Origin of the sequence: Stenotrophomonas sp. Ste86, from assembly GCF_024519465.1 — a bacterium.
In the GTDB taxonomy this organism is placed as follows: Bacteria; Pseudomonadota; Gammaproteobacteria; order Xanthomonadales; family Xanthomonadaceae; genus Stenotrophomonas.
Window position 1 is genome coordinate 105,663 of record NZ_JALJRW010000008.1, and the last position, 57,671, is coordinate 163,333.

The window sequence follows — 57,671 nt, forward strand, 5'->3', positions numbered from 1 at the left end:
GTTCGCGCTTGTCCAGGGTGGCGAAGCTGGTGCCGGCGTAGTTGGCTTCGTAGCCGAGCACGCGGTCCAGTTCCAGCGGATGGCCGATCGATTCGTGGATGGTCAGCCAGGTGTGCGACGGGTCCAGGATCAGGTCGTACTTGCCTGGCTTCACCGACGGTGCCTTCAGCTTCTCCTGCGCCTGTTTGGCCGCGGCGATCGCATCTTCCTTCATGTCGTAGGAGGAACTGTAGTTGACCACGCCGTTGGGCGTGAGCACCTTGCCGGCGGCGGCGCCGTCCAGGTACTCGTAGCCCATGCCCATCGGCGAGGACAGGCCTTCGCGGGTGCGGAACTTGCCGCTGGCCTTGTCGATGGCGGTGATCGTCATCGGTGCCCAGATGCGGTGCACGTCCTGGTCGATGTAGGAGCCATCGGTGGAGGCGAAGTACTTCTGCTCGTTGACCAGGAACAGCATCGAATTGACGAAGCTGGCCCCGGCGGCCAACGCGGCGGCGTTGACGTCCAGCAGCAGGTCCACCTTTTCCTTGATCGGCACGTCCATGGCGTTCTTGCGGATCGGTGTCTTCCAGCTCACTTCCCCCACGCCCGGCGCGGCGGCCAGCTGTACCGGCGCGGTCTGCACGCCGGCGTTGGCCTTGGCGATCGCCGCAGCCTGCTGGGCGGCACGGGCCACATCGGCGGTGCCCAGCTGGTTGGTGGCGGCAAAGCCCCAGGCGCCGTTGACGATCACGCGGATGCCCACACCGGTGGATTCGGTGTTGACCACGTTCTGCACCTTGTCCTCGCGGGTGATCACGAACTGGCGCAGGTAGCGCCCGATGCGCACATCGCAGTAAGTGGCGCCGGCCTGGCGGGCGGCGGCCAGCGCCGCATCGGCCAGGCGCTTCTTCAGCCCCAGGTCCAGGGTGCTGTGCAGCTGTTCGGCGGCAATCACCTTGCCGAAGAACGACGGCACGATCAGGCCGCCTGCGGTAAGCCCGGTCAGGGCAAGGAAGTCACGTCTTTGCAAGGCAGCTCTCCACGTTGGTGTGGGGGGACGGGGAAACGGCGACGGTGCGGGACAGATTCATCCCAGACTGCGCGCGGTGTTGATGATGTTGATGCCATTGAAACGGGTGGTGGACGAACCGTGCGACACGGCCGAGACCTGGCCCGGCTGGCCCTTGCCGTCGAAGAACGAACCACCGAAACGGAAGTCGCGCGCATCGCAGATCGCGCTGCAGGCATTCCAGAACTCCGGCGTGCGGATCTGGTAAGCGGCATCCTCGACCATGCCGGTGATCTCACCGTTCTTGATCTGGTAGTACAGCTGGCCGCCGAACTGCGCGTTGAAGCGCTGCTGGTCGATCGAGTACGAGCCGCGGCCGTGGATGTAGATACCGTTCTCCACGTCTTTGATCATCTCGGCCACGCTCAGCGGCGCCTTGCCCGGGGCCAGCGACACATTGGCCATGCGCTGGAACTGCACGCTGGACCACGAGTCGGCGTAGCTGCAGCCGTGCGATTCGGTCTCGCCCAGCAGGTGCACCTCGTCGCGGGTGGCCTGGTAGTTCACCAGGATGCCGTCCTTGACCAGGTCCCAGCGCCTGGTCTTGACCCCTTCATCGTCGTAGCCCACCGCACCCAGGCTGCCGGGGGCAGTCTTGTCGGCGAAGAAGTTGACCTGCTCGCTGCCCCAGCGGAAGCCGGCGTCGCGCTTGTCCAGGGTGGCGAAGCTGGTGCCGGCGTAGTTGGCTTCGTAGCCGAGCACGCGGTCCAGTTCCAGCGGATGGCCGACATTCTCGTGGATGGTCAGGAACAGGTTGGACGGATCCAGCACCAGGTCGTACTTGCCCGGCTTCACAGACGGTGCCTTGAGCTTCTCGCGCGCGTGCCGTGCAGCGGCGATGGCGTCTTCGACCGGGTCATAGGAGTCGCGGTAAGCGGTGATGCCGCCGGGAAGGGCGATCTTGCCGCTGGCATCGCCATCGAGGAATTCGTAGCCCATGCCCATCGGCGAGGACAGCCCGGCGCGGGTGCGGAACTTGCCACTGGCCTTGTCGATCGCGGTGGCGGTGAACGGCAGCCAGATCCGGTGCACGTCCTGGTCGATGAAGGAGCCATCGCTGGAGGCGAAGTACTTCTGCTCGTTGACCAGGAACAGGGTGGAGTTGATGAAATTGGCGCCCGCGTTGAGCGCGGCGGCATTCAAGCCCAGCAGCAGGTCGACCTTGTCCTGGATCGGCACGGCCATCGCGTTCTTGCGGATCGGCGTCTTCCAGCTCACCTCGCCGACCCCCTGCACCGGCGCCAGCTGCACCGGGCGGGTCTGGATGCGCGCGTTGGCCCGGGCGATGGCGGCGGCCTGCTCGACCGTGGCCAGCACCGCGGCCGGGGTCTGCTGGTGGGTCGCGGCGAAGCCCCAGGCCCCGTTGACGATCACCCGGATGCCGATACCCGAGGACTCGCTGTTGGTGATGTTCTGCACCTGCGCTTCGCGGGTGATCACCGCCTGGTTGAGATACCGGCCGATGCGCACGTCGCAGTAACTGGCACCGGCACGCCTGGCCGCGGCCAGCGCGGCCTCGGCCAGCGCCTTGTTGCGGCCCACGTTGCCAGGCTCGAGCAGCTGCTCGGCGGCGATCAGGCGGGAGTGCGGCAGCATCAGGCCAGCCAGGCCCATGCCAGACAGCGTCAGAAACTCACGGCGTTGCACAGCTTGCGATTCCCCGGGGTACGGTCGGTGGCGGGTCGCCGGCGACAGTGGACAAGTCTTTGACTTTCGGTGGCTACCGGGAGTGGCACAAGTGACTGCGGTCATGGTTGGATGCACGCTGTCGAATTCATCTTGAGCCTTCCATGAGCCAGCAGCGGTGGTCCGAAGCCTGCGAACGCAACCGCGACCCGATCCTGACGGTGCTGCAGCGGCACCTGCATGACCGCCACGCGGTGCTTGAGATCGGCAGTGGCACCGGCCAGCACGCCGCGTATTTCGCGGCGGCGCTGCCGCACCTGCACTGGCAGGCCAGCGACCATCCGGAGCATCTGCCCGGCATCGCCGAGCGCCTGGCCACCGCCGCGCTGCCCAATGCGCCGGCACCGTGGCCGTTGCAGGCGGTGCTGGCGCCGCAGCCCGGCCTGGCACCGCTGCCCGATGCCGCGCCCGCCTTCGATGCGGTGTTCAGCGCCAATACCCTGCACATCATGAGCTGGGCGCACGTGCAGGCGTTGTTCGCCGGGTTGCCCGCCGTGATGGCGGACGACGCGCTGTTGTGCATCTACGGGCCGTTCAATTACCACGGCGAGTTCAGCAGCGACAGCAACCGCCAGTTCGATGGGTGGTTGAAGGCGCGCGATCCCGATTCAGGTATCCGCGATGCGGAGGCGGTGGACGCGCTGGCGGCCGCGCAGGGCCTGCAGCTGATCGAGGACGTGGCCCTGCCCGCCAACAACCGGCTGCGGGTGTGGCGGCGGGGCTGATCAGGCCGGGAAAGTCGGCTGGCACGCCTGCAGCAGGCACGCCCGGAACGTCGCGGTTGGCAGCGGTGGCGTCGAAATGGCCCCCGGGCACTCGCGCCGGGACGCACGCTGAGGGTAGGATCGGGACCGGGAGGTTGTTGTGACAACCCGGGGGAGTTTGCATGGCAGTGGCAAGACACAGGCTGGCCGGCGTGATGCTGGCGGCTGGATTGACGGCGGCGTTGGCCGCGTTCGGGGTGGCGGCGCAATCGCTGCCGGCAGTGCAGGAGTTCTATTTCGACCAGGATGCCGCCGCCGTTCCGGCGGTGGTGGTGCCTGCCGACAGCAGTGATCTGGTCGACCAGCTCATGAAGCAGCGCGAGCGCGGGCGCAGGACGCTCGACGCCACCGTACAGCTGGCGGGCGTGGCGTTCGCGCAGGGGCGTCCGGAGCTGGGCCGCAGCCTGTATGCCGAGGCCATCGGCAGCACCACGGCCACCACCGCGGCCGGACGCACGGTGCGCTGGAACTACGGCTGGGACCTGTTCCGGCTGGGTGAGGTCGACGCGGCACTGGCCCAGTGGAGCAGTGCCCAGGGTGGCCTGCGCGGCAATGCCGCGTGGGTGCCGGCCACCTACGCGCTGGCGCTGTGGACCCTCGGACGCAAGGACGAGGCGGTGCGCTGGTATGCCGCGGCGGTCCGCACCGAGCCGCAGCAATGGAGCAGTACGGCCAACTACGCCACGCTGCTGCCGAGCTGGCGCGATAGCGAGCGCAAGACCCTGGCCGAGGTGCAGAAGGCCTGGGCGGCGCAACCGCCGGCCTGGCCCTGATCCGATCGGGGGCGGCCGCCTCGTGCGGTCGCTGTCGGTGGCAAGCGGCGCGATGAGCTTCGGCTTCGACCAAGGTCGAGGCCGTCGCCGCGTACGCATCGGCTAGGCTGCCGCAATGGCCTTCGATGCATTCGCCCTGATCCTCACCATGCTCGGCCTGGGCATGCTGTTCGCGCGCCTGCGCACGCTGCCCGACAACAGCGCCGAGGTCCTCAACCGCGTGGTGCTCTACGTGTGCCTGCCGGCGGCGGTGCTCACCTACGTGCCACGCCTGCATCTGGACGTGAGCCTGGTCGGGCTGATGGCCACGCCCTGGCTGCTGATGCTGGCCAGCTGGGCGCTGGTGTCGCTGGCTACGCGCCTGTGCGGATTCGCCCGCGACGTGCACGCCGTGTTGCTGATCTGCGTGACCCTGGCCAACTCCAGCTTCATCGGCTATCCGATGGTGCGCGCGCTGCTGGGCGATGCGGCCCTGCCGTACGCGGTGGTCTATGACCAGTTCGGCACGTTCGTGCTGCTGTCCACGTTCGGCTTGTACGTGATCGCCCGCTACAGCGGTGATACCCCGCCGAGCGCAGCCCAGGTGCTGGCGCGCATCGCGGCGTTCCCGCCGCTGTGGGCCCTGCTGTTCGCGCTGGTGCTGATGCCCGCGCAGCCGCCGGGTTGGATCGGCACCGCGCTGAAGCAGTTGGCCGATGCGATGCTGCCGCTGGTGATGCTCGCGGTGGGGCTGTCGATCCGGTTGCGGCTGTCGCGCAGCGAACTCACGCCACTGGGCATCGGGCTGCTGCTCAAGCTGCTGGTGATGCCGGCGTTGGCGGTGCCGCTGGCCTGGCTGTTCGGCCTGCACGGCACGATGCTGCAGGTCAACGTACTGGAATCGGCGATGCCGACCATGATCACTGCCGCCGCCCTGGCGATCTCGCACCAGCTGGCCCCGCGCCTGGCCGCGGCGATGGTCGGCTACGGCATCGTGTTCGCGCTGGTGACGCTGCCAGCCTGGGCGTGGCTGCTGCAGCACCCCGGGTAGAGCCGACCGTTGGTCGGCTGCTCCACCCATGACCACCGACACCGCATAAAACCCGGTAGAGCCGACCGTTGGTCGGCTGCTCCACCCAGGGCCACCGACACCGCACAAAACCCGGTAGAGCCGACCGTTGGTCGGCTGCTCCACCCAAGGCCACCGACACCGCACAAGACCCGGTAGAGCCGACCGTTGGTCGGATGCTCCACCCAAGGCCACCGACACCGCACAAAACCCGGTAGAGCCGACCGTTGGTCGGCTGCTCCACCCAAGGCCACCGACACCGCACAAGACCCGGTAGAGCCGACCGTTGGTCGGATGCTCCACCCAAGGCCACCGACACCGCACAAAACCCGGTAGAGCCGACCGTTGGTCGGCTGCTCCACCCAAGGCCACCGACACCGCACAAGACCCGGTAGAGCCGACCGTTGGTCGGATGCTCCACCCAAGGCCACCGACACCGCACAAAACCCGGTAGAGCCGACCGTTGGTCGGCTGCTCCACCCAAGGCCACCGACACCGCACAAGACCCGGTAGAGCCGACCGTTGGTCGGATGCTCCACCCAAGGCCACCGACACCGCACAAAACCCGGTAGAGCCGACCGTTGGTCGGCTGCTCCACCCAAGGCCACCGACAGCGCCGACCCACGACACCGCCGATCCACGAAGCAGCCGACCAACGGTCGGCTCTACGCGCCGGTGATCGGCGTTACTCGTCTGCGCTGACCGTGCGGCCGCGTGCCCATTCGCGCAGCGCGGTGACCTGCTCGGCCATCAGTACCGACAACGGACGGCTGCTGCGGATCTCCTGCATCAGCAGCTCGGTATCGAGTACGCGCGTTTCCGCATGGGCGGCATACAGCCCGGCGACCACCGCCTGTTCGATCTCCGCACCCGAGAACCCATCGCTGGCCGCAGCCAGCGCCGGCAGCGCGAAATCGTCGGCATTGAGCTGGCGCCGGCCCAGGTGCAGGCGCAGCAGTTCCACCCGGGTGTTGGCGTCGGGCAGGTCGATGAAGAAAATCTCGTCGAAGCGACCCTTGCGCAGCAGTTCGGCCGGCAGCTCGTGCACCTGGTTGGCGGTGGCCACGATGAACACCGTGCTCTTGCGCTCGGCCAGCCAGGTCAGCAGGTGGCCGAGCACGCGGCGCGACACGCCCCCGTCCTCGCCGCCACTGGCCAGGCCCTTTTCAATCTCGTCGATCCACAGCACGCAGGGCGCCAGCTGTTCGGCCGAGGCCAGTGCCTCGCGCAGATTCTTCTCGGTCTCGCCGTGGTACTTGTCATACAGGCTGCCGAAGTCCAGGCGCAGCAACGGCACCCCGAAGCCGGCGGCGGTGGCCTTGGCCAGCATCGACTTGCCGCAGCCCTGCACCCCCAGCAACAGCATGCCCTTGGGCGGATCCAGCCCGGCCGGGCCCTGGCCGCCGAGGAAGATCGGACGGCGCTGGTTGACCCAGCGCTTGAGCCGGTTGGCCCCGGCCACGTCGGCGAAGCGGGTGGTGTCGTATTCGTAATGCAGGTGGCCGGCGCGGTTGAGCAGCTCGAACTTGAGCCGGGCCAGCTGCGGCAGGTCGTCCTGGCTGAGCGCGCCGTCGGCGAAGATCAGCTGCCGCGCGATCCGCCGCGCGTCCACCATGCTCAGGCCGCGCAGGTTGTGCAGGATCTTCTTGACGGCCTCGTTGTCCACTTCCACCCGGCGCCCGCCGTTCTCGCGGGCATAGGCCTCGGCCTCCTCGCGCAGCATCTTCAGCAGCGCGTTGAGGTCGGGCAGGCGCGGGTTGAAGCGGGTTGCCAACGCCTCCAGCTCGGCCGGCAGTTCGACCTTGGCCCCGATCAACACCAGCACGTGGGCCTGGCAGTGGCGGCGCTGGATCAGGTCGCGCAGCGCGCGCTGGTGGCTGGCGTAGCCCAGGTAGGGATGGAAATCCAGCAGCAGGTAGATGCCGCGCTGTTCGGCCTGGCGGATCATCTGCAGGGCCGAGCTGGCATCGGGCGGGCCGACCGGGTCGTCCTCGCGGTCCATGTCGATGCGGCGCAGGCCCTCGGTGATCGACCAGCGGTGCAGGGCACGCCAGACATGCATCAGGGTCTGCCGGAACAGCTCCACGATGCGACCCTCGTCCTGGGTCTCGATGATGATCAGCGGGGTGTTGGCGCGGATGAGTGCGCTCAGGTCCTGTAACTCGCTCATGCCGGCTTGCAATCCTTTGGATCGCGCACGATAGCAAAGCGCCGGGCCACGCAGGGGTTCAGCAGTGCGACTATCTCCGTCACGGAGGGCGGTGTACGCTGCGACGACGTTCCCCGGAAGCGAGGCTGGCATGAAGACGATCCTGGTAGCCGGTTCCAAGGGTGGGGTGGGCAAAACCACCGTCGCTACCCACCTGGCGGCGCATGCCGCCCTGGACGGCAAACGGACCGTACTGGCCGACGCCGATCCGCAAGGCTCCAGCACCCGCTGGGCGCAGCGCCGCTCGATGCTCGAAAGCGCCGTGCTGCCGATCGACGTGTACCGCAAGAAGGGCTGGGAAAAGCTGATCCCCGACGGCACCGACCAGGTCGTCATCGACGCCCCCGCCGGTGCATTGGCCGACGATCTGGGCCACTTCCTCGATGTTGCCGATGCCGTCGTGGTCCCGGTGCTGCCCTCCGCGCTGGACATCGAAGCCATCGTCGGCTTTCTCAACAGTCTGTCCAAAGTGCCGCGCGTGCACCGCCGCGCGCTGCCGGTGGGGCTGGTGCTCAACCGCACCAAGCCGTGGACCCAGACCTCCCAGCAGGCCATGCAGATGCTGGCCGAATGGCCTTACGAGGTTGTCGCCCAGCTGCGCGACAGCCAGAGTTACGTGGTGATGGTCGGGCTGGGACGCAGCCTGTTCGATTACCGCTCCGCGCAGGTGCGCGAGCACCAGAGTGACTGGGAGCCACTGTTGAAGTGGCTGAAGAAAGCCTGATCCGGAAGAGAGCCTTTATGCGAGAACTGATCCTGCTGCGCCACGCCCACGCCGAAGCCGCCGGTACCGGCCAGGCCGACCTTGACCGCCCGTTGTCGCCCATCGGCCTGGCCGAAGCCGAAGCGGCCGGCCGCTGGCTGAAGGAGAACAACCTGCTGCCCGACTGCGTGCTGTGCTCGCCCTCGCGGCGGACCCGCGAAACCCTCGAAGCGGTCCTGGGCATTACCGGCTTCGTCGAAAAGCGGCTTGAAGATGCCGTCTACGACGCCACCCCCGGCACCCTGGCCGGCCTGATCGATGAACGTCGTGATGTCGAGCGCCTGCTGGTGGTCGGTCACAACCCCGGCCTGGAACGGTTGGTAGCGCTGATGAGCGAAGGTACCAGCAGCGACTACCGCGGCATGCCGCCCGGTGGCATCGCGGTACTGGCCTTCGACCGTGAGGCCCGCATCGAGCCCGGCGTGGGCACCCTGACCGCCTTCTGGTGGCCGTGACCCCATGACGGTAGTGCGCGCGCTGCTGGGCTGCCTGCTGGCACTGGCAGCCGACGTGGCCTGCGCCGAACCGCCGGCCGAAGCGCCCCGCCAGGTGCTGGCGTTCGATACCGCGCGCTCGCGCTTCGGCTTCGAGATCCGCACCCGGCTGGGGCAACGCATCGAAGGGGAGTTCCCGCGTTTCGAGGGGCGTATCGAGGTGCTGCCCGATGGGCGCCACCAGGTGCACCTGCGGATGTTCACCCGCTACGTGGAGATTCCCGGCAAGGACCGCTACACCGGCTGGATGCGCGGGGAGGAGTTCTTCGACTCGGCGCGCTACCCGGTGGTCGAATTCGACTCCGTCCCGTACTGGCCCGAGGTAGTGGACAAGGGCGGCGGGGTGCAGGGCCGGTTGATCCTGCGGGGGGTCAGCCACCCCGAGACGCTGCGGGTGGAGCCGGCGGCCTGCCCGCGGGCCGGGTATGATTGCGACGTGGTCAGCCGCGGTACCGTGCAGCGTGGCCGGTATGGAATGGACAGCTGGCAACTAGCATTGAGTGATCGAGTGACCTTTGTATTGCGTGCGCGTCTGAGCGAGGCGCCGAAACCGTGAATCCATGGCTGCGGGTGGTACTGCTGGCAACGCTGTTGCTGGGGAGCGGCTGTGCGTCGCTGTCCAACGCCGAGCGCGAGCGCGCCGCCGGCATCGCCGTGCAGGCGCGTTCGAGCGTGGTCGACTGCACCGCGCCGGACCGTTGCGCCCTGGATTCACCCCTGCGCGCGCTCGGCGGCAAGGCATTCGCCGAGTCCACCGAGGCGGCGCCGCGCCACTACGCCACCATCATCGACGAAGGCGAAGTGTCGCTGGTCGCCCGGCTCAACCTGATCCGCAGCGCCACCCGCAGCATCGACCTGCAGACCTACATCTTCGACAAGGACGACAGCGCCCGGCTGGTGCTGGACGAACTGCTGGCCGCCGCCCGGCGCGGGGTCAAGGTACGGGTGCTGATCGACCAGCTCTCGGCGATCTCCGACCTGCAGATCCTCGGTGCGCTGGCCAGCAGCCACCAGAATTTCGAACTGCGCGTCTACAACCCGACCTTCGGCAAGGCCCGGCTGAACTACGTCGACTACGCCGCCAGCGTGCTGTGCTGCTTCCGCCGCTTCAACCAGCGCATGCACAACAAGCTGCTGGTAATCGACGATGCGCTCGGCGTGGTCGGTGGACGCAACTACCAGGACGACTATTACGACTGGGACAGCGAATACAACTTCCGCGACCGCGACGTGCTGGTGGCCGGGCCGGAAGTGCGTGAGATGGCGACCAACTTCGACGCGTTCTGGCGCGCCCCGCGCAGTGTCCCGGCCGAACGCCTCAACGATGTCGGCGCCGCCCTGCTCAAGACCGGCGCGCCGCAGATGCCGGTGCCCGACTACCGCAATCCGCAGCGGCTGCAGCGGGTCAGCGACGAGGCCAACGACCCGGGCTACGTCAGCCGTGCGTTCGTGGATACCGCCCTGGCGGTGGCTTCGGTGCGCTATGTCGCCGATCTGCCGCGCAAGCATCGCCGCGAACGCCCCAGCCAACCGACCAACGGCCAGCACGTCACCGAGCCGCAGTTGGATGCGCTGATCGCCAGCGCGCAGACCGAAGTGCTGCTGCAGACGCCCTACCTGGTGCTGTCCAAGCCGGCGCGCAAGCTGTTCCGCGACCTGCGCAAGCGCGAACAGCCGCCGCGCATCGTGGTCTCCACCAACAGCCTGGCGGCCACCGACAACCCGATCGTCTACGCGCTGTCCTACAAGTACAAACGCCGCAACATGCGCGAGCTGGGCTTCAACCTTTACGAGTTCAAGCCGTTCCCGCTGGATGCCCCGGTCGATTACCGCAACCTGCTGCCGGCCCCGCTGGGCGAGGCGCCCGCCTCGGACGGCAAGCGCAGCAGCCTGATCGGGGGCAGTGCCGCCGGCAGCAACGCGCGCGGCAACGCCGGCAGCGGCAACCGCCGCAGTGCCGATGCCAGCCCCCCGGGGGACCTCGGCACTGCTCCGGGCACCGCTGCCGCGGCCGCCCCGGTCCGGCGCCAGCCCACGCCTGGCCCGGCCGCGCGCCGCCGCACCGACGGCAGCGTGGTCGAACGTCGCGTACTGCGTGCCGAAACCCGGCCCTCGTTCCTGGGCACCAAGGCGGTCAACAAGCCGCTGCCGGTCACCCGTACCGGCGCGCGCATGGGCCTGCATGCCAAGTCGATGGTGGTGGACCGCCGCATCGGCGTGATCGGCACGCACAACTTCGACCCGCGCAGCGAGAACTACAACACCGAAGGCGCGGTGATCATCGACGACCCGGTGTTCGCCGAGGCCCTGGCCCAGAGCATCCTGCGCGACATCCACCCGCAGAACTCGTGGACGGTCGCGCCGCGGATCAAGCCGCCGGTGCTGTCGGGCCTGAACTACAGCGTCGGCAAGGCGTCCGAAGCCCTGCCGGTGCTGGATTTCTGGCCGTGGCGCTACGCCACCGATTACGAATTCCAGCCCGGTCCGAACTGTCCCGAACCGCTGCGTCGCCAGGACAAGGATTTCCACACCTGCTACGTCTCGGTCGGTGACTTCCCCGAGGTCAACGTCGGCCCGAAGTGGCTGCTGGTGCGCATGCTGACCGCCTTCGGCGCCGGCCTGGTGCCCATCCTGTAATTTTTTTCGTCGCACGGAGACGCCGCATGGCCCAGGTATTCCGCGAAGCGGTGTCGATCGAGGCACTCAACGCACTCAGCCGCAACACCCTGATCGAACACCTCGGCATCGCCTTCACCGCAGCAGGGGACGACTGGATCAGCGCGACCATGCCGGTCGACGAACGCACCCGCCAGCCCTACGGCATCCTGCACGGCGGTGCGTCGGTGGTGCTGGCCGAAACCCTCGGCAGCAGCGCCGGCAACCTGTGCGTGGATACCCGCGCGCAGGTCTGCGTGGGCCTGGAGATCAACGCCAACCACATCCGTGCGATGCGCAGCGGCGTGGTCACCGGCACGGCGCGTGCGGTGCACGTGGGCCGCAGCACGCAGGTGTGGGACATCCGTATCGAAGACGACGGCGGACGCCTGGTGTGCACCTCGCGGTTGACCCTGGCCGTGGTGCCGGCGGTCCGCCCCGGCTGATCGATCCAACGCGTGGATGCTGTGTTGCGCCGGCCATCCCAGTGCGCCAGCGCATGGTCGGCGCCGACGCCGTGCCGCAACCGGGCACCCGCTTGACCGCCTGCGGCGTCTGGCCCTGCATTGCCATCGATTTGTCCGTTTTCGGCTGGCAGAGCCTGCGGCGCTCGGGTATCGTGCGCGGATGACTTCCCCCACCCCGGCCTCACGTGGCGGCGTGGCGCGTGTGTGCCGTTATCTGTACCGCGTACCGCTGCTGCTGGTCCACCTGTTGCTGTTCCTGCCGATGTTGCTGATCGCCATGCTGCCGCCGTGGGGACGCATGCGCGTGGGCAGCCGCCTGTTCGAACATGCCGCGGTGAACCTCTGGTCCACTGGCCTGATGTGGATCTTCGGCTTCCGCTTGCACCGGATCGGTACGCCGCTGCCGGGCGCGGTGCTGTTCGTGGCCAATCACGTCAGCTGGGTCGACATCAACATGCTGCACAGCCAGCGCATGATGGGCTTTGTGGCCAAGCGCGAGATTGCCAGCTGGCCGGTGGTCGGCTGGTTGGCCGCGCGCGGCCAGACCATCTTCCACCAGCGCGGCAGTACCGAGTCGCTCGGTGGGGTCATGCAGGAAATGGTGGTGCGCCTGCGCGAGGGCAAGGCGGTGGGCGTGTTCCCGGAAGGACGTACCCGTGGTGGCCATGACGTGGGCCCGTTCCACGCGCGCATCTTCCAGGCAGCGGTCGAAGCCCAGGTCCCGGTGCAGCCGGTGGCGCTGCGTTACGGTTGGCGTGGCGATGCCCAGGCCATCGTAGCGTTCGGCCCGGGCGAGAGCTTCTTCGCCAATTTCCTGCGCCTGCTGGGGGAACCGGCACGCCGTGCCGAAGTACATTTTCTGGCGCCCATCGGAACCCAGGATCTGGAAGGCCGTCGCCGCATCGCGGAAACCTCGCGTGCGCGCATCCTGGCGGCGATGTCCGCCGAGTAGTGCATGGCGGCCCTTCACGCGCCAGCGTCGCAGCCGGGAGCAGTCTGCCGCCCATGTTGACCGCTGCCGACTACCTCCCGCCGCGTTGGCTGCGCAATCCGCACCTGCAGTCCATGCTCAGCTCCAGCCGCATGCGCATGCAGCGTGGGCTGACGTTGCTGGCCGCCACCGGCGCGGTCACCGAAGAACTGATCCTGGACGGCGGCCAGGGCGTGCGGCTGCAGGGCTGGCACAGCCATGTCCAGGGCCGCGAGCCGATCGGCATGGCGCTGCTGCTGCACGGCTGGGAAGGCAGCGCCGAGTCCAGCTACATGCGCATGACCGCCGCGCGCATGCTCGAAGAGGGCTTCGACGTGGTCCGGCTGAACTTCCGCGACCACGGCAACACCCATCACCTCAATCCCGGCATCTTCCATTCCAACCGCATCGATGAAGTGGTGCAGGCCGCCGGTGACATCGCCCGGCGCTGGCCGCAGCTGCCGCTGGTGGCGGCCGGCTATTCGCTGGGCGGCAACTTCGTGCTGCGCCTGGCGCTGCGCGCGCCTTCTGCCGGCGTCCCGCTGCGCCGGGTGGCCTCGGTCTGCCCGGTGCTCGATCCGGCCATCACCATGGAGAGCATCGAGAACGGCCCGGCGATGTATGACTGGTACTTCCGCCGCAAGTGGGCCGGCTCGCTGCGGCGCAAGCGTGATCTGTTCCCCGAGCTGAGCGATTGGGACGACCAGGTGCTCAAGCTCGACATCCGCGCGCTCACCGCGTGGCTGGTCGAGCACCATACCGATTTCGGCTCGCTGCAGGCCTACTTCGATGGCTACTCGATCGCCGGCGACCGCCTGGCCGAGCTGACCGTGCCGGCCGACATCCTGATGGCCAAGGATGACCCGGTCATCCCCTTCGCCACCTTCAACGGCTGGCGCCTGCCCGCCCACGCCCACCTGGAAATCGCCCCGTGGGGCGGCCATTGCGGCTTCCTGGAGAACTGGCGGGGCGATGGTTTCTCCGAGCGCTGGGTCGCACAGCGCCTGCGCATCGAAACCGTCGGCTGACCTCGCCCGGGGGTTGGGCACCCCGACCACGGTGCGCCGCATGACGTGTTCTACAATCGGGGTTTGACCCCAAGCTGGACCGTCATGCAAGACAAGATTCTCCAAGCCCTGCGCCGCAATGCGGCCGACGAAGCCGTGCAGCTTGCGCGGCAATGGACCAGTGCCGAGCCGGAGCAGCCGCAGGCGCACCGCTGGCTGGCCCTGTCGCTGCAACAACAGGGCCAGTTCGATGCCGCCCTGGACAGCCTGCAACAGGCGCTGGCGCTGGCCCCGGATAACCCCGATCTGCATCTGCAGCACGCCGGCCTGCTGCTGGCGCTGCGCCAGTTCGAGGCGGCCGGTTCGGCGCTGGACCGCACCGCCACGCTCAACCCCAACGAGCTGACCGCCTATCTGATGCAGGCGCACATGGCGCTGGCCCGCAACGACGTGGACGAGGCCGAGAAGATCACCCGCACCGCCAGCCGCGTGGATGAAGACCACCCCGAGCTGGCCGCGTTGAACGGCATGATCGCGCTGCGCCGCGGCGAGGGCGACCGCGCGGTGGCCCTGCTGTCGGCCGCCGCCCAGGCCCTGCCCAACGATCCGCGGGTGCTGTACGCGCTGGGCTTTGCCTACCTGGGCAAGGACATGCTGGCCTTCGCCGAGCAGGCGTTCCGCCGCGTGCTGGACCTCAGCCCCGCACTGACGTCGCTGCAGGGCCTGCTGGTGCAGCTGCAGGTCCGCCAGGGCAACACCGATGGCGCCGCAGCGACCATGCGCCAGATCCTGGCCACGGCCGAGGGCGACACCCCGGCCATGCGCCGCCTGGCCGGCGAGCTGGAGCTGCAGTCCGGGCAGCCGCTGCAGGCACTGGAACACCTGCTGCCGGTGCTGGAGCAGACCCCCGCCGATCGCCAGACCCTGCAGCTGCTGCTGATGGCCTGGCAGCGCCTGGGCCGCGAACAGCAGGCGCGTGACACCCTCGATGCGCTGCTGGAGACCCACCCGCAGCTGCACGACCTGTGGCTGGCACGGCTGTCCATCGAAGCGGTGGGCAGTGCCGGATCGGTCGCGGTGGCCGAGCGCTGGCTGCAGGCCATGCCCGAGCACCTGTCGGCGATGGAAACGCGCCTGCGCCTGCACGACATGGCCGGCGAGAACGACGCCGCCGAAGCCGTGGCACGGCGCATCGTGGCCATCGAACCGGGCCGCGCCAGCGGTGAAACCCGCATCGTCGAGGCCCTGATGGCACGCGACCCCGCTGCTGCGGTGGCGCGCGTGCAGGCCATCCATGACACCGCCGAGGAGGCCGCCAAGCCGAGCCTGCGCGCGTGGCTGGGGTCGGTGCAGCACGAGGCCGGCCAGCACGCCGACGCCCTGCGCACGTGGGTCGAGCTGCATGCGGCCGAGGCCAGCCAGCGCCTGCCACTGCCGCCGCAGGCCAAGGCCCCGCTGAGCTGGCCGGAGATCGGCACGATCAGCGAAGACAACACCGCCCGCCCGATGTTCGTCTGGGGCGCGCCCGGCTCCGGCGTGGAGCGGGTGATCGCCGCGATCGCCGCCGCCAGCCCGGTGCTGCGTGGCGACCGCTACGGGCCCAATCCGCCCGACGACGCCTTCCAGAATTACCACACCCTGCAGGACCTCTCGACCGGCAAACTCAGCCCCGAGCGGCTGGTGGAGCAGTGGCGTGAGCAGATGCCGTCGCGCGGTCTGGCCGACGCCAACCTGATCGACTGGCTGCTGTGGTGGGACAACGCCCTGCTGTGGGCGCTGCGCCCGCAGCTGCCCGAAGGCCGCCTGCTGCTGGTGCTGCGCGACCCGCGCGACATGCTGCTGCACTGGCTGGCCAACGGCGCGCCCGCACCGCTGGCGGTGACCTCCATCAACGAGGCGGCCGAGTGGCTGGCCCGCGCGCTGACGCAGGTGGCCACCCTGCACGAACAGGACCTGTACCCGCACGCGCTGGTGCGCATCGACGACATCGGCAACGATCCGGCGGTGATGGCCGAGCATCTGGGCCGGCTGCTCGGCACGCGCCTGCCGCCGGCGCCGACGCTGGGCCCGCCGCGCATGCCGAGTGGGGAATGGCGCCACTACCGCGAGCTGATGGCCCCGGCGTTCGCGTTGTTGACCCCGGTCGCCGTTCGCCTTGGTTACCCGGAACAGTGAGGACTCTCCCATGCGCCTGAGCAGTACCAGCTTCCACAACGGCCAGCCGATCGCGGCCGAATTCGCCGCCGGCGATGCCAACGGTTTCGCCGCCAACCGCAATCCGCAGCTGGCCTGGAGCGAGGTGCCCGAGGGCACCCGTTCGTTCGCGTTGCTGTGCATCGACCCGGACGTGCCGACGGTGCCGGAAACGGTCGGTCGCCACGATTGCAGCGTGCCGCGTGACCAGCCGCGCGCGGATTTCGTGCATTGGGCGATGGCCGACATCCCGGCCAGCGTGCACGACATCGCCGCCGGCAGCTGCAGCGAGGGCTTCACGGTCAAGGGCAAAACCGCACCGGCCGGACCCGCCGGCGCGCGCCAGGGCCTGAATGATTTCACCGGCTGGTTCGCCGGCAATCCGGACATGGCCGGGCAGTACCTGGGCTATGACGGCCCGTACCCGCCGTTCAACGACGCGCGCATGCACCGGTATTTCTTCCGTGTGTTCGCCCTCGACGTGGCGCAGCTGGAGCTGCCCACCCCGTTCACCGCCGCCGATGTGCACCGTGCGATGCACGGCCACGTGCTGGCCGAAGCGGCGCTGCATGGCACCTACACGTTGAACCCGGCATTGGCCTGATCGGCGATCCGGCCGACGCCCTCGCGCGATGCCGAATAATGCCGGCCGCTGGCCGGCTCCGCGCAATGTCGGCAATGCCACCCCTGGCCGTGCGCAATGTCGGTAGTGCCGGCCGCTGGCCGGCTCCTCATGAACCTCCGGGGAGATATGCGAGGAGCCGGCCAACGGCCGGCACTACCTGGTAACGACGAAGGGCGGCCCTTGGCCGCCCTTCCTCTTTTGCGGCGCGTGCGTGCCGCTCTGGCCGCGTACCGGCCAACGGCCGGTACCTGCCGGTTACTTCTTTTCCGACTCGACCACCATGTCCAGCACGTACGCCAGCGAGGAACCGTCGGCGGGCGGGTTGGCGATCTTGTAGCGCTTCACCCGCACCACATTGCGCACGCCGTCTTCGTGGGTGTAGCCCTCGATGGTGCCGTAGAAGTTCTCGAACGCGCCCGGCGTACCCTGCTTGAGGCCCTTGTCGTCGAACGACACTTCGCGGGTCTGCAGGCACTGCATGTTCGGGATCATCGGATGCGAGCACGGCTTGGTCTGCGCGGCCACTTCGATGAACACCGTTTCGCCTTCAGCGCCGTAGCGGGTTTCCGCGGTCGGCTCGGGGTTGAACACCAGCACGTCGCCGGCGGCGTTGTGCAGGGTCAGCTGGCCCTGGCCGGCCAGTTCGGCCTTGAGCGCGCCTTCCAGGCGCGAGCCCACGGCCTGGTCCAGCGCCATCAGCGCCTTGTCGGTGCAGGCCATCATGGTCGAGGCCATCGGCGAGACGGTCAGCGTGCCATCGGCCAGCGTGTAGCCGCCACCCATCCGGTTGCAGGTATTGCCGACCGACAGGCGGCCGTCCTTGAAGTCCAGCGTGACCGGCTTGTCGCCGCGCGCGAACAGCGCATCCACGCGCTTGCCGCCGGCATCGGTAGCGCTGTCCAGCAGCCAGTGGTTGCCCTGCAGGCGCTGCACGTCCAGTTTCTCCACGGCCTTGGCATCGGCAGCGGCGGTCGGTGCCGGCGCCAGGTCATCGCCACCGGGACCGGCGGGGGCCGGGGTGGACGGGTTGCTGCAGGCGGCCATCAGGGCCAGCGGCAGGATCAGCATCAGGGTGCGGGTGCGGTTCATGGACATCTCCTTGGGAACCCGTGGAAAAACGGGGTGATACGCGAAACGGGGTTGGCGCGCGCCGGCCGTGTTCAGTTGCCAGCAGGCAACCACAGCAGCAGCGCGGCACCGAGTGCGATGCGATACGCCGCGAACGCGGTGAATTTGTGCGACTTGATATAACCCAGCAGCCACTTCACTACGACGAAACCGGTGACGGCAGCGGCAAGGAAGGCCACGCCGACGTCGGTCCAGTTCTCGTTGCCGAGCTTGCCGTCCTTGGCCATTTCCATGAACGCGTAGCCGCTGGCCGCGAACATGGTCGGGATGCCGACCAGGAACACGAACTCGGTGGCCGCCGCGCGCCGGCTCAGGCCGAACAGCATCGCGATGAAGATCGCCGCCGCCGAGCGCGACGTGCCCGGGAACACCCCGGCCACCACCTGCGCCAGGCCGACCAGGATGGCCACCTTCCAGGTGACTTCATCGCGGTCGGGCAGGCGCGCGCTGTAGGTCTCTACCAGGATCATCCAGATGCCGCCGATGATCAGCGCCCAGGCCACCGGGGTGACCGTTTCGGGCAGTTCCCAGCCGGCTAGGCGCACCGGCAGGCCGACGATCGCGGTGACCAGGAAGGCGGTGCCCAGCTTCATCACGTAGTCGCGGTTGGCGCGCTCGTGCAGGCCGGTGGCCAACGACCACAGGCGCTGGCGGAACACCAGGGTGATGGCCAGAATCGCGCCGGCCTGGATGACGATGTTGAAGAAATCCGAGCGCGCGCCCAGCCAATGCTGGGCGATCAGCAGGTGGCCGGTGCTGGAGATCGGCAGGAATTCGGTGAGGCCTTCGAGGATGCCCAACAGGAGGGCGGAGAGCAGGTCGGACATCGGGATGCTGGGGCTCGGAATGGGTGAAATCGCGGTAGAGCATAAAACATCAAACGCCGCACCAAATGTGTGCGTGGTGCGGCCGTTGCACCATCGTGGTGCGCAGGGTTCCGCGCCTGGTGCCGTGCCAGGCCAACAAAATCAACGACTTGTGAAGATGGAAAAGTTGGCACGGCGATTGCTCTATCAACCTACGCAATCATCCATCCGAGGGTTTCACCGATGTCCGTGGAAAACGTTGAGAAGCTGATCAAGGACAACCAGATCGAGTTCATCGACCTGCGTTTCGTCGACATGCGCGGTATCGAACAGCACGTCACCTTCCCGGTGAGCATCGTCGAGCCGTCGCTGTTTGAAGAAGGCAAGATGTTCGATGGCAGCTCCATCGCCGGTTGGAAGGGCATCAACGAATCGGACATGGTCCTGCTTCCGGACCCGACCAGCGCCTACATCGACCCGTTCTACGCCGACCCGACCCTGGTCATCAGCTGCGACATCCTCGACCCGGCCACCATGCAGCCGTACGGCCGCTGCCCGCGCGGCATCGCCAAGCGCGCCGAGGCGTACCTGAAGTCCTCCGGCATCGCCGAGCAGGCCTTCTTCGGCCCGGAGCCGGAGTTCTTCATCTTCGACTCGGTCCGCTTCGCCAACGACATGGGCCACACCTTCTTCAAGATCGATTCCGAAGAAGCCGCCTGGAGCACCGGCGACAAGTACGACGGCGCCAACAGTGGCTACCGTCCCGCGGTGAAGGGCGGCTACTTCCCGGTTCCGCCGACCGACTCGCTGCACGACCTTCGCGCTGAAATGTGCAAGACCCTGGAACAGGTCGGCATCGAAGTGGAAGTGCAGCACCACGAAGTAGCCACCGCCGGCCAGTGCGAAATCGGCACCAAGTTCAGCACCCTGGTGCAGAAGGCCGACGAACTGCTGCGCATGAAGCACGTCATCAAGAACGTCGCCCACCGCAACGGCAAGACCGCCACCTTCATGCCCAAGCCGATCGTCGGCGACAACGGCAGCGGCATGCACGTGCACCAGTCGCTGTCCAAGGGCGGCACCAACCTGTTCTCCGGCGACGGCTACGGCGGCCTGAGCCAGCTGGCGCTGTGGTACATCGGCGGCATCTTCAAGCACGCCAAGGCCATCAACGCCTTCGCCAACTCCGGCACCAACAGCTACAAGCGCCTGGTCCCGGGCTTCGAAGCCCCGGTCATGCTGGCCTACTCGGCCCGCAACCGCTCGGCCTCGTGCCGCATTCCGTGGGTGTCCAACCCGAAGGCGCGCCGCATCGAAATGCGCTTCCCCGATCCGATCCAGTCCGGCTACCTGACCTTCACCGTGCTGATGATGGCCGGCCTGGACGGCATCAAGAACCAGATCGACCCGGGCGCACCGAGCGACAAGGACCTGTACGACCTGCCGCCGGAAGAGGAGAAGCTGATCCCGCAGGTCTGCTCCTCGCTGGACCAGGCCCTGGAAGCGCTGGACAAGGATCGCGAGTTCCTCAAGGCCGGTGGCGTGATGAGCGACGACTTCATCGATGGCTACATCGCGCTGAAGATGCAGGAAGTGACCCGCTTCCGCGCCGCCACCCACCCGCTCGAATACCAGATGTACTACGCCAACTGAGCAACAGGCGACGATGACGAAGGATCTCCCTCCCACCTTCGTCATCGTCGCCGCTTTGTCGGCTGGGGAGCCGGCAACGCAACCATGTTGTAGAGCGGACCGTTGGTCCGACGATCGCAGTAGAGCGGACCGTTGGTCCGCTGAATGGAAAAAGCGGACCGTTGGTCCGCTGCACCACCAGGGGCAAGAGAGACCGGACGCGTGCCATGGGCCTTTCCTCCCTCCCGCGTCACCAGCGCTGCCGCCTTCCCGGCGACGGCCCTGGCGAGGCCCATGCAGCGTTCGGCGCACCAGGGGGCGGCCATGTGCAAGTGGCCGCCCGCTGACCTGACACCGGCCAGCAACACACCGCCGGTTCCATCCACCACCGGGACATGCGCATGAAATTGATCTCCGCCATCATCCGGCCGTTCAAGCTCGACGAGGTCCGCGAGGCCCTCTCCGATGCGGGCGTGTCGGGCATCACCGTGACCGAAGTCAAAGGCTTCGGGCGCCAGAAGGGCCACACCGAGTTGTATCGCGGCGCGGAGTACGTCGTGGATTTCCTGCCGAAGATCAAGATCGAAACCGTGGTCACCGATGATCGCCTGGACGCGGTGGTCGAAGCGATCCAGAACGCGGCCGGCACCGGCAAGATCGGCGACGGCAAGATCTTCGTGACTGCGGTCGAACAGGTCGTCCGCATCCGCACCGGCGAAATCGGCGCTGACGCGCTCTAACCCCACTCGGAGCCCACAATGAAGACCTCTTTGTTCACCGGGTGGCAAGCCCGGTTCCATGCCGTGTGCCTGATGATGCTGATCAGCGCGCTGGCCGTTGGTGCGTTCTCCAGCACGGCCCATGCGCAGGCCCAGGTCACCCCGGTGCCCTCGGAAACCGTCGCGGTCGAGCCGCTGCCCACCGCCGCCCCGGCACCGGCTGTTGAAGCTGCCGCCGCGGCCGCGCCCACCTTCGACCACGGCGATGTGGCCTGGATGCTCACCTCCACCCTCCTGGTGCTGCTGATGGTGGTGCCCGGCCTTGCGCTGTTCTACGGCGGCCTGGTGCGTTCGAAGAACGTGCTGTCCATCCTCAGCCAGATCCTGGTGGTGTTCTCGCTGATCCTGATCCTGTGGGTGGCCTACGGCTACAGCGCGGTGTTCAGCGAAGGCAACGCCTTCTTCGGCTCGTTCACCCAGTTCGCCTTCCTCAAGGGCTTCGGTCCCGACACGGTAGGCAACACGCCGATCAAGGGCCTGCCGGACTATCTGTTCGTCGCCTTCCAGTCGACCTTCGCCGGCATCACCACCGCGCTGATCGTCGGCGCCTTCGCCGAGCGCATCAAGTTCAAGGCGGTGCTGCTGTTCTCGGCGCTGTGGTTCACCCTGAGCTACATCCCGATGGCGCACATCGTGTGGGGCGGCGGTTACCTCGGCGCGATGGGCGCCATCGATTTCGCCGGTGGCACCGTGGTCCACATCAACGCCGGCGTGGCCGGTCTGGTCGGCGCGTACTTCGTCGGCAAGCGGATCGGGTATGGCCAGACCGCGCTGAAGCCGCACAACGTGCCGTTCACCTACATCGGCGCGATGCTGCTGTGGGTGGGCTGGTTCGGCTTCAACGCCGGCTCGGCCGCCGCCGCCGACACCGTCGCCTCGCTGGCCTTCATCAACACCATCCTCGCCACCGCGGCCGCGGTGCTGGGCTGGACCCTGGTTGAAGCAGTCAGCAAGGGCAAGCCCTCGGCACTGGGCGCGGCGTCCGGTGCGGTGGCCGGCCTGGTCGGCATCACCCCGGCCTGCGGCACGGTGGGTCCGCTCGGCGCGATCGTGATCGGGCTGGTGGCCGGCGTGGTCTGCGTGTGGGGCGTCACTGGTCTCAAGCGCCTGCTGCGCGTGGATGACACCGCCGACGTGTTCGGCGTGCACGGCATCGGCGGCATCGTCGGCGCGCTGCTCACCGGCGTGTTCAGCGCGCAGTCGTTGGGCGGCACCAAGGCCGATCTCGACATCGGCCACCAGGTCTGGGTGCAGCTGGTCAGCGTCGGCTTCACCATCGTCTGGTGCGCCGTGGTCACCGTGGCCATCCTGCTGGTGGTGCGCCTGGTGTTCGGCCTGCGCGTCACCGAAGAAGCAGAACGCACCGGCCTGGACGTGACCTCGCACGGCGAATCGGCCTACGAGGCCTGATCGCCGCAATCGCGTAGTGCGGGGCGCTGCCCGGCACCGACAGAGACAAGAAACGAGAGAGAGACGTTGTACGTTCGCCGGCGGCCTTCGGGTCGCCGGCTTTTTGTTGGGGATGTCGCCAACGGCAGCCACGCATGGCGTGGCGCTACCAGGTCGAATGCGCGGGTAGCGCCACGCCATTCGAGGCTGCGCTTCGCGACGCGGGCACAACGGTCGGATCCCGCCACGCCGGGCATCCCCGCGCCCAATCCCGCACAATGCGGCCATGCCCCCGATCCGCACCTTGCTGCCGCTGCTCGCCTGCCTGCTGCTCAGCGCCTGCGCCACCCCCCCGGTCCGTAGCCCGCTCGCCAGCTGGGTGCCCTCGCCGAATCACAACGCGCGCGACCCGGTGATCATCGTGCTGCACCACACCGACCAGGATTCGGTGCAGCAGAGCCTGGACACCCTGCGCAGCGCCAACAGCGGCGGCAAGGTCAGTTCGCACTATCTGGTCGGCGCCGATGGCCGCATCTACCAACTGGTCGGCGACGACCGCCGCGCCTGGCACGCCGGCCCCGGCCGCTGGGGCACGATCACCGACCTGAACTCGGCCTCCATCGGCATCGAGATCGACAACGATGGCGACACCCCGTTCGCGCCCGCGCAGATCGATGCGTTGATCCGCCTGCTGGACGACCTGTGCACGCGCCTGCGTATTCCGCGCACGCAGATCATCGCCCACGCCGATCTCGCCCCCACCCGCAAGCAGGACCCCAGCCGCTTCTTCCCATGGCAGCAGCTGGCCCAGGCCGGCTTCGGCGTGTGGCCGCGCGACAGCGACGGCGCCGCACCGGCAGGATTCGATGCGTACCTGGCGCTGCAGACCTTCGGCTACCCGCTGGACGACCGCGATGCCGCCGTCGGCGCATTCCATCGCCGCTTCCGCGGCCGCGACGACCTGCCCGCCACACTGGATGCCGAAGACGCCCGCATCCTGCATTCGCTGCTGCGGCAATCCCCGTAGCGCCGCCCGTGGGTCGGCTGCACGTCGCATTGATCCATCGCGCGGTTCCCGCGCCAGCCGACCAACCGTCGGCTCCACATTTTCAGGACCCTCGCTCATGACGACCACGCGCATCCCCGCCGCCTTCAAGCACCCCGCGCTGATCCTCCTTGGACTGGCCCTGCTCACCGGTTGCGCCGTCTCCCCCCAGCGTCCCGCGGCGCCAACGACCAGCACCTATGTCAAAGCAGACTGGAAGGCCCTGCCGCCGGTGTCCGATGCCGACCTGCAGGCCGGCTTCGCGGCGTGGCGCAGCAGCTGCCCACGGTTGAAGACCGATGCCACCTGGGCGGGCACCTGCAGCGCTGCGGCAAACGTCGCCACCAGCCCGGCTGCCATCCGCCAGTTCCTGCAGAACACCCTGGATGTCTACGCGCTGCGCGCCGGCGGCAACCGCGCCGACGGCCTGATCACCGGCTACTACGAGCCCATCTATCCCGGCAGCCTCGTCCGCACCGCCAAGGCGACGGTGCCGGTATACGGCGTACCCACCGACATGGTCAGCGTGCAGCTGGACAGCCTCTACCCCGAGCTGAAGGGCAAGCGCCTGCGCGGTCGCGTGGATGGGCGCGTGCTCAAACCCTATGACGATGCCGCAACGATCGCCGCCAAGGGCGTCAAGGCCCCGGTGCTGGCCTGGCTCACCCATCCGATGGACCTGCAGTTCCTGCAGATCCAGGGCTCGGGCCGCATCGTGCTGGACGACGGCCGCCACCTGCGCATCGCCTACGCCGACCAGAACGGTCATCCGTACCGTCCGATCGGCCGCTGGCTGGTGGAGCAGGGCGAACTGAAAAAAGACGACGTCACCATGGACGCCATCCGCACCTGGGCCAACGCACATCCCACCCGCATCCCGGAACTGCTGGCCAGCAACCCCAGCTACGTGTTCTTCGCCAAGGGCCCCGACGGTGACCAGGGCCCGCGTGGTTCGCTCAACGTGCCGCTCACCGCCGGTTACAGCGTCGCGGTAGACCGGACCGTGGTGCCATTGGGCAGCCTGCTGTGGCTGTCCACCACGCGCCCGGATGGCACACCGGTGGTGCGCCCGGTCGCCGCGCAGGACACCGGTGGGGCCATCGCCGGCGAAGTCCGCGCGGATCTGTTCTGGGGTACCGGCGATGCGGCCGGCAAGCTGGCCGGGGACATGAAGCAGAAGGGCAGCCTCTGGATGCTGTGGCCGAAGGGCGCGGCGTTGCCGAAGGCGCCGGCGGATAGCTGACCGCGTTGTCGGCCCGTAAACGCGGGCCGGCGCGGGAAGCAAAGCTCCGGTATAAAAAGGGCCGCCGCCGCACCACGGGAATGACTATGCAGGTCAAGCGCATCATCGCCAACATCGCCACGTCCGATCCGGCGTCGGCGGACAGCTTCTATCAGGACATCCTGGGGCTGGAACTTGCCATGGACCACGGCTGGATCCGCACGTATGCCGGCAGCGGCGACATGCAGGTGCAGGTCAGTTTCGCCCAGCAGGGGGGGTCGGGCACCCACGTGCCGGACCTCTCAGTGGAGGTCGATGACCTGGATGAAGCACTGCGCAGGGTGCGAGCGGCCAACATCGCCATCGAGTACGGACCGGTCCGTGAGCCGTGGGGCGTGCGACGGTTCTACGTCCGTGATCCGCTGGGCCGGCTGATCAACCTCCTGCAGCATGGGTGAGGCCGGCGACGCACATGTCGACATAGGGAGGAAGAGCATGAAAATCACGGGTTTTCTGGTGATGGATGCCAAAGGTGACGAGATCGATGCCGATCCACACGGCAACAACATTGCATTCTGCTGTTTCGAATGCGCCTATCCCGTCCTCGCTGTAGCACTGGAAAATCAGCGGGGAAGCGACGAAGACCATCCAGCGGTTTGCAGGGGCTGCGCGGCAAAGTACTTCCTGGACGTTCGGGAGCACGCGGAGAAGCTTTACATCCACACAGTGGAAGAACCGCTCTGGTAGCCGCAGAACGGCGCCTTGTCCGGTCCATTGAGCGGCGAGGATGCACAGACCGGGACCCGCCTGCCTGTGCCAAGCTCAACCCATCCCGGTTTTGCACTACATTGGTGCAATGACTGCCGCACTACCCCCGCCCGCCCTCGACGTCCTCGGCACTCCGGTCGCCTGGGCCGACGCCGATGGCCGCGTGGTCGGCTGCAACCCCGCCTTTGCCCGCTGGCTAGGCGTCAGCGTCCGCCGCCTGCTGGGCCAGCCGCTGGCCTCGCTGGAAGTGCAGGGCGAGGCCCTGGCGCACTTCCTGGCCCGTGACGAGCGCGACACCCTGCGCCTGCACCGCCTCGCCCTGGCCCTGCCGGGCGACGCCCCGCGCTTCGCCGAAGGCTGGCTGAGCCGGTGGGACGCGGGCGGCTGGCTGCTCGAAGCGCATCCGGTCGATGAGTTCCCCGGGCTCGACCCGACCCAGGCCCTGCCCAGCGCGCTCAGCGCGGCGCTCAAAGGACTGGCCCACGAGCTGCGCAATCCACTGGCCGGGCTCAAGGGCGCGGCGCAGTTGCTGGCGCGGCGCAACGCGCAGCGGGCCGCCGATGAGCGCGACCCGGACGAACGCGAGCTGATCGAGCTGATCGGCTCGGAGATCGAACGCCTCAACGGGCTGCTCGAGCAACTGCTGTCGCCTGCGCCGGCCGCGCCGCATGCGCCGCTGAACATCCACGCCTCGCTGGAGCGCGTGCTGCGCCTGGCCGAGAGCGAGGGCGGCTGGGCGGTGCGTCTGCAGCGGGATTACGACCCCAGCATTCCCGAATTCGACGGCGACGCCGACCGCCTCACCCAGGCGGTGTGGAACCTGGTGCGCAATGCGATCCAGGCCGGCGCCGGCAGCGTCACCCTGCGTACCCGGGTTGAACATGGCGTGCGCATCGGCGACCGGCTGCATCCGCTTGCGTTGCGTCTTGAAATCGCCGACGACGGCCGCGGCGTGCCCGAGCAGCTGGCCGAGCACCTGTTCCTGCCGCTGGTCAGCGGCCGCGCCGAAGGCACCGGGCTGGGCCTGGCGCTGGCCCAGCAGGTGGCGCGCGAACATCGCGGCACGCTGACCTACCGCTCGCGCCCGGGACATACCGTGTTCACCGTGCTGCTGCCGATCGGCCACGGCACGCCTGCCGAGGAGGCCGCCCATGGCGGATGACACCAATCGCACCGCCCAGCGCGTCTGGGTGGTCGATGACGACCGCGCGGTGCGTTTCGTGCTCTGCACGGCGCTGCGCGATGCGGGCTATCGGGTGGAAGGCTTCGATGGCGCCGCTGCGGCGCTGGCGATGCTTGCCAGCCAGCCGCCGCCGGACCTGCTGTTCAGCGACGTGCGCATGCCCGGTGACGATGGCCTGGTGCTGCTGGACAAACTCAAGGCCGCGCACCCGCAGCTGCCGGTGATCGTGATGTCGGCCTACACCGATGTGGCCAGCACCGCCGGCGCGTTCCGTGGCGGTGCGCAGGAATTCCTGTCCAAACCATTCGATCTGGATGACGCGGTAGCGCTGGCCCAGCGCGTGTTGCCCGAACCGGACGCGCTGGCCGCTGCACCCGTGCCTGCCGCCGCCGAACCGGGCACCGACCAGCGCCCGCAGCTGGTCGGTGATACCCCGGCGATGCGCGCGCTGTTCCGCGCGATCGGGCGGCTGGCGCAGGCGCCGCTGTCGGTGTTGATCAACGGCGAAACCGGCACCGGCAAGGAACTGGTCGCGCATGCGCTGCACCATGAATCCCCGCGCGTGCAGGGACCGTTCGTCGCACTCAACACCGCTGCGATTCCCGCCGAGCTGCTCGAAAGCGAACTGTTCGGCCACGAAGCGGGCGCGTTCACCGGTGCGCAGCGTCGCCATGTCGGCCGCTTCGAGCAGGCCAACGGCGGCACGCTGTTCCTCGATGAAATCGGCGACATGCCGCTGCCGTTGCAGACGCGCCTGCTGCGCGTACTGGCTGAGGGCGAGTTCTTCCGCGTCGGCGGGCGCGAGCTGATCCGCGTGGACGTGCGGGTGATCGCCGCCACCCACCAGGACCTGGAATCGCTGGTCGCGCAGGGGCGCTTCCGCGCCGACCTGCTGCATCGGCTGGACGTGGTGCGCCTGCGCCTGCCGCCGCTGCGCGAGCGTCGCGACGACATCGCACACCTGGCCGATACCTTCCTGGCTGCGGCGGCACGCAAGCTGGATACGCCGCCCAAACGCCTCACCGCATCGGCGCTGCAGGCGCTGCGCGAGCACGACTGGCCGGGCAACGTGCGCGAGCTGGAAAACGTGTGCTGGCGGATGGCCGCACTCGCCGCCTCGGACACCATCGGCGCCGCCGATGTGGACAGTGCGCTGCACCGGGGCGGCGGCCCGCGTACGCGCGCGGCCGGTGATCCGGGTCAGTGGGAGGCCCTGCTGTCGGCCTGGGCCCGGCAGCGACTGGCGGAAGGCGCGGAAGGCCTGCACGCGCAGGTCCGCGAACGCGTCGACCAGGCCCTGCTCGAGGCCGCGCTGCAGATCACCCACGGCCGTCGCGCCGAGGCCGCTGCCCGCCTGGGCATGGGCCGCAACACCCTGACCCGCAAGCTCGGCGCCGGGCGCCGTCGCGGCGGATGAACCGCATGTCCACGCCGCGTGTGCGCCACGTCCGTGCCGCTTTCATGGCCTGTGGACGAGCACCGCGTTAGTTTGCAACCAAGGAGTCTTCCATGCGCAGTTCCCATGTCATCCTCGCTGCGGCCGTCCTGTTCGGTGTGGCCGCCTGCGGCACTACACCGCCGCCGCGCCCCACCGCGCCACCGGTACCGATGGTGAGCACGGCCAAGATGGCCGAAGCCAACCTGTCGTCGGCCTCGGCCAGCCTGGTCAGCGGCCGCCTGGCGCTGGTGCCCGATGCGCGCGGGGTGCACATCACCGGTGTCATCGGAGGCTTGCAGCCGATGCAGACGGCGGCGTTCCATGTGCATGAGCGCGGCGATTGCAGCGCCGTGGACGCCAGCAGCGCCGGACCGCATTTCAACCCGACCGCGCAGCCGCACGGTCGCAACAGCGCCGGCCCGCACCATGCCGGTGACATGGACAACCTGCGTGCGGACGCGCAGGGACGTGTGAACGTCGACGTTCGCCTGCCAGCGGTTACCCTTGGCGGCGGCGCAGCCACCGATATCGCCGGGCGTGCACTGGTCGTGCATGCCAACGCAGACGATTACCGCAGCCAGCCCGCCGGCAATGCCGGCGCCCGAATTGCCTGTGGCCTCATCCGGGTCGTGCGCTGATCGCGCCTCCCGCTGACGCTGCTTCTTCCACCGCTACCCGCAAGGAGTTCCACATGCGTTTGATCCATACCACCCTGTTCGCCGCCATCGCCGCGCTCGGCCTGAGCGCCTGCAACAAGCCGGCCGAACCCACGCCGGAAGCCACGCCGGCCGCCGAAGCCACCGCTTCGCAGCCGACCGCCGAAGCCACGACCGACGCACCGCCGGCCATGACCAGCGAAGCCCACGCCAACCAGGGCGCCGTGGCCGAGCTTGCCCCGACCAAGGGCAATGACGTCAAGGGCAACGTGACCTTCAGCGTCGTCGACGGCAAGGTCCACGTGAAGGGCCAGGTCAGTGGCCTGAAGCCCAACAGCGAGCACGGCTTCCACATCCACGAGAAGGGCGATTGCAGCGCGCCGGACGGCGCCAGCGCCGGCGGCCACTTCAACCCGGCCAAGGAAGATCACGGCAACGTCGCCACCACCCCGCACCACGGCGGTGACATCCCCAACATCAAGGCCGACGCCCAGGGCAACGCCATGGTCGATGCCGACGTGTCCACCAACGTCAACGTGGGCAAGGGCGATGATTTCGACATCATCGGCCGTGGCCTGATCGTCCACGCCGACGCGGACGACTACAAGACCCAGCCGACCGGCAACGCGGGTGCGCGCCTGGCCTGTGCGGTGATCAAAGCCGCGCCGTAACCGAGGCGGTGCAGAACGAAAAACGCCGGCGATTGCCGGCGTTTTTTTTGGAGCGCGGGTAGAGCCACGCCATGCGTGGCTGCCATGATCGCTATCGATGCCCGCAGGAGCCGGCCAGCGGCCGGCACTACCGTTAGCGGGTCAGCAGCTCGCGCGCGTCCTGCCCAGCCTCGCAATGCACGAACAGTACCGGCAAGCCGTGCGATTCGAGCACCGCCGCCATCTGCCGTTGGCGGATCAGGTATTGGTCGTAGATGCCCTGCAGACGATCGCAGTCGCCGGTGCCGTGGTTGTAGAACGCACACCAGCCGGCCGGATCGAACAACGCCATACGCACTTCGCCATCGGCGTATCGCAGCAGCGGCTCGGGCGGCGCGTCCAGCCATTCCTCGACATGCGGCGCCATCAGTGCGGTCTCGATCAGCGGCCACAGCACCGCCAGGCCCTGGTTGTCGTACTGCATCGACATCATCGCGGCCAGGTCATTCACCGTGAAATAGCGCGCGTGTTCGATCTGCGCGCCGAAGGCGGTCTGCGCCTGCAGAGCGGTGTCGGCCTGGGCCATGCCCTGGGCCAGCAGCACTTCTTCCAGCGCGTCGGCAACGGCCTGGGTCTGCGCCACTTCGGTACCGGTCAGCAGGAACGGGACCACGCGCAGACCGCCGCCGATCAGCCCGGCATCGGCCTGGAACGGCAGTGGCACGTCGCCGTCGGCACCGGCGCCGAAGGCCAGCATGCGCGGGCCCTGGCTGCGGCCGGGCGCGCGCATCTGCAGTTCTTCCAGACGGCGGTGCACCGGCCAACCCGGGCGCAGCACTTCAGCCGGATCGAAATGCGCGCCGGCGAACACGAAGTCCAGCCCGCTGACGGCGGGGACCAGTCTGGCAAGGTCGCGGCCCACGCGTTCGGCCAGTTCGCCAGCCTGTTCGGAGGACAGCGCGGCATGGCGCGGCACGTCGCCGCCAGCCAGTTCCAATGCCAGGACGCCAAGGGCATTCATGCCGGGGTCGGGTTTGCTCATGGTTTCACGGTTGGCCCATCACAGGGCGGCAGCTACACTTGCCCCCATTATGCCTGCTCCTTCGTGCAGGCCATGTTGCAGACACCCCTCCCATGCCAGGTATCTCCATGCCCAACGCCCGTCCCGTCGCCATCCTCGGTGGCGTCCGCATCCCGTTCTGCCGCCAGAACACGGCCTATTCGGACGTCGGCAACCTCGGCATGTCGGTACGCACGCTCGGCGCGCTGGTCGAACGTTTCGGTCTGCACGGGCAGCAGCTCGGCGAAGTGGCGATGGGCGCGGTGATCAAGCACTCCAGCGACTGGAACCTGGGCCGGGAAGCCACGTTGTCCTCGGGCCTGTCCCCGCTCACCCCGGGCATCACCATGCAGCGCGCCTGCGGTACCTCGCTGGACACCATCATCGCGGTGGCCAACAAGATCGCGCTCGGCCAGATCGAATCGGGCATCGGCGGCGGATCGGACACCACCTCCGACGTGCCGATCGTGTACGGCAAAAAGCTGCGCGCGCGTCTGCTGGCGGCCAATCGTGCCAAGTCCACCGGCGACAAATTCAAGGCACTGACCCGCGGCTTCAAGCTCAGCGAGCTCAAGCCCGAGTTCCCCGGCGTGGCCGAGCCGCGTACCGGCAAGAGCATGGGCGACCATTGCGAGGACATGGCCAAGGAATGGAACATCTCGCGCGATTCGCAGGACGAATGGGCGGTGTCCTCGCACAAGAAGCTGGCCGCCGCCTATGAGCGCGGGTTCTTCACCGACCTGATCGCCCCGTTCCGTGGCGTCGAGCGCGACAACATCCTGCGCGCCGATACCTCGCTGGAAAAGCTGGCCACGCTCAAGCCGGCCTTCGACAAGGTGTCCGGTCGCGGCACGCTGACCGCCGCCAACTCCACCCCGCTTACCGACGGCGCCTCGGCGGTGCTGCTGGCCAGCGAGGAATGGGCGCGCGCGCACGGCCACGAGCCGCTGGCCTACCTGCGCGATTCGCAGGTGGCCGCCGTCGATTTCGTGCACGGCGAAGGCCTGCTGATGGCCCCGACCATTGCGGTGCCGGAGATGCTCAAGCGCAACGGGCTGACGCTGCAGGATTTCGATATCTACGAAATCCATGAAGCGTTCGCCGCGCAGGTGCTGTGCACGCTGCGCGCGTGGGAAAGCGAAGACTACTGCCGCAACCGGCTCGGCCTGGATGCGCCGCTGGGCCGTATCGACCCGGCCAAGATCAACCTGCTGGGGTCGTCGCTGGCCACCGGCCACCCGTTCGCCGCCACCGGTGCGCGGGTGATCGCCACGGCGGCCAAGCAGCTGGCCGAACGCGGCGGTGGACGCGCGTTGGTCTCGATCTGCACCGCTGGCGGCATGGGCGTGGTGGCGATCGTCGAACGCTGATCGGGCCCGATGCGCAAACCGAAAAGGCCGCCCAAGGGGCGGCCTTTCTGTATGTAACGCCACCCCATGGGTGGCTGCACAACCATCCGAAGCCCGGTAGTGCCGGCCGCTGGCCGGCTCTCCATGGACGTTGGATGGGTGTGTGTGTGGAGCCGGCCAGCGGCCGGCACTACGTATGCGTGGATGCAGCGCCCGCAATCACGGCAGGCGCGGGTTGCCGAATTCGTCGCGTTCATCGCGCACGACCGGGGCCAGGACCGGGTCGATCCGCTGCCCCGGCAACGGCTGGGACATCAACGACTGCTCTTCCACCGTCGCGCGCTCAGGCACCACCGGTTCCAGCGGTGCCACCGTGGCATTGACGCGGGCCAGCGCGATGCTGTCATCGCCGCGCTGCTGGCGCAGCGCGTTGGCGAAGCACTGCGACGCCAACGCCGGTTCGCCACGATCGACGAACAACTGGCCCAGCGCTTCCCACGCCGCCGGACCGGCGCCAGCAGCGATCGCGCGGTGCAGGTAATCCTCGGCCAGGCTGTGCTGGCGCTGACGCGTAGCGATGCGGCCCAGTGCCAGCAGCAGCGCCGGGCTGGCCGGCTGGTTGCCCAGCCAGCGCTGCAGGTTGGCCTGGCGCGTGGCCAGCTTGTCCACCGGCATCTGTCCGTACAGGGTCACCAGCGATTCGTCCCAGCGCGTATCCAGCGCCTGCTCCAGGTTGAGCAGCGCCGGCTCGTCCCAGTCCAGCGCCACCGCGCGCAGCGCATAGGCCGAGACCACGTCCGGATCGCTGCGCAGGGCCTTGGGCGTGGCTTCCCACTGCGCGGCCAAGGCATTGACGTCGCCCGCTTCCAGCAGCGACTGTGCCGCCAGGCGGGTTTCCAGTTCGGCGACCGCCTCGTCCGGCAGCACCTTCTGCTTGCGCAGCGCGCCCAGCTGGCCGTAAGCCTCGTGCGCGCGGTCGGCGCGGGCCAGGGCTTCAGTGCGCAGCCACAGGCCGCGCGGCGGCAGCGGCTGGATCGTCGCGGTGTCCAGCAGGTTGATCGCATCCACCGGGCGTTCCTGCGCCAGCAGGCGTTCGGCCTGCAGCAGGGCGTGCAGGGTGGCATCCTCGCTGGCCAACCGCTGCAGGTACTGGTTCACGGCGGCCTGGTCATCGCGCGCCTGTGCGCTGCGCACGGCAGTGACCATCGCCACGGCGGCCACGTCCTTGTCTTCGGCGGCGGTTTCCAGCAGCTTTTCAGCGCGCTGCCATTGGCCCTGTTCGTGGGCCTGGATGCCGTCGATCAGGCGTGCGCGCCCCTGCTTGCGGCGGTAGCGGCCCCAGGCGCGGAACGGCGAGGCCAGCAGGCTCCACAGCAGCCACAGCACCAGCAGCCCGACCAGCGCCATCAAGGCCACCTGCGGCACCGTCGAGCGGTAGTCGTTGCCGCCGTAGCGGTAGATCACTTCGCCGAACTGGCGAAGCTGCTCGGTGCCGAGGAACTGCGAGGCGATCACGCCCAGCGCCACGGCCAGCAACAGCACCACCAAAGATTGGAAGGGTTTCATCGATCATCTCCATCGCGCATCGAGCGCAGTTGCTGCAGGGTGCTGCCCAGTTCGGGCAGCGCGGGCTGCAGCACGCGCATGCGCAGTTGCTGCAGTTCAGCACGACGCTCGCGCAGGGCGGGTGAATCCGGCCACAGCCGCGGCAGCCACAGCGCCACGCGGTCCACGGCCTGGGTGAAGCCGGCCTGGTCGCCGCGTTCGACCGCCGCGCGTGCCAAGGTCAATTCCAGTTGCAGCGCATCCCAGCCGGCCACGCGCTCGGCGTCGGTCAGCGGGCCCTGGGTGCGGGTGGGGGTGATGGTCACAAACGGTGCCAGCACCTGCTGCCACCACGGCGTGGCCGCCTCCGGGCCAGTACCGGCATCGACCTGCTCGGGCACCTGCTCCAGGGCCTTGGAGAACGCCGCCAGTTGCCGCCCGGTCGCCACGCGCGCGCCCGGACCCAGCGCATCCACCGCATTGCGTTCCTGCATCAGCGCCTGGCGCACGTTGAGGTATTCATTGCCCTGCACGTCGGCCAGTGTGGCCGCCGCCAGTGCGTACAGGCGCTTGGCACCGTCCACGTCATCGGCATAGGCAAGACGCTGCGCGGCCTGGCTGAGCAGCAGTTCGGTCTCTTCCAGCTGCAGTGCCTGCGCGCCGTGGCGGGTGCTGTCGGCCAGCTTGGCCAGGTTGTCTTCGAGCAGCGCGCTGCGCTGGCTCAGGCCCAGCATTTCATCGCGCAGCACCCGGTTGGTGGCGGCCGCGTCCTGCACCCGTTGCGACGTCGACCGCTGGTCGCGGCGCAGCGCTTCCACGCTGTCCACCAGCCCCTGCAGCTGCAGGCCGGCATCGGCTTGGCGCTGCAGGACGCGCGCCTGTTCGGCCTGCCAACGGGTCCAGCCCCACGCCACGCCCGCACCGATCACCAGCACGACCGCAAGCGGGGCGATCCAGCGCAGGGAGCGGGAAGCGGGAGGTGGCGAAACGTCGTCAGTCATGCGGGCATCCTTGTCGATCGCGCCGGGGTGTCCACAAGCTGGCGAGCGACGTGATGCACAGCATCGCCCGCCGCCCGCGCGGCCCGCAAGGCCGGGAACGTCGCCTGTTCAGGAAGACGCGGAAGTGATGATCGCAGCGTGTGCAGCCTGCGCCAGCTGGCGTGGTAAGGGGCCTTGGGCGAGCCGCACCCGCGTAAATCCCGCGTCGGCGGCCTGTTCGGCCAGGCGCGCGCTGGCGGCCACCACGATCGCCTCGCGCACCCGGGACTGCAGATCGTGCGGCAGCCGCGCCAGCAGCAGGGTCAGCGCCTCGCCACTGCTCAGTGCCAGTACCCACGGCGTGGCACTGCGGCGCAGCCGTTGCAGCGCGCGCGGTGGCAGCGCCAGCGGCACGCGCTGGTAGACATCGGCGCGCTGCAGCTGCGCACCGCGCTCGACCAGGGTGGCGGCGATGATCCCGCGCCCGCCCGGAGCGGTGACCAGCCCGGCCTCCAGCCCGTGCAGGTCGGCCAGCTCGGGCAAGGCCAGCAGGCCTTCGCTGTCCATCCGCGTGGGCGCCAGCACCGTGCCGACGCCGTGCGCGTGCAGCGCCGCTGCGGTGCCGGCACCGACCGCCAGCCAGGTGCCTGGGTGGGCGCCACCGAGCGGCTGCAGGCGCGCGGCGGCGTGCACGGCCGCGGGGCTGCTGAACACCACCCGCTGCGCATTCAGCGCGCGCGCCAGCTGTGCGCGGCTGGCCCCATCGTCACGGACCTGCAGCGCCCACGGCGACAACGCCACCACGCGCGCGCCCGCCGCCTGCGCAGCCCGCCGCAACGGCGCGTGCTGGCCGCGCGGTCGCAGCGAAATCAGGGTCCATTCCGGCACATGTGCATCACGGTTCATTGCGGGCATTATGCGAGCCCTTTGGCGTAGCGTTGTCGTGTCGATGTCCATTCCTGAATCCCTGTCCGTGCAGCTGGCCGACCTGCAGCATGTCCTGGACCGCATGCCGCCGGTGGCGGCCATGCAGATCCGCGTTGAATCCTATGCCGATGGCCTGCTCGACCTGCGCGCGCCGCTGGCGGCCAACGTCAACGACAAGGGCAACGCGTTCGGCGGCAGCCTGTCCTCGGCGCTGACCCTGTCCGGCTGGGCGCTGGTGACCCTGCGGCTGCGCCTGGCCGGGTTCGATGCGGACGTGTACGTGGCCGACAGCCATGTGCGCTATCTGGCGCCGGTCTACGAAGACCTGCACGCGCAGGCGCAGGCCGCCGACGAGGCCGATTGGGAGGGCTTTCTGGCTACCTTCGCCCAGCGCGGCAAGGCCCGCATCGGCCTGGTCGCCCGCCAGCCCGGCAGCGGCGGCAAGCCGGCGGCTGAACTGACCGGTCGTTTCGTGGCCTTCGCAAGGCGGTAGGATGGGCGCCTTGCCGATTGGGGAATTCGCATGCGTCGTACCTTTCAGATTCTGCTGCTGGCCTTGTTCGCGCTGACCAGCGTGACCGTGCTGGCGGCCGAGCAGAAAACCACCAAGAAGCAGCGCAAGGAACTGGAAGAAACCCAGGTCAAGTACGACTCCACCCTGCGCTGGGGGACGGTCGAGGACGCGCTGCCGTACCTGGATCCCGAATACGCCAAGCTGCACCCGCTGACCGACCTGGAACTGCGCCGCTTCGAGCAGGTGAAGATCTCCAGCTATCGCGCCGGCGACAACCTGCCGCTGCCCGATGGCCGGGTCGGACGCAACGCCGAAGCCCGGGTGATCAACCTCAACACCCAGTCCGAGCGCGCGGTGCGGGTCAAGGAAATCTGGCGCTGGGATGCCGAGGGCAAGCGCTGGCTGCAGGCCAACGGTCTGCCCGACCTCTGGCAGGACCAGGACCGCTGAACCCCGCCCCGGTGGGGGCTGGACGCCGATTCGCCCGCATGTGCGACAATCGGCGCCCGCTTATCGACCCGTGATCTTAGTGAATTACGAAGAGTTGCTGGCATTTGCCGGCCGAAACCCGATGTTGTCGATGGCCCTGGTCGGCCTGACCGTGGCCATCATCGTCACTGAAGTCCGCCGCCTGTTCCGCGGCTTCAAATCGCTCAAGCCCGCCGAGCTGACCCACCTGATCAATGCTGGTGGCGCCGTCGTGGTCGATCTGTCTTCCAGCAGCGATTTCGAGAAGGGCCACATCGCCGGCAGCCGCAACGTGCAGCCTGCCCAGTTCGGTCCGGAGCACAAGCTGGTGGTCAACGCCAAGCAGAGCCCGGTCGTGCTGGTGTGCCGCACGGGCACCGCCTCGGAAACCGCGGCCAAGGCGCTGAAGAAAGCCGGGTTCGAACAGGTCAACGTGCTCGACGGTGGCATCCCCGCCTGGCAGCAGGCCGAGCTGCCGCTGGTCAAGGGCCGCAACTGATTTCTGCCGGATTGCGCCGCTCGCCTTGTGCGCGGCGCCACACGCCCCCATCGCAGGGCATGTAACAATCCATTCTTATTGCATTCATTCTTGGAGCTACAGGAAATGTCCGAAGAGACCACCAACGGCGCCGTTGCGCCGGCCGATGCCGCCACCGGCCCCGCGTTCACCGTCGAGAAGATCTACGTCAAGGACGTTTCCTTCGAGTCGCCCAACGCGCCGGCCGTGTTCAACGATGCCGTGCAGCCGGAACTGCAGCTCAACCTCAACCAGCGCGTGCAGCGCCTGGGCGAGAACGCCTTTGAAGTCGTGCTGGCCGTGACCCTGACCTGCAAGGCCGGCGACAAGACCGCCTATGTGGCCGAAGTGCAGCAGGCCGGCGTGTTCGGCCTGGTCGGCCTGGACCCGCAGTCGATCGACGTGCTGCTCGGCACCCAGTGCCCGAACATCCTGTTCCCCTACGTGCGTTCGCTGATCAGCGAGCTGATCCAGGCCGGCGGCTTCCCGCCGTTCTTCCTGCAGCCGATCAACTTCGAAGGCCTGTACTCGGAAACCCTGCGTCAGCGCCAGGAGCAGGGTGAAACCTCGCTGGCCGACTCCGAGCCGGCCGGCAACGCCTGATCGGCGCTGCTGTCGTATCGATGAGCACCAACGCAGACAAGATCGCGGTTCTCGGCGCCGGCTCCTGGGGCACGGCGCTGGCCAGTCTGCTCGCCCGGCACGGTCATCAGACCGTGCTGTGGGGGCGCGACGCGGCCATGGTCGAGGCCATCGACCAGCGTCACGAGAACACCCGTTACCTGCCGGGCATTCCCTTGCCGGCCTCGCTGCGCGCCACCACCGACCTGGCCGCTGCGGTCAGCGACGCGACCTGGATCCTGGTGGTGGTGCCCTCGCACGCCTTCGGTGAAACCGTGCGCGTGCTGGCACCGCTGCGTCCGGTCGATGCCGGCGTGGCCTGGGCGACCAAGGGCTTCGAGCCCGGTTCGGGCCGTTTCCTGCATGAAGTGGCGCGCGAGGTCCTCGGACCGGACGTGCCGCTGGCCGTGGTCACTGGACCCTCCTTCGCCAAGGAAGTCACCCTGGGCCTGCCGACCGCGATCACCGTGCACGGTGACGCGCCGGAGTTCGCCCAGCAGGTGGCCGACGCGATGCATGGCCCGGCGTTCCGTGCCTATACCGGTGACGACATGGTCGGCGCCGAGCTGGGCGGTGCGATGAAGAACGTGCTGGCCGTGGCCACCGGCGTCGCCGATGGCATGCAGCTGGGCCTCAACGCCCGTGCCGGCCTGATTACCCGCGGCCTCAACGAGATGCTGCGCCTGGCCGCGGCGATCGGGGCCAAGCCGGAGACCCTGATGGGCCTGGCGGGGCTGGGCGATCTGGTGCTGACCTGCACCGGCGATCTGTCGCGTAACCGTCGCCTCGGCCTGGCGCTGGGACGCGGCCAATCGCTGCAGGATGCGGTGCGCGAAATCGGCCAGGTGGTCGAGTCGGTGCAGACCGCCGACGAGGTCATGCGCCAGGCCCGCCGCCACGGCATCGACCTGCCGATCTCCGATCGTGTGCGGGCGGTACTGCACGGCGAGCAGACGCCGGAAGAGGGATTGCGTGCCTTGTTGGCACGCGAGCAGAAGCCGGAATATCCGGACACGCTGTTCAAATGATCCACGAAGACCCCGGCCCAGCGCCGGGGTTTTTGTAGGTGGGCCCACCCCCGGAAACGCAAAAACCCGGCACACGGCCGGGTTTCTGCGTGGCGTACCGACGAGGGTGTCGCCATGGGGGGTAGAGCCGACCGTTGGTCGGCTGCCGTCCGCAAAAAACACGGCGGCCTTGCATAAGTGAAGCCCGGCGTAAACCGGGCTTCATGGCGCAGGGGAGAGAGACCGCGCCATCCAACAACGTACCGCGGTGTTCCGGTATTACCAGGTGAAGCGCGGACCGACGAACCATTCCTTGTCGCCGCCCTTGGCCAGCTTCACTTCGCCAGCCAGGCCCCAGTTCTGGTTGAACTTGGCCTGGGCGCCAACGCGGCCGTAGAACTCGCCGTCCGGGTTGATGCCGTGCTTCTTGCTGTAATCCTCGTAACCGGCCATCACGTAGCCTTCGATGTTCGGGGTGAACGCGCTGCGCACGCCCACTTCGGTCGAGTAGCCGTTGAAGTCCAGGCCGTGCTTCGGATCGAACTTCTGGTAGGCCACGCGCGCCACCAGGTCGGTGGTCGGGGCGATGCCGTAGTTGTAGCCGACACCCACCTTCCACTGGTCCACGTCATTGCTGCCGCGCTTGGTTTCCTGCGCGTTGTAGTCGCCAAAGACATGGAAGTTCGGAGCCACGGCGACCGAGCCCTTTACCGCCCAACCGTCGGCGTCGCCGCCCTTGGCGTCGGTGTTCACGTAGCCGCCTTCGACATAGTTGTACGACAGGCCATCGGTTGCCGAAGCAGCGAACGGCAGGGCAGCAAGCAGACCCAGGGCAAGCAAAGAAGTCTTCATATCGGGACACACCTTTAATTATTTTGGTTTCGTCGACCGCCCCTCCGGGGAGGGGAGAGAAGGACGGTCGACAGGTGTGAATTATCCGTTACGCGATCTAATCGACCCTGAATATTGAACTGAGCGGTATATGAATGAAGCGCGCGTTCAGGGAACTTGGCCGTCGCAGTCATTAGCCATGACCCCATAGTTCGTGCGGATTGGACAAACTATGGGGGAGCCAGCCTGCACAGACTATGGGGAGCAAACCCTAGCCTGAACGCTGGCTTGCTACTCCCCTGGGTTCGAGCAAGCTCCACATGCGTGGACTGGCCGCCGCAGTGGTTTGCTCCATCGAGGCTCTTGATGAGTGGACGCGGCAGCTTCAATCATCGTTAGCAGCATTCGTAGGCCATCTTGTCGAATAACGCGCTTTAGCGCGTCGCCGCGGTCGTTTTCTGCGCTTGGGTGGGCGACTTGCTTCGGACCGGCTATATGAACGAACGACCAGTAGGACCACGATCACAACAGAAACCGGAAACGACAAGACGATGCCGGCAACGATGCTCATCTGAGCAAAGGTGCTCAAGTTCTCCATTTGCCTCTGCCTCAATGAGAGTGGTGCAGCCCAAATCAACGAAGGACCATGCTCGGTAGGCTTGGCAGGTGCCGAATTCATTTCGAACAACCGCTACGCTAAAAGGCGAGGGCAGGTAGCCTGGTCATTGCAAGGTATTCATTGCGAGTGACTGGGAACCGGACAACAGCTCCAGCCTCATAGCTCAGCCACTGACAATGTTACCGAAGGCAAAGGCGCACAACTGCGGGCGCTATAGCTACATAGTGAAGAAATAGCACACTCAACAGGTCAATCGCGCCGCTTTTGCGGGCAGGGTGGCTGCATCGTCACTGAGTTCGTGGCGAAAATCGAACCATTACCAGTGAGCCTCTTGCTGACCAGTGATCCTCTCCGGCGGGCGGCGGGCGGCGGGCGGTGATCCGCGAACCAGCTCAACTTGCACCTGATCTACGTCCCTGTTCCTACTGAGCCAAATCTTGTGCACGTCTGCTCTTGGCCGGAAGCGGACCCTGGCCCAACGGGTAGGGTAGGGGAACTGCTATCCAACATTAGGATTAGGGATGTTTATCGGGGGTAGGGCGGGCGTCCATTTCTGGCCGAAAGCGGACACGAGGATGCAGGCTATATCTGAGAGTCACTTAGAGCGACAAGGACGCAGAACGCTCAATTCAAGTCGATGCCTCCATACTCGGGCTGAAAAGCGAAGTCACCCGCAATCTCCTTCACCACCTTCGTTCCTCATGGCGTACGTAGGAGAAATATGGACTGATACACGATAGATGCTGATCGAACAATCTTCGAGGTAGTCTCACTGTTCGCCGGCAACGATCGTTGAGTCGCTCCATGCACCTGCTGCGGTGTGAGGCCCTCCTTAAGCTGTCGTACGGACTGATGAAAGGCATCATTTACGCGATGGGGTGGAACGTCCCGGTACAGCGTACGTTGCATACGCAGCTGGGCGGAATAGCGGGCAACCTGCCCGGGAAAACATCTGCTGTCGTAGCCACGAATCCCGCAAGTGCGAGCCAAATCCTGCATTGAGGGCAGGAGGCAAGCCGTGTCTGAGATCAACGCTTCGATTGTCTTGGAGAATGCTATCCACGCATCGGGAAGATTTGCGCGTCCAAGTGGGATGTCGACGGAATAGTGAACCCCTGGCAGCAGCGCAGACGCGCACTCTGCCGGTCTGAGCAACATGTCCAGAACAGAGACACACTGTCTAGCTGCCGCCCTGAGGAGATCCCCCAAGTCCACTCGCCCAATGTTTGGTCGCAATCTCAATTTCGGGACATTGGCGTCGCGCCATGCCATGTAGCGAACGAAATCCTCTCTATGCGTCTTGAGTGACCGGTAACGTTGGGTCTTGGCCTCGCCAACATCGTCCACGGCTTGGACAAACGCTAACAGCCTGGATCTCTCCAGAACCCTACCGGGGTTATCGGCGGTCCATTGGATTAGCTCTTCGACGCAGTGATTTGTCCATTTCTCAGCACGGCTTGGAGGATCGAAACGTGCGCCGACTGTGAGTGAGCCTTTGCACGCTGGACACGATAAGACGTTCACCCTTCTGAACCCCGAACTGCCGCAGTGTGGACAGGTGCTTTCAATTCTCGCTCCGTGTTCGGCGCAGTGAGAGTACGCAGCGAAGCGCCAGATCAAACGCGAGTAAGGATGATCGTCTTCCTGCACGCTATCGGCGAGACATCTTGGACACCAAGATGCTCCCTTGAAAAGCGTCCCTGACTTCCCCGAGACAATCTCACCAATTCCTAGGAGCGTTCCCCCTAGAAGTGGCTGACCAGTCATTCGCTCTAGCGTTCTCGCTCGCCTATGCACTACAGGACCGGAACCGGATAGCCTCGAGCAATCGTTGTAAGTGCCTGGCTGAGACCCTGATGCAGCATCGAGAAGAGCGATAAACGATGACCAAGGAACTGCGCACAGGGTCGTTAGCCGCAGGCAGTAGCTACTGAGGGACTCAGTGCCGGAGGTCCCAGCCCCAATAAGCTTTAGGGGTGGAAGCTTCGTCCAGTTTGGAATGTGAACTGTCATGCGCCGGCCGCACCGTCAGCGCTAGGCCCGATGTTCAAGTAGTCGGCTAGTGACGTCGTGGGCCTTGAGCTCGCAAGACGATTGAAATGATCGATGTCTCGCCAGAACGAGCTGTGGTTCTTTGGTGTGCCGGAAGCCAACTTGAGGTGGTCAGAAGTCAGCTTCGAGCATCCAGCTCTGCACCTCAGCTCATTTGCACGCCGGAGATATCTTAAAGTCGGGCCGAATATTCCTCCCCCATTCAATGCAATCAGCTCCAGGTTGTCCTGAAGCAAAGTGGGCTGGGATAACGGAAAGCCTGCGCCGATTGCCTTTACCAACGTGGCGTAGGCTACTAGGTCCTGGTGCATCTTCAGGTTGTACGGTCGCATGTAGACGATGTCCGAGCGGTTGAAGATTTCCTGAGCATCTTCATAGAGGGGAGAGGCCTCATGCGTACCGAACATGACCGCCGCGCAGCCGATCTCCTCGATGAGGGCCATGATTCCAAGCATGTAGTTGCGAGCACTCTGCGTCCTTGTGACTCGACATATATTTGCGACTTCATCGATGACTATGTACTTCAGTCCGCGAACCTTCGCCATTCTTTCAAAAGAGAGTCGGAGCTCTCTCTCCGCTCGACGCGATCGAACTTCTTGCCAGAAATGAGAGGACGCGCGTTCTTCAGCAGACTCGTCAAACCTGTGGGGACTGCCAAGATGGGCGTCAGGCTCTAGCCAACCTATCTCAGGTTCTGTGATCTCCTGATGGAGCCTCAAGGCAAAATCCTTGGGATTGAACTTGTCGCCTTGGTTCAGGACAGCTCTTACGGAGATCAAGGGGATGCTGCCGATAGGCCAGTGCTTAGGTCGGCCTGCAAGCGATGGCATAAGACGACGTCGCAGCTCACTCTTGCCTGACCACGACGGCGCAATTAGCCATACGAACTCTCCGGGCCTCGCGCGTGCAATGGATCCAAGCATTTCGCGCTCAGCTGTCACGAACCGTTCGTGTGGAATGAAGGGAAGTGACTCGTTGCAGAGCAGACTGACCAACGGAAATTCAGTGCTCATCACGACTGCCTTCGGTGACCAGGTCAGGAAGAGCACTGAAGTCAATCTTCAGACCGCCATCCGCTTTGACCGGCTTTGACTTCCTAGGAGGAGGCGAACTGTTCTCGCTCTTCCTTTGCCCTGCATCAAAAGAGCGCTGTTTTGCATTAGCCGCACTGGTCCTTTCGTAGCTCTGCCTCTGGATGTCCTCCTTCCTAATGACCGTTTCCGGGCGAAGGAACTGATCCCACAATGCCTCGAACAATCGATCTTCAGCTGTGTAGTGGCCGATCTTGGTAACCTCCGAACACCACGCTATGTAGCGCCTGGCAGTCGTCTGAATCCATACGAATGTTGTATCTTCTGGGTCCCGACGCGCCTCCAGAATCCTTTCAGAGGATAGACGGCTACAGAGTTCTGCATTTGTGTAGCTTCTTCCGCAGAAGCGGAATCCGCGCGTTCTCTCATAAGACGTTGACTGAAGTTTCACAGAGGTGAGGAAAAGCAGGTCGTCGTCCATGACGATAGGGAGCCCTGAGTTAGGTGCGAAGCGGATGAGTTCTTCCATGCGCTCACCAGATCCGCAGTGATCTGCGCCAGGGAGCCTTGGGAGCAGGCCGTACAGGAGCTCGGTGATCTCGGACTCGGTGGTCGAGAACTCCATTCGAGCGGTCGAGCGGCTCTTGAACTTTCCGTCGACGCTTCTTCCCGCCTGATCGGGCTTCGTGCTGCCGATCAACCGATGACTCACCATCGCATTGATCTGGCCCTGGATGGTCTCGCACTCAGAGTTGTAGCGGCTTCCGCCAGTCGGCACCGTAAGAATTGTTACTCCATGTATCTGGCAGAGCTCACCTATGGCGGACTTCAGATCAGAGCCCCGATCGATCACTATCGAATGAGGGAGCTTCTGGTGCTTTCGGACATAGTTCCTCAAAAGTATGAGGGCACCATCCCGTCTGGCTGGACCGAAGACAAATGCATGCGCCATGACGTGCCCAGAAGCTTCATCGCGGCCGCAGTAGAGCAGCGGGCACTGGTCTTCCAGCCCTTCTTGCCCCTGAATGAACGTTCTGTGGTCGACCTTTGTTGCATCAATGTGAAGCACGGAGTGCACAGCCAGTGCGGATCCCGACCTTACGCGCGCGTCAGACCGCGGCTTGTTTGCCTGATACGTACGCTTTCCGCCGACCGCAAGATCGCGAACCGCTCGGGACGTGTGCTTCACTCGGCTCATGAGCGCCTTATATCCAGGCGCAACTATGCCGAGCTCTTTACATTGCATGACGAGCTCTCGATGAAGATCAGACTTGCTCGTCACCAAGCCACTTAACCAGTGGGACTTGATGGTTGCGCTGACGGCGGCTGTCTGTTCCGAGGTGAGGCGACTTGACCTGTTCCCGGACTTCGCATAGTTGGTAAGCGTATCTTGCAGCGGATTGCGCCCCTCCGCGCGTGCGGCCCTAACTTTCCTTTCCAGAGCCCGCATGCGGCGAGGCAAGGGCTCTCCACTTGCGATGACCCGGTCGAGCTTTTTGAGTCTTGCAACCGCTTTCTCCACGTCGGTCGAACTGGCGAGTGACATTGGATCGCTCGCGTCCAGATAGAGAACGTCGATGCCCTTACTGAACTCCACACCGATGGCCAGCGCCTGTTCCGGATTGAGGCTAAGGTAGAAATTCCGTACGTCTATGAGCGGCACATGTTCTATCGGGCCAAAAAGAAGCTTGTCGGCGAGCAGGGCGGCGGCAATTCCGACATTGAACCAGGCCATCTCTACCATCAACGTTGAGATGCTCTTAGGCCCTGCGGTGAGTCGCTTCTGGACTTCTGTGAATCCCTCGCGGCGAGCGAAGGAAAGCTCCTTATCCCAATTGTGATAGATGAACTGGAGGTTCCGGAGATAACGACTGTTGTAAGGAGGTGTGGCCCGCACCATGTAAGTAATGCCATGCGAATCTGCCCATCGCTCATACGCCAGATTGCGGTACTGGCCGTCTTCCCGAATCCACTCATCTGGCTTCTTTTTAACTAGCGAATCAAGCTTGGTGATCGACTTGCACTCGACCACCTCAACATACGACCTCCGAATCACGAAGAAATCTGCGTGTGCTGTGCTTATGTGGCGTCCTCGTCGTATGCCGTGACACTTGACTTGGCAGACATAGGATATGACGTCGGGGTCCAGCTCTAGCTCTAAGGCGTATGTCTGCTCAACGGTGTGGCTTTCGAGCCTGCGTATGGCGCGGCACTTCTTGGAACTGAAATCGACAATCACATTGTCTAGTGCATAGGCGCCGACGGTTCGCCCGGCACCATGGCCGTACAGGTCAAACGCAAACGCCCGGTCTTCTAAGGAAAGATCCAAGGTTCTTAGGTGGTTTTGTAGTTCATCTGGCGTCATCTAGGCCTCCCTTGGCTGGGCGAGGGCAATACCTCACCCTCCCGGCCGCTACGGGTACTTGAAAGAAGTACGGGACGGGGGTAGATTCAGCTCAGCGGATCCAAACGCTAGCTGTACACAAGCCCCGGCCTGCAAGCCGGGGTTTGTTGTTTCTACCATAGTGGTTGAACTCAGCTCATCGCATGGGCGCTCTCCTGTACGGTCGCTGCGGAAATGAGGACGAGCAGGTTATTGGGTCCTGCTTCTTGAGGCCACGAAGAGCCAGCGGGCGAGGGCTTGTGAAGGGACTACGCGACCTCGACGGCCTGGCATATGCACCACGTCAACGCCTAGGCGGCCTTGGACAGCGGCACGCCTTGCTGCCTCGAGACTGCGGAAGCCCAGGGCCTGCCAAGCATCGGCAATACGTACGTAGAGTCCAAACTCATCCACGATCGTCCCTAGCAGTTCATCCTCGGATTGGGATTGAAGTGCTGCTCTTGGTAGCGAAAGGGTGCTCATGCCATCGAACATACGGAATCCACGGTCCGTTGCAAGCGATCCGGGTTCGGCAGGCTATTAGGAGCCATAAATGGTTATGGGCTCCATCAAATCAAAGGCTTACGCGCAGGAGTCGATGCCCTCGTGATGATGACCTTGTGATGCTCCATGCGGCAAATGCGCGGATGACCTACATACTGGCGAGAAGTCTTGGGCCTATGAAGCGGGGAACGCGGCCGGCGCCGTATGCACGAGATGAGAAGCTATGGGCTGCAGCACACTATTTTCGTGGCCAACGGGGGAAGCATCCCTACTTCTGTTTGAACTGTCTGAGCAGAGACTCGGGAATGAACGTGAGGCTTCCTCTTGCTCGGGAGCATGCCACGTACAGCCTGTTCCTCGTGCTCGCATTGAGATCGCCCAGGGTTTCAGCGTGGAACGCTTTGACATTGGAAGAACTCAGTACAACGCATACGTCGCCGTAGTGATCAATTCCCTTCGATGCCCCCCCAGTTCTGCGAGACACAGTTGTACCTGTAGTGTTATTGATAGAAGAGCTTGACCACCGCCGGATCTCTATAGAGACGCAGGACTGCGTCCGGATCTTCCTCGAACCGTACTGTGCTGTGCCGCTCCGAATCCGCATAGATAGAAACGCCAATTCGCTCGCTGATGAACTGGCAGACGGTCGTTGTGCAACGTCTGCTGGCCTTCAGCAAGTCCATGTCCACGCGTAGCCCAGCCGCTTCGAATCTGGCCCTGTACTTGCCATAGTCATCGTGAAGCGTTCTGTTCAGCGGACCGTCCCGGCTTGTGTCGTAGGTGTGCTGGTAGAAGTCTCCGACGAAGACGACCTCGACATTTGCCTTTGACACCTCGAGCAGGAAGTTGAAGTCGTGACCTGCAAAGTCCTGGACTTCATCGACGAAGAGCGCGTCATAGTACTTTTCGAGTCTCTGCCGCACGGAAGGCAGCAGACCTGAGCTATCGACGAATGCTGCAAGCCGATTTGAGTACAGCCACCTGTTGCCCGTCATGTACCTACGATCCTGCTTGGCGTTGAACACAGGGAAACGGGGTGGGAACTTGAAGGTGACCCCCTTGGTCCGCTTGTCCATTGCCAGGAAAGGACGGTAGCAGAAGCTGTGAAGGAACGAGAAATAGGTTGATAACTCGATGTTCTTGGGAACGTGGCCGAACCTCTGGATGATCTTATGGCGAATGTTCTCTATGTTTCCATCCGTGTACGTGACGATCAAGAATCGGCGATCAAGGTCCAGATTTGCCACCAGCATGGACGTTTTTCCGGAACCCGCTACAGCAAACGTTACGCTCTTATCCACTCGATAGCCTCCTTAATGTAGGCGGGAGTCTTGAGCGTGTTGCCATGCTCCTCAAGAAGCCGAAAAGCTGCTTCGGTCTTGTTGCCGAGCATGTAGTCCTGAACGGATAGGCTCCGCCGCCCGGCCCCGAACAAGCCATCACAGGACTTGGTGTTGTCCTGGTAGAGGCAGATCTCGAACGTGCTCCTGGCTGGATCGGTATCAGCGAATACCCGAATCTTCTCGCTTACGAAGTCCTTATAATTGTCGACGCAGTTCGCTTGGTAATCTTCATCGTTGTCACGGACCACCGCGACCTTGATGTCGAGTACTTTTGCCAGCTCCATGTAGCGCTTGAAGCTTGTTCCGTCGACGGATATGACATGAATGCCGTCTTTCTCTGTGTTGGACCCGCCTGAGCATGCTTCGTATAGAGCTCCAAGCAGGATGAACTCTGCGTCCCCCTCAACAAGGACCGCCCGACTACAAAGTGACAGCTCAAGGACGTTGTTGTCCGGCGCCTTCATGAAGAACCTGGCTGTCTCATCGGTAAGGGCCTGCAAGGACGCTGGATTGGCAGCGCCAGCCTCTGTCAGCAGAATCACGTTCCTCAGGTTCAGCCGAGTAGCAATGAAGCTGCTATGGGTCGCGATAAATAGCTGCTTGTCCTTGGACGCATCGATTCTCTGGATCAACTTGTGCATGTGCACGTGGCTCAGGTGGTTCTCCGGCTCCTCAAGAAGAAGCAGATCGAGCGTCGCCTCCCGATTTCGAAGCGCAAATTCGGTCTTGATGAAGCACTGGCGGCCCTTGCCCCTTCCTTCGATCGGGATGTCATCCTCGGTGATCACCAAGTCAGTCTCGATGCTGGACTTGGAGCTGCTACGGATATCAAATCTGTAGTCAACTACCGTGTCGTTCATCGCCTTGAAGGATGTGTCGCGGAAAGCCCGCTTGGCTTTTCGATAATCATAAGCATGCTTGCTCCGCTCGCTGGCGCTCGACTGTGCGACATACATCGAGCGGGTGTACTCACGCGTAGCGTAGTCGTTGTTGATCTGGGAGCTGTCGATCAAGAGGTGCTTAAGAGGCTTCCGGTAGGGAAGCAGCGTTTTATCAGCAAACGTTCTGAATCGGACTTCGTAATACTCAAAAGGGAAGCTCACGTCCCTGTCGACCAGCGCCTTCTTGATATCGTCGGTGTACTCGTCCAGCGGCACGCAGGTCACCCGGACACCGCAGTAGTCTCGACGAAGGCTGTTGTTCCTTCCGTCGAACTCCTGATCGTCTAATGCCTTGAAGTACGCCTCGATCATGAGCGTGGGGAGATTGGTAATGCTTCGATCTCCTCCAAGGAAATCCGAGATGGCCTGCGTGTTGAAGATTGCTTCAATTCCCAGCGCTTCAACTTTGCTGCGGCTAGCACTGAGAGCAATGTCTATTGCCTGAAGGAGCGAGCTCTTACCTGCTTCATTGCCGCCAGCAAGAATATTCATCTTGTCGTCGAAGGCGACATCAAAGTTTCGGAACTTCTTGAAGTTCTTTAGGATCAATCGTTCAATCGTCGGCACCTGACACCCCCTGTGTCGCCTGTTCCATGGTTGTATCGATTGGCCGCTAAGATGGCAGGGTCGGCCGAGCCCTGAAGCAACCTCACAAATATATCGACAGATGTGATGATCTGAACAGTGGCGAGGCCGGCTAGGCCCATCACTCGCCCTTAGGGACTGAATTCCGCATCTCAAAGACTCCAGTTCCAAATGACTACTATCAACGGAGTGTGCCGGCATGGCCAAGAAGTTTGACTTGGAGTCCGAGGTTGTCAAATGGCTAGTAACGCGGATTCAAGATGGCGCGCTACTAGAAGAGGTGGCAGGGCGCGAGAGCGTCTCCGCCGTGGCGGAGATGGCTGGCCAAGAGAACTTCCTTCCGGCATTTGGGATTGACTACTTCTCTCGCAGAGCATCGACTGAAGCAGCTGCTCATGTGCTCGAGCAGCTTGGCTCGCTTGAGATTATCTCCATTGACACCAGTATTTCTCTTACGACCGGCGAGATCCTCCGGCCAGACATACTGTGCTTCAACCAAGAGACGAGGACGATGGTTGTCTTTGAGGTCAAGCGGGCTGCCGAAACTGAGCGGCAGACTGTCACCGAGCTAGCTGGCTACGAGCAGGAGCTTCGAAACGCAGCGCCGTTTCTCGGTAGCTTCGACGTCCTGTTTGTGGTTGTGGCAGCGAACTGGTCGCCGCTGCTAACGCACGCGGTTGGAAACATGAACGCATGGTCTGGAAAGCGTTACCTGGCCTTAAAGGTAACCCCGGCGACGCGTGGTTTTTCCTTGGCTGTTCACATTCCCGAAGCTTGGCATTTGACCGGCGCTTTGGGCTTGCCTGGTGAGGCACTGCCGTCCATTGACCTCTACCTCCAGCCAAAGGTGGACGAAGATCGGGGCTCAGATGACGAGGATGGACGCAACTCCGGCACTATCCGGGGGAATGTTGACGAGGAAGACCGGCATCCGCCCAGGATCGTTTTAACGGCAATGGAGATGATTGCTCGAGAGGGCGATCGGACAGGGGCGCATGGCTTCTTGATGTTGTGGCGCGACGCGGGAGCGCTTGGCTTGGGTTGCTGGTGCCTGACTTTGACCACGGTAGATCCCTACGCAATGTCGGCATGGGCAGCGGAGTACGGTCATCCACACCGTTCTTCGGATGCCACCCAGTACTTTCGCTCTAAGGTTGAGCCAGGCAATGCACCTCGGTCACTCTACGGCATTGCCAAAGCTGCGATTACTCTTTTGAGGGAGAGGTTTGAACCAGAGTTTGGGGGCGATTCTCTTTGGGGGGTGAAGGTCCACGGTTTCAAGCAGAGAGCCGTACCCGTTCGGTTCGACTTCTGGGGGAGCCTCGGGCGTCACGCCCGAGAGTTCGTCGCAAATCCTGCTGCTCGACAGAACTACATGCCATTTATCTCTGCCAGTCAACTTGACTGGACTGATCCAGTGGTTGGGATGACCTTGGTGTCTAACCTGACTTGTGGAACTCCTTTTCCCAACGGGCTGATCGGTTGCGAGCAGGCATTTGACCTTGGCCGCGCTTTAGGTGACTTTGGCATTGCCGCAGACGGGGCATCCCAGAGCGCCCAACATGCAGCGGCATTTGAGCCTATGCTTGAGTGGTCGCAGTTGGAGGCAGTTAGGTACGGGATAGAGATGCTGCAGATGTCCGATATCGCTACAGAGGTGACTAAGCCTATGCCGACGCTATCGAGCAGATCAGAGCATCGATTGGAGAGACTCCAAGAGCTGGTCGATTGGGTTGCACTTGAGCTGATCGGCTCGGATCACCCAGCTCATCAAGCATGCTTTGCGGTTGGCTGTTCCCACGCGCTTGTTTTCGGCTGGATAGAAGACGCTGCTGCTGATCCGTATGGAGGGCCCGCCGTTAGAGAAGCGGCTAGCAGCGCACGTCGGGTCCTGGAGTTCGCGCTGCGTCAAGCGCACGGCAGTCAAGGGCTGGCATTTCGGTCAGCCTCCTTCTTGGAGCTGATGAAACTTGCGGGATTGGATGAGCGTGAAGCAAAGGGTTGGTGCGACAGCGGCAGCGTACTCACCGCCGAGCTCAATGATCAGGTGCTGCTCGAGTCATTCGCCTCTGTCGTTCTACCCGGTATTGATTCGATCATTCCTCCGGTTTTGCATACCACGCGACCGCCTTTTCACGCCCTCGTCGACTGGGACTATCTGAAGTCAGGAGCGAGGGCTATGTTTGAGTCGGGGGTCAAGCATCCTGCAGTGATGTTCGCCCAAGACGGGACGATAGGAACGGGGCAGATGCCGTGGCAGTTTAATATCGGCATCCCGGTCCAGGACCCGGAGCTGGAGGTCTATGTCCTAGATATGTCAGCGGCCATGGCCATGGCGACCAAAATGACGTGGGAGGAGGCCAAGGCCTTCCACGCAAAGCGGTCCACCCAGGCTAAGGGCGATGATCTGGGTGACAGCAGTTGGCGCTAGGCTTGGCCTGGCGCCGCTAGGGCGTGGGTTGGCGTCGATCACAGCGCTTTATCATCGTCGCCGTCGCCGTCGCCGTCGCCCTCAGGCTCAGGCTCAGGTGGGTTGTAGTCAGCCCAGAAGTAGTCGAGATTCACAGACTTTGCATCGCGCATCTGTAGGACAACCTTCTCGCCTGGGATCTCGATCCAGCCGTGACCAAGAGACCGCCCGGCGTCATCATCGTCGTTCTTATCGACCTCTTCAGGGTGGGCTTCAGGAGGTGGTAGCCCGGCAATGGCGAGCGGCTTCCTTGCTGCAATTCCGAGCACGACTCGCTCAAGATCGCCAGACCGGGAGGTCCGAAACTCAAGTACCACACCCTTGAAGAGAATGACCTGGCCTCCCATGGTGAAGTCCGCAGTAAGCACGACAAAGTCCACATCTGCAGGGCGAAGCAACTGATACCAGTCAGCGGGATCTTTCTTGGTCATACGCCTGTTGACGAACTTGCCAAGACCCCACATCAACGCTGTGCAGGCCACGACGTAACCACCCACGCAGAATGGGTGTTCGCTCAATGCTCGGGGGGCGGCGGCGGCCGGTGCGGTGTGGCCTCCAAGCAGCTGTATGACTGACAACAAGTCTGGTCGGTGCGAAGAAGGCCAGAACCACGCGACGGCGTGCAGGGAGGACAGCAGCATCATGTGACCGCAGATGGCGGCCACCAGTGCGACAGCCAAGCCCAGGCTGAGCTGCTGCTCTAATCCGGTTGAGGGTGCAGTAGGGCTGTGAAGCCTGGTGACTGCAAATACGAAAGCGGCTCCAGGTAGAAGCAAAACGAGGGCGACTAGAACCGAAAGGCTCAGCCCCACTCAGTCAGACCCCTTGTGCCAATTTCTTGGTCCGCCCGCTAACTTTCGGGCGCTCGGTCAGGATGTACATGCCTGACTTGCTACGTAAAGCGGTTGAGGCATTACGAGCGTTCTTCGGACAGGTCTGCGATCGGATCACGATCTTCATAACGTCGCGTGCGCCATCGCGCGAAGACAGCAATTCTTCTGCCCTCGTTGAAAGCGTTGCTTTGCTATTGACTGTTTTCATGAGGCTTACGTGCTCCCTATGAACCACGAGCTAGTGCCGATTGCGACGATACGCAACGCTGACCAATGAAGCCTAAACGCTGATGCGTTATCCGGTGGTTCTTTCCGATGTCTAAGATTGCACAAGCATTGCGGCTATGCAACACTCCGGGGACTAGTCCAGCGACAATCATAAAAAATACATTTCGGATCAATGAGTTATGCAATCTAAAAGCCCGGCCGACGATTTCCGGAGCGAATTGGTCCACTTTGCCCGCCTTGGCGCAGCGGGCGACACTGAGCGCGTTAAGATTCAGGCCCTGCGGCTCATCCGCCAGCTCCGCTCCCAAGGAGACGAGTTGGCTGAGCTCCTGCAGCAGGTTGTTTTCCCATTAGGGGCTGTCGGGGGAAGCGTGACGGCTCGGGCAACCCGTCGACTTGATAGTGGCGGCCCCTTCATGCCGCCGACTGATCCTGACTCCAATCTGGACTTGGTCCGAATCGAAGATGAGCCCAGACCGCTGCATACCCTGATCTGGGACCCCGCCGTGGATCGTCAGGTCCGGCAGCTGGTTGCTGAGCGAAAGGGACTTCTCCGTCTTCAGGAGAACGGTCTTTCGGCACCGAAGAGCGTGCTGTTCTGCGGTCCCCCTGGCGTTGGCAAGACCGAGAGCGCCCGAGAGGTCGCGGCGGCACTGGGCCTGCCACTGGTTATTCTGGATCTGGCAACGATCCTTAGCTCCCTGCTGGGCAAGTCGGGCAACAACCTCAGGCAGGTGTTCCAGTACGCCAAGCGCACGCCCTGCGTGCTCCTTCTGGACGAAATCGATGCCATTGCGAAGCGACGAGATGACAGTGGCGACATTGGTGAGCTCAAGCGCCTGGTCACGGTTCTTCTTCAGGAAATCGATCTGTGGCCGTCAACTCACTTGATGATCGCTGCGACAAATCACGTGCAGTTGCTCGATACAGCCGTGATCAGACGATTTGAACAGACAATCAACTTCCCTCGGCCCGATGCCTTGCAGCTCTCGGCCCTTGGTAATAGTTTGGGCAGCAATGGTTCAGCCAAAATGCCAGCTGGCTGGACGACGTTGTTGGCAGAGGTTCTGGCCGATACGTCTTACAGTGATTTCGTGCGCGATCTGAACAAAGTCCGTCGCTCAGCAGTTCTGGGTGGCCAGAAAGAAGGCGCGAGCGCCATCAAAGAAATCGTGCAGGAAAAAATCGACGCCATGTCCAAGGAAGCGAGGAAACGCGTCGCTGTTAGCCTAGTTCAGGATGTAAAACTACCCCAGCGCGAAGCGAGTCGGATCACCAAGATCGCCCGCGATACACTCAAAAGTGCTTTGCAAGGAGTGAGCAGAGATGGCGGAACAGACGAAGTTCCTGTTGGGCTTGGGTGAAACGCTAAGCACCCCTGGGTTCTATCCGAAGAAGAAAGGTTCCGGCGAGCCCCCTTACACCATCGATGTCCAGCGGAGTCATCTTGCGCCCATGCTGGAAGCGCAGGCTGATGACTTCGACTGGCTACCGGATGCGGCCTGCCCAGAAGGCAACGTAGTATCCATGGTGACTCTCCATCCTAGCTATTACTCCCGCTCAGCCTTCCCAGGCGGCCTAATAGCCGAAGCGGGCCTTCGGTTCGTTGGAAGCATGCCGGCCTTCGTCAAGCCGCGCCGAGGCCGCGGCCATGACCTCCCTGGTGGAGCGGCGTCCACGACACTGTTCCTTGCGGGGAAAAGGGAGTCATTTCACAAGCTTGCCGGCAGGGTGGCCGAGATAGCAGCCGACGACCCACTGGCAAAAGACGTAATCAAAATTGAGCATATCGAGCCGCAGACCCGGCGAGAACGGATCCAGACGAAGCTTCCGAAGGCGCGATCTATCCTTGAGGTTGTGATGCACTACGACCCCCTCAGGGACTTCACTTGGGAAGAGCAGTTCAATGCGTTTGCCGCCGAGTGCGGCTTGGCCCTATCGGAGCGGAGCTATCAAGCGCGCGGGCTGTGGTTCTTGGAAGCGGTCGGGACAGCAGAGGCTGCCAGCAAGCTGGCTGACTTCTCCTTTGTTCGCGCCATCCGACCGATGCCGAAGATCCGACCCGTAGAAGCGCCGAAGGTGATGCGCTCAAGTCGTATCACTCCCTCGGTCATTCTTCCCGCTGATGGCCCGGTCGACCCAGATTGCAGGGTCGCAGTATTCGATGGAGGCTTGCCTCTAGATCATCCTTTCAAGAAATGGGCTAGCCGCATTGAGCCGACCCCGGGTGACGAGATTGGTGATGCAACCGATGAGGGTATGGCTCATGGCATGGCAGTCACCTCCGCGCTCTTATTTGGACACATGAAGCCAGGCTTACAGGTGCGGCCCTACTGCCACGTCGATCACTATCGTTGCATTGGCGAGAAGACCACAGACCGTGGGCTATATAGCGTCATGCTGTACATAGAGAAGGTATTGAGCTCTACGGCTTATGAGTTCGTCTCACTCAGCATTGGGCCTGAGGAAATAACCGGCCCAGACAAGATCAGCGCCTGGACGACGTTGCTCGATGATCACTTTCATCAGTCATCCATCCTCGGCACCATCGCGGTTGGCAATGACGGTGATCAGCCGGCACCACACAACAGAATTCAGATTCCGAGTGATTGCGTCAACGCGCTGGCCATCGGTGCCAGCGACAGCAATGGTCCGGGATGGCGACGTGCGCCATACAGTTCCATCGGGCCAGGCCGCTCACCTGGCTTGGTAAAACCAGACTTGGTGCACTTCGGCGGTGTAGATAAGGATCGATTTGGATTCCTCTTCCCAGGAGGTCATCTTGTTCAGAGCACCGGTACGAGCTTTGCCACTCCTGCGGTCATGCGCATGGCAACGGCGGTACGTGCCCATTTCGGCCGCTCGTTCACGCCACTGGCGGTACGCGCTCTTCTAATCCACGCGTCTGAGCGCGGCGAACACCCTCGCCAAGAGGTCGGCTGGGGTCTGGCCCCCTCAGACATTGCTGATATCACTGTCTGTGCTGATAACAGTGTGCGTATCCTATATCTTGGCAAGCTCGATCCATCCAAGGTGCGTCGAGTTCCCATCCCAGTTCCAGAATCGGGACTAAGCGGGAAAATCACGATCCGGGCTACGTTCTGCTATCTGTGCGAGACTGATCCCAATTCTCCGGGCGACTACACAAGAGCCGGGCTTGGTGTAACTTTCCGACCGCATGCCGAGAAGTTCAAGCGTCCCTCCAAGCCAAAACCTGATTGGAAGCCTGACCCGAAGTTCCCGGCTTCCGATCCTTTCTTTGAGGGGATTGGCGCAAATCCAGAGCAGGCCTTGCGTAGTGACTCGTTGAAATGGGATACGGTTCGTGATGCCTCACTAACCAAGTTGGCGTCGTCGCTCAAGCGTCCTGTCTTTGATGTCCACTACATGGCACGCGAACCTGGGCGTAGCGCGGCTCCTGCTCATCTTCCGCAGCTTAGTTACGCGCTGGTGGTCACCGTTAGTTCAACCCGCCATCCAGACATCTATGAGCGCGTACTGGAGGCATACTCTCAGCTGAAGCCACTGCTGCCGATAGCAGAGCTGCCGGCAACTATTCCGACGTGAGGTTCAGCTAAAGGTTCGCCAAGCTATCTCTCTGTCTCAGCAGGGAGGCAGTGACCTGTCTGGTCACTATTCAACGCGCCAAAAGCGCGGGGAATGCTTTCAAGGAGACTGGTGAGATAGCAGTAACCTCGACAGTTTTGATCGCCGCCACCCTCTCCCTGTTAGCGGACAAGGCGCGGTCGTCCTCGCCGTGCCTAGTGTGCTCATAGGCTGTGCATCTTCTGACTACCGCATAAACTGTGTAGAAATGACTAATGACATCAATGGTGTACGAGGAGGCGCGCCCCACTTTTGGCACAGCGCTGTCTACAGTTTGTGCACAAACACACCTGAGATTGACCATCTCTTGGGCTAATTAATGACTCTCTTCGCGGGGCTAGTTGTCCTCTGCAGCGTCGCGGTAACGGCAGGTGCCGTCTGGGTTGCCCACCGGCAAAACTGTAAGTACGAAGCCGAGCGCCTCCATGGGCAGCGACGAAAGCGCGGCAGAAGGGGCCTGCGATGAACAACTAGACACTGAACTAGATCAGTGCACAGCCAGTTGGATGGCGAAGCTGCAGCATCGCCATCGCACTCTAGCAAGCTAGGTCTGGCTCCAGGAAGACTACAACTTCAAGTGCAATCTGGAACCAACTAGTTCTGAACGGGATAGGCTGTTAGCAGGGCACCATAGCGAGATGCGATTGGGGATCCAAGTCGTTGAGCCGATCGATGTCCACACCCGGATGTTAGCTAGTGTGTCGGGAAAGTCGTGAGAGTGGCACACTGCTGGACATGGCAGCTTTTTCTCTCCATCGCGGCCGAGACTTACCTAACCTTCGAAAGAAGGTAAGCGCCTCCCGGTGAACACCCGGGAAACAGGGATTGATAACAGGAGTAGCTAGTCCACATGTCGCTGGAAATGCAGAAGAATGAGGGCCTGAGCGCAGGTCAGGAGCTGCTCAGAACACGGTGGTTCGAAGGTGCGCCACTGGTATCGATTTGGGGGCAGCAGGCAGGCTGGTCGCCATCAAGGCCTGACCCTGTAGTCGAGCGAGCGCTCGATCATGCGAACCGAGTGTCAGGTCAGTCATGGAAGTCGCTACTCACCAACGAACCTTTGGGCGCGGAGTTTTACGACTGGCTCGCCGAGCGCTTTCGCAACCGCCCGGCTTCGCAGTTGCTGATCGAGGCCGCCCGCGCGCCTTGGGGCGCAGTCTATACATCCTCAATTGACAGCGGACTGGCGAACTGCCTGGCAGGCGAAGGCCGCGAACCGGAAGTAATACTGCAAAGCGAGCCTGCGCCTCGCGTCCTACGCAACACCCGGCGTCCGCCGTTCTATTACCTATTTGGTCAGGCGGGCCGTCAGGTTGATAGTCTGAGGCCCCCAGCGAATCGCCAGTCGCTCTCACAGCGACGTATGAACCAGGCCTCGGCGATGCTCCGGCGCGTCCTAGAGACAGTGACTCCTCTGGGCCTCATAGTAATCGACGGCTACGACCCCCAAGCTGACTGGCTCCGCGCCGAGGATCTCCTGGCGGCAGTTTCCGGCGCGCCAACCAATGGCGTTCTGTGGTGCGGACCCGAACCGACTTTTTCTGAGGATGACGAGGTCGTTTTTGGAGATCTCGTTAGCAAGGGGGTGATTCTCCGTGACCCTCGCTCGCTGGGGGCCATAGTCAATGAACTAATTGAAATCGTAGGGGTCCCTGATCCGGCACGCTGGGATGATCCGGAAGTCGTCACGCTTAAGGGTGGTCGCAGCATCAAGACTACTCCTAACCTCCGACTAGTGACGCAAGCCTCAGCAGTGCTGGTTGACGATTCGTGGATCGCAGCGCCAGAGCCACTTTCATCAAGCGAGACAGAGCTAGAGTTCGAAGCGTTTCATGCTGGTTCTACAAATTTTCGCA

At 64.5% G+C, this 57,671-nt stretch carries 49 protein-coding genes (1 of these 49 only partly in view); 33 read left to right on the forward strand and 16 right to left on the reverse strand.

Annotated features, from left to right (window positions below):
- Together NR101_RS09800 and NR101_RS09805 are read right to left on the reverse strand one after the other, a co-directional pair.
- Positions 1–1,012, reverse strand: a 1,012-nt coding sequence (locus tag NR101_RS09800) for a DNA gyrase modulator (protein WP_306175479.1), incomplete at its 3' end; no start/stop codon positions are given.
- Positions 1,013–1,069: 57 nt separating this feature from the next.
- Positions 1,070–2,698, reverse strand: coding sequence for a TldD/PmbA family protein (locus NR101_RS09805; RefSeq protein ID WP_256776753.1), 1,629 nt, complete (start codon positions 2,696–2,698; stop codon positions 1,070–1,072).
- Between the two features lie 143 nt (positions 2,699–2,841).
- Here NR101_RS09805 and NR101_RS09810 point away from each other — a divergent pair, with 143 nt between their 5' ends.
- From NR101_RS09810 to NR101_RS09820, 3 genes are all read left to right on the forward strand, one after another.
- Complete coding sequence (locus NR101_RS09810; RefSeq protein ID WP_256776754.1) at positions 2,842–3,462, forward strand: DUF938 domain-containing protein; 621 nt, start codon at positions 2,842–2,844, stop codon at positions 3,460–3,462.
- Positions 3,463–3,623: 161 nt separating this feature from the next.
- Positions 3,624–4,274 carry a tetratricopeptide repeat protein gene (locus tag NR101_RS09815; protein ID WP_256776755.1) on the forward strand — a complete coding sequence of 217 codons (651 nt, stop codon included), beginning with the start codon at positions 3,624–3,626 and terminating at the stop codon, positions 4,272–4,274.
- Positions 4,275–4,389: 115 nt separating this feature from the next.
- Positions 4,390–5,304 (forward strand): AEC family transporter, encoded by a 915-nt coding sequence (locus NR101_RS09820; protein WP_256776756.1) that lies wholly within the window; start codon positions 4,390–4,392, stop codon positions 5,302–5,304.
- A gap of 703 nt (positions 5,305–6,007) precedes the next feature.
- On the opposite strand, the gene NR101_RS09825 is transcribed toward NR101_RS09820, so the two are convergent.
- A complete protein-coding gene (locus NR101_RS09825) occupies positions 6,008–7,492 on the reverse strand; it encodes an AAA family ATPase (protein ID WP_256776757.1) in 1,485 nt (494 codons plus the stop codon).
- Between the two features lie 130 nt (positions 7,493–7,622).
- Here NR101_RS09825 and NR101_RS09830 point away from each other — a divergent pair, with 130 nt between their 5' ends.
- The 9 genes from NR101_RS09830 (at position 7,623) to NR101_RS09870 (ending at position 16,684) form a co-directional block, all read left to right on the forward strand.
- The gene (locus NR101_RS09830) at positions 7,623–8,255 is read left to right on the forward strand and encodes a ParA family protein (protein WP_256776758.1); all 633 of its coding nucleotides are present in this window, start codon (positions 7,623–7,625) and stop codon (positions 8,253–8,255) included.
- Positions 8,256–8,272: 17 nt separating this feature from the next.
- Positions 8,273–8,749 (forward strand): histidine phosphatase family protein, encoded by a 477-nt coding sequence (locus NR101_RS09835; protein ID WP_256776759.1) that lies wholly within the window; start codon positions 8,273–8,275, stop codon positions 8,747–8,749.
- Positions 8,750–8,753: 4 nt separating this feature from the next.
- Positions 8,754–9,344: a YceI family protein gene (locus NR101_RS09840; RefSeq protein WP_256776760.1), complete on the forward strand. Its 591-nt coding sequence runs from the start codon at positions 8,754–8,756 to the stop codon at positions 9,342–9,344.
- On the forward strand, positions 9,341–11,425 hold the full coding sequence (locus tag NR101_RS09845) for a phospholipase D family protein (RefSeq protein ID WP_256776761.1): 2,085 nt from the start codon (positions 9,341–9,343) through the stop codon (positions 11,423–11,425). Before NR101_RS09840 ends, NR101_RS09845 begins: the two co-directional genes overlap by 4 nt.
- Before the next feature lie 26 nt (positions 11,426–11,451).
- Positions 11,452–11,889, forward strand: coding sequence for a hotdog fold thioesterase (locus NR101_RS09850; protein WP_256776762.1), 438 nt, complete (start codon positions 11,452–11,454; stop codon positions 11,887–11,889).
- 181 nt (positions 11,890–12,070) lie between these two features.
- Complete coding sequence (locus tag NR101_RS09855; RefSeq protein ID WP_256776763.1) at positions 12,071–12,862, forward strand: lysophospholipid acyltransferase family protein; 792 nt, start codon at positions 12,071–12,073, stop codon at positions 12,860–12,862.
- Positions 12,863–12,918: 56 nt separating this feature from the next.
- A complete protein-coding gene (locus NR101_RS09860) occupies positions 12,919–13,908 on the forward strand; it encodes an alpha/beta fold hydrolase (RefSeq protein WP_256776799.1) in 990 nt (329 codons plus the stop codon).
- 84 nt (positions 13,909–13,992) lie between these two features.
- Positions 13,993–16,062, forward strand: coding sequence for a tetratricopeptide repeat protein (locus NR101_RS09865; protein WP_256776764.1), 2,070 nt, complete (start codon positions 13,993–13,995; stop codon positions 16,060–16,062).
- A gap of 10 nt (positions 16,063–16,072) precedes the next feature.
- A complete protein-coding gene (locus tag NR101_RS09870) occupies positions 16,073–16,684 on the forward strand; it encodes a YbhB/YbcL family Raf kinase inhibitor-like protein (RefSeq protein ID WP_256776765.1) in 612 nt (203 codons plus the stop codon).
- A 276-nt stretch (positions 16,685–16,960) separates the two neighbouring features.
- On the opposite strand, the gene NR101_RS09875 is transcribed toward NR101_RS09870, so the two are convergent.
- The gene (locus NR101_RS09875) at positions 16,961–17,794 is read right to left on the reverse strand and encodes an META and DUF4377 domain-containing protein (RefSeq protein ID WP_256777734.1); all 834 of its coding nucleotides are present in this window, start codon (positions 17,792–17,794) and stop codon (positions 16,961–16,963) included.
- A gap of 71 nt (positions 17,795–17,865) precedes the next feature.
- Positions 17,866–18,660, reverse strand: a complete 795-nt coding sequence (locus NR101_RS09880) for an undecaprenyl-diphosphate phosphatase (protein ID WP_256776767.1) — start codon at positions 18,658–18,660, stop codon at positions 17,866–17,868.
- A 222-nt stretch (positions 18,661–18,882) separates the two neighbouring features.
- On the opposite strand from NR101_RS09880, the gene glnA reads away from it, so the two are divergent.
- From glnA to NR101_RS09935, 11 genes are all read left to right on the forward strand, one after another.
- Positions 18,883–20,292, forward strand: a complete 1,410-nt coding sequence (gene glnA, locus NR101_RS09885; protein ID WP_256776768.1) for a type I glutamate--ammonia ligase — start codon at positions 18,883–18,885, stop codon at positions 20,290–20,292.
- A 380-nt stretch (positions 20,293–20,672) separates the two neighbouring features.
- On the forward strand, positions 20,673–21,011 hold the full coding sequence (locus tag NR101_RS09890; protein WP_026070924.1) for a P-II family nitrogen regulator: 339 nt from the start codon (positions 20,673–20,675) through the stop codon (positions 21,009–21,011).
- Between the two features lie 18 nt (positions 21,012–21,029).
- Positions 21,030–22,460 carry an ammonium transporter gene (gene amt, locus NR101_RS09895; protein ID WP_256776769.1) on the forward strand — a complete coding sequence of 477 codons (1,431 nt, stop codon included), beginning with the start codon at positions 21,030–21,032 and terminating at the stop codon, positions 22,458–22,460.
- Positions 22,461–22,725: 265 nt separating this feature from the next.
- Positions 22,726–23,466, forward strand: coding sequence for an N-acetylmuramoyl-L-alanine amidase (locus tag NR101_RS09900; protein WP_256776770.1), 741 nt, complete (start codon positions 22,726–22,728; stop codon positions 23,464–23,466).
- A gap of 97 nt (positions 23,467–23,563) precedes the next feature.
- On the forward strand, positions 23,564–24,727 hold the full coding sequence (locus NR101_RS09905) for an MltA domain-containing protein (RefSeq protein WP_256776771.1): 1,164 nt from the start codon (positions 23,564–23,566) through the stop codon (positions 24,725–24,727).
- Between the two features lie 86 nt (positions 24,728–24,813).
- Positions 24,814–25,164, forward strand: coding sequence for a VOC family protein (locus NR101_RS09910; protein WP_256776800.1), 351 nt, complete (start codon positions 24,814–24,816; stop codon positions 25,162–25,164).
- A gap of 37 nt (positions 25,165–25,201) precedes the next feature.
- Positions 25,202–25,453, forward strand: coding sequence for a hypothetical protein (locus NR101_RS09915; RefSeq protein ID WP_256776772.1), 252 nt, complete (start codon positions 25,202–25,204; stop codon positions 25,451–25,453).
- Between the two features lie 109 nt (positions 25,454–25,562).
- Positions 25,563–26,636, forward strand: a complete 1,074-nt coding sequence (locus NR101_RS09920; RefSeq protein WP_256776773.1) for an ATP-binding protein — start codon at positions 25,563–25,565, stop codon at positions 26,634–26,636.
- Complete coding sequence (ntrC, locus tag NR101_RS09925; RefSeq protein ID WP_256776774.1) at positions 26,626–28,074, forward strand: nitrogen regulation protein NR(I); 1,449 nt, start codon at positions 26,626–26,628, stop codon at positions 28,072–28,074. Before NR101_RS09920 ends, ntrC begins: the two co-directional genes overlap by 11 nt.
- Before the next feature lie 92 nt (positions 28,075–28,166).
- The gene (locus NR101_RS09930; protein ID WP_256776775.1) at positions 28,167–28,733 is read left to right on the forward strand and encodes a superoxide dismutase family protein; all 567 of its coding nucleotides are present in this window, start codon (positions 28,167–28,169) and stop codon (positions 28,731–28,733) included.
- 53 nt (positions 28,734–28,786) lie between these two features.
- Positions 28,787–29,422: a superoxide dismutase family protein gene (locus tag NR101_RS09935; protein WP_256776776.1), complete on the forward strand. Its 636-nt coding sequence runs from the start codon at positions 28,787–28,789 to the stop codon at positions 29,420–29,422.
- A gap of 133 nt (positions 29,423–29,555) precedes the next feature.
- Here the strand turns inward: NR101_RS09935 and NR101_RS09940 are convergent, their stop codons facing one another.
- On the reverse strand, positions 29,556–30,443 hold the full coding sequence (locus NR101_RS09940) for a hypothetical protein (protein ID WP_256776777.1): 888 nt from the start codon (positions 30,441–30,443) through the stop codon (positions 29,556–29,558).
- Between the two features lie 92 nt (positions 30,444–30,535).
- Here NR101_RS09940 and NR101_RS09945 point away from each other — a divergent pair, with 92 nt between their 5' ends.
- Positions 30,536–31,831 carry an acetyl-CoA C-acetyltransferase gene (locus tag NR101_RS09945; RefSeq protein ID WP_256776778.1) on the forward strand — a complete coding sequence of 432 codons (1,296 nt, stop codon included), beginning with the start codon at positions 30,536–30,538 and terminating at the stop codon, positions 31,829–31,831.
- A gap of 198 nt (positions 31,832–32,029) precedes the next feature.
- On the opposite strand, the gene NR101_RS09950 is transcribed toward NR101_RS09945, so the two are convergent.
- The 3 genes from NR101_RS09950 to NR101_RS09960 all read right to left on the reverse strand — a co-directional run bounded on the left by NR101_RS09950 (position 32,030) and on the right by NR101_RS09960 (position 35,241).
- Positions 32,030–33,376, reverse strand: coding sequence for a heme biosynthesis HemY N-terminal domain-containing protein (locus NR101_RS09950; RefSeq protein ID WP_256776779.1), 1,347 nt, complete (start codon positions 33,374–33,376; stop codon positions 32,030–32,032).
- A complete protein-coding gene (locus NR101_RS09955; protein ID WP_256776780.1) occupies positions 33,373–34,356 on the reverse strand; it encodes a uroporphyrinogen-III C-methyltransferase in 984 nt (327 codons plus the stop codon). Before NR101_RS09955 ends, NR101_RS09950 begins: the two co-directional genes overlap by 4 nt.
- Positions 34,357–34,464: 108 nt before the next feature.
- Positions 34,465–35,241 carry a uroporphyrinogen-III synthase gene (locus tag NR101_RS09960; protein ID WP_256776781.1) on the reverse strand — a complete coding sequence of 259 codons (777 nt, stop codon included), beginning with the start codon at positions 35,239–35,241 and terminating at the stop codon, positions 34,465–34,467.
- A gap of 43 nt (positions 35,242–35,284) precedes the next feature.
- Here NR101_RS09960 and NR101_RS09965 point away from each other — a divergent pair, with 43 nt between their 5' ends.
- The 5 genes from NR101_RS09965 to NR101_RS09985 all read left to right on the forward strand — a co-directional run bounded on the left by NR101_RS09965 (position 35,285) and on the right by NR101_RS09985 (position 38,410).
- Entirely contained in the window at positions 35,285–35,755 is a 471-nt protein-coding gene (locus NR101_RS09965; protein WP_256776782.1) for a YiiD C-terminal domain-containing protein, read from the forward strand.
- A gap of 30 nt (positions 35,756–35,785) precedes the next feature.
- Complete coding sequence (locus NR101_RS09970) at positions 35,786–36,226, forward strand: hypothetical protein (RefSeq protein WP_256776783.1); 441 nt, start codon at positions 35,786–35,788, stop codon at positions 36,224–36,226.
- Between the two features lie 79 nt (positions 36,227–36,305).
- Positions 36,306–36,743: a rhodanese-like domain-containing protein gene (locus NR101_RS09975; RefSeq protein WP_256776784.1), complete on the forward strand. Its 438-nt coding sequence runs from the start codon at positions 36,306–36,308 to the stop codon at positions 36,741–36,743.
- Positions 36,744–36,848: 105 nt separating this feature from the next.
- Positions 36,849–37,364: a protein-export chaperone SecB gene (gene secB / locus NR101_RS09980; RefSeq protein ID WP_256776785.1), complete on the forward strand. Its 516-nt coding sequence runs from the start codon at positions 36,849–36,851 to the stop codon at positions 37,362–37,364.
- Between the two features lie 20 nt (positions 37,365–37,384).
- Positions 37,385–38,410 carry an NAD(P)H-dependent glycerol-3-phosphate dehydrogenase gene (locus NR101_RS09985; RefSeq protein WP_256776786.1) on the forward strand — a complete coding sequence of 342 codons (1,026 nt, stop codon included), beginning with the start codon at positions 37,385–37,387 and terminating at the stop codon, positions 38,408–38,410.
- A gap of 258 nt (positions 38,411–38,668) precedes the next feature.
- Here NR101_RS09985 and NR101_RS09990 read toward each other — a convergent pair whose 3' ends face one another.
- From NR101_RS09990 to NR101_RS10010, 5 genes are all read right to left on the reverse strand, one after another.
- Positions 38,669–39,241, reverse strand: a complete 573-nt coding sequence (locus NR101_RS09990) for an Ax21 family protein (protein WP_256776787.1) — start codon at positions 39,239–39,241, stop codon at positions 38,669–38,671.
- Positions 39,242–41,848: 2,607 nt separating this feature from the next.
- Positions 41,849–42,904, reverse strand: coding sequence for a hypothetical protein (locus tag NR101_RS09995; protein WP_256776788.1), 1,056 nt, complete (start codon positions 42,902–42,904; stop codon positions 41,849–41,851).
- A complete protein-coding gene (locus tag NR101_RS10000; protein WP_256776789.1) occupies positions 42,894–45,287 on the reverse strand; it encodes a hypothetical protein in 2,394 nt (797 codons plus the stop codon). Before NR101_RS10000 ends, NR101_RS09995 begins: the two co-directional genes overlap by 11 nt.
- 1,022 nt (positions 45,288–46,309) lie before the next feature.
- A complete protein-coding gene (locus tag NR101_RS10005) occupies positions 46,310–47,110 on the reverse strand; it encodes an AAA family ATPase (protein WP_256776790.1) in 801 nt (266 codons plus the stop codon).
- On the reverse strand, positions 47,095–48,660 hold the full coding sequence (locus NR101_RS10010) for an AAA family ATPase (protein ID WP_256776791.1): 1,566 nt from the start codon (positions 48,658–48,660) through the stop codon (positions 47,095–47,097). The genes NR101_RS10005 and NR101_RS10010 overlap by 16 nt, the downstream gene beginning before the upstream one ends.
- 217 nt (positions 48,661–48,877) lie before the next feature.
- Here NR101_RS10010 and NR101_RS10015 point away from each other — a divergent pair, with 217 nt between their 5' ends.
- On the forward strand, positions 48,878–51,109 hold the full coding sequence (locus NR101_RS10015; protein WP_256776792.1) for a hypothetical protein: 2,232 nt from the start codon (positions 48,878–48,880) through the stop codon (positions 51,107–51,109).
- 38 nt (positions 51,110–51,147) lie between these two features.
- Here NR101_RS10015 and NR101_RS10020 read toward each other — a convergent pair whose 3' ends face one another.
- Both NR101_RS10020 and NR101_RS10025 read right to left on the reverse strand, forming a co-directional pair.
- Positions 51,148–51,792, reverse strand: a complete 645-nt coding sequence (locus NR101_RS10020; RefSeq protein ID WP_256777735.1) for a hypothetical protein — start codon at positions 51,790–51,792, stop codon at positions 51,148–51,150.
- Between the two features lie 172 nt (positions 51,793–51,964).
- Complete coding sequence (locus NR101_RS10025; RefSeq protein WP_256776794.1) at positions 51,965–52,189, reverse strand: hypothetical protein; 225 nt, start codon at positions 52,187–52,189, stop codon at positions 51,965–51,967.
- Between the two features lie 337 nt (positions 52,190–52,526).
- Between NR101_RS10025 and NR101_RS10030 the strand changes: the two genes are divergently transcribed.
- The 3 genes from NR101_RS10030 to NR101_RS10040 form a co-directional block, all read left to right on the forward strand.
- Entirely contained in the window at positions 52,527–53,573 is a 1,047-nt protein-coding gene (locus NR101_RS10030; protein WP_256776795.1) for an ATP-binding protein, read from the forward strand.
- The gene (locus NR101_RS10035; protein ID WP_256776796.1) at positions 53,536–55,776 is read left to right on the forward strand and encodes a S8 family peptidase; all 2,241 of its coding nucleotides are present in this window, start codon (positions 53,536–53,538) and stop codon (positions 55,774–55,776) included. The genes NR101_RS10030 and NR101_RS10035 overlap by 38 nt, the downstream gene beginning before the upstream one ends.
- Before the next feature lie 889 nt (positions 55,777–56,665).
- On the forward strand, positions 56,666–57,671 hold the start of the coding sequence (locus NR101_RS10040; protein ID WP_256776797.1) for an ATP-binding protein. 2,435 nt of this gene lie beyond the right edge of the window; 1,006 of the gene's 3,441 nt are visible here — the first part of the coding sequence; the start codon lies at positions 56,666–56,668; the stop codon falls past the right edge of the window.

What these genes read in the sequence shown, in the direction of transcription:
- NR101_RS09970 (WP_256776783.1), top strand. Translation starts at nt 35,786, where the DNA reads ATGCGTCGTACCTTTCAGATTCTGCTGCTGGCCTTGTTCGCGCTGACC.
- NR101_RS10015 (WP_256776792.1), top strand. Translation starts at nt 48,878, where the DNA reads ATGGCCAAGAAGTTTGACTTGGAGTCCGAGGTTGTCAAATGGCTAGTA.
- NR101_RS09810 (WP_256776754.1), top strand. Translation starts at nt 2,842, where the DNA reads ATGAGCCAGCAGCGGTGGTCCGAAGCCTGCGAACGCAACCGCGACCCG.
- NR101_RS09985 (WP_256776786.1), top strand. Translation starts at nt 37,385, where the DNA reads ATGAGCACCAACGCAGACAAGATCGCGGTTCTCGGCGCCGGCTCCTGG.
- NR101_RS09990 (WP_256776787.1), bottom strand. Translation starts at nt 39,241, where the DNA reads ATGAAGACTTCTTTGCTTGCCCTGGGTCTGCTTGCTGCCCTGCCGTTC.
- NR101_RS09865 (WP_256776764.1), top strand. Translation starts at nt 13,993, where the DNA reads ATGCAAGACAAGATTCTCCAAGCCCTGCGCCGCAATGCGGCCGACGAA.
- NR101_RS09855 (WP_256776763.1), top strand. Translation starts at nt 12,071, where the DNA reads ATGACTTCCCCCACCCCGGCCTCACGTGGCGGCGTGGCGCGTGTGTGC.
- NR101_RS09915 (WP_256776772.1), top strand. Translation starts at nt 25,202, where the DNA reads ATGAAAATCACGGGTTTTCTGGTGATGGATGCCAAAGGTGACGAGATC.
- NR101_RS09910 (WP_256776800.1), top strand. Translation starts at nt 24,814, where the DNA reads ATGCAGGTCAAGCGCATCATCGCCAACATCGCCACGTCCGATCCGGCG.
- NR101_RS09945 (WP_256776778.1), top strand. Translation starts at nt 30,536, where the DNA reads ATGCCAGGTATCTCCATGCCCAACGCCCGTCCCGTCGCCATCCTCGGT.
- NR101_RS09815 (WP_256776755.1), top strand. Translation starts at nt 3,624, where the DNA reads ATGGCAGTGGCAAGACACAGGCTGGCCGGCGTGATGCTGGCGGCTGGA.
- glnA (WP_256776768.1), top strand. Translation starts at nt 18,883, where the DNA reads ATGTCCGTGGAAAACGTTGAGAAGCTGATCAAGGACAACCAGATCGAG.
- NR101_RS10020 (WP_256777735.1), bottom strand. Translation starts at nt 51,792, where the DNA reads ATGATGCTGCTGTCCTCCCTGCACGCCGTCGCGTGGTTCTGGCCTTCT.
- ntrC (WP_256776774.1), top strand. Translation starts at nt 26,626, where the DNA reads ATGGCGGATGACACCAATCGCACCGCCCAGCGCGTCTGGGTGGTCGAT.
- NR101_RS10000 (WP_256776789.1), bottom strand. Translation starts at nt 45,287, where the DNA reads ATGACGCCAGATGAACTACAAAACCACCTAAGAACCTTGGATCTTTCC.
- NR101_RS09935 (WP_256776776.1), top strand. Translation starts at nt 28,787, where the DNA reads ATGCGTTTGATCCATACCACCCTGTTCGCCGCCATCGCCGCGCTCGGC.
- NR101_RS09840 (WP_256776760.1), top strand. Translation starts at nt 8,754, where the DNA reads ATGACGGTAGTGCGCGCGCTGCTGGGCTGCCTGCTGGCACTGGCAGCC.
- NR101_RS09835 (WP_256776759.1), top strand. Translation starts at nt 8,273, where the DNA reads ATGCGAGAACTGATCCTGCTGCGCCACGCCCACGCCGAAGCCGCCGGT.
- NR101_RS09960 (WP_256776781.1), bottom strand. Translation starts at nt 35,241, where the DNA reads ATGAACCGTGATGCACATGTGCCGGAATGGACCCTGATTTCGCTGCGA.
- NR101_RS09875 (WP_256777734.1), bottom strand. Translation starts at nt 17,794, where the DNA reads ATGAACCGCACCCGCACCCTGATGCTGATCCTGCCGCTGGCCCTGATG.
- NR101_RS09995 (WP_256776788.1), bottom strand. Translation starts at nt 42,904, where the DNA reads ATGAGCACTGAATTTCCGTTGGTCAGTCTGCTCTGCAACGAGTCACTT.
- NR101_RS09965 (WP_256776782.1), top strand. Translation starts at nt 35,285, where the DNA reads ATGTCCATTCCTGAATCCCTGTCCGTGCAGCTGGCCGACCTGCAGCAT.
- NR101_RS09955 (WP_256776780.1), bottom strand. Translation starts at nt 34,356, where the DNA reads ATGACTGACGACGTTTCGCCACCTCCCGCTTCCCGCTCCCTGCGCTGG.
- NR101_RS09900 (WP_256776770.1), top strand. Translation starts at nt 22,726, where the DNA reads ATGCCCCCGATCCGCACCTTGCTGCCGCTGCTCGCCTGCCTGCTGCTC.
- NR101_RS09825 (WP_256776757.1), bottom strand. Translation starts at nt 7,492, where the DNA reads ATGAGCGAGTTACAGGACCTGAGCGCACTCATCCGCGCCAACACCCCG.
- NR101_RS09830 (WP_256776758.1), top strand. Translation starts at nt 7,623, where the DNA reads ATGAAGACGATCCTGGTAGCCGGTTCCAAGGGTGGGGTGGGCAAAACC.
- NR101_RS09870 (WP_256776765.1), top strand. Translation starts at nt 16,073, where the DNA reads ATGCGCCTGAGCAGTACCAGCTTCCACAACGGCCAGCCGATCGCGGCC.
- NR101_RS09850 (WP_256776762.1), top strand. Translation starts at nt 11,452, where the DNA reads ATGGCCCAGGTATTCCGCGAAGCGGTGTCGATCGAGGCACTCAACGCA.
- NR101_RS09930 (WP_256776775.1), top strand. Translation starts at nt 28,167, where the DNA reads ATGCGCAGTTCCCATGTCATCCTCGCTGCGGCCGTCCTGTTCGGTGTG.
- NR101_RS09880 (WP_256776767.1), bottom strand. Translation starts at nt 18,660, where the DNA reads ATGTCCGACCTGCTCTCCGCCCTCCTGTTGGGCATCCTCGAAGGCCTC.
- NR101_RS09890 (WP_026070924.1), top strand. Translation starts at nt 20,673, where the DNA reads ATGAAATTGATCTCCGCCATCATCCGGCCGTTCAAGCTCGACGAGGTC.
- NR101_RS10025 (WP_256776794.1), bottom strand. Translation starts at nt 52,189, where the DNA reads ATGAAAACAGTCAATAGCAAAGCAACGCTTTCAACGAGGGCAGAAGAA.
- secB (WP_256776785.1), top strand. Translation starts at nt 36,849, where the DNA reads ATGTCCGAAGAGACCACCAACGGCGCCGTTGCGCCGGCCGATGCCGCC.
- NR101_RS09905 (WP_256776771.1), top strand. Translation starts at nt 23,564, where the DNA reads ATGACGACCACGCGCATCCCCGCCGCCTTCAAGCACCCCGCGCTGATC.
- NR101_RS09820 (WP_256776756.1), top strand. Translation starts at nt 4,390, where the DNA reads ATGGCCTTCGATGCATTCGCCCTGATCCTCACCATGCTCGGCCTGGGC.
- NR101_RS10035 (WP_256776796.1), top strand. Translation starts at nt 53,536, where the DNA reads ATGGCGGAACAGACGAAGTTCCTGTTGGGCTTGGGTGAAACGCTAAGC.
- NR101_RS09920 (WP_256776773.1), top strand. Translation starts at nt 25,563, where the DNA reads ATGACTGCCGCACTACCCCCGCCCGCCCTCGACGTCCTCGGCACTCCG.
- NR101_RS09950 (WP_256776779.1), bottom strand. Translation starts at nt 33,376, where the DNA reads ATGAAACCCTTCCAATCTTTGGTGGTGCTGTTGCTGGCCGTGGCGCTG.
- NR101_RS09940 (WP_256776777.1), bottom strand. Translation starts at nt 30,443, where the DNA reads ATGAGCAAACCCGACCCCGGCATGAATGCCCTTGGCGTCCTGGCATTG.
- amt (WP_256776769.1), top strand. Translation starts at nt 21,030, where the DNA reads ATGAAGACCTCTTTGTTCACCGGGTGGCAAGCCCGGTTCCATGCCGTG.